Source organism: Bradyrhizobium oropedii (assembly GCF_020889685.1).
Classification (GTDB): Bacteria; Pseudomonadota; Alphaproteobacteria; order Rhizobiales; family Xanthobacteraceae; genus Bradyrhizobium; species Bradyrhizobium oropedii.
In genome coordinates, this window is record NZ_JACMYO010000034.1 from 1 (window position 1) to 54,667 (window position 54,667).

General features: G+C 63.8%; 49 protein-coding genes. 22 read left to right on the plus strand and 27 right to left on the minus strand.

Going from position 1 to position 54,667, the window contains the following annotated elements; translation table 11 throughout:
* Window positions 1-120 precede the first annotated feature (120 nt).
* On the minus strand, window positions 121-1,464 hold the full coding sequence (locus tag H8A95_RS12160) for an oxygenase MpaB family protein (RefSeq protein ID WP_229183327.1): 1,344 nt from the start codon (window positions 1,462-1,464) through the stop codon (window positions 121-123).
* Between the two features lie 85 nt (window positions 1,465-1,549).
* Here H8A95_RS12160 and H8A95_RS12165 point away from each other — a divergent pair, with 85 nt between their 5' ends.
* Window positions 1,550-2,224: a CerR family C-terminal domain-containing protein gene (locus H8A95_RS12165; RefSeq protein ID WP_229183328.1), complete on the plus strand. Its 675-nt coding sequence runs from the start codon at window positions 1,550-1,552 to the stop codon at window positions 2,222-2,224.
* Between the two features lie 78 nt (window positions 2,225-2,302).
* Here H8A95_RS12165 and H8A95_RS12170 read toward each other — a convergent pair whose 3' ends face one another.
* Window positions 2,303-3,496, minus strand: coding sequence for a hypothetical protein (locus H8A95_RS12170; protein WP_229183330.1), 1,194 nt, complete (start codon window positions 3,494-3,496; stop codon window positions 2,303-2,305).
* A gap of 162 nt (window positions 3,497-3,658) precedes the next feature.
* On the minus strand, window positions 3,659-4,063 hold the full coding sequence (locus tag H8A95_RS12175) for a YccF domain-containing protein (RefSeq protein WP_163160147.1): 405 nt from the start codon (window positions 4,061-4,063) through the stop codon (window positions 3,659-3,661).
* Window positions 4,064-4,167: 104 nt separating this feature from the next.
* Between H8A95_RS12175 and H8A95_RS12180 the strand changes: the two genes are divergently transcribed.
* The gene (locus H8A95_RS12180) at window positions 4,168-4,821 is read left to right on the plus strand and encodes a carboxymuconolactone decarboxylase family protein (RefSeq protein WP_229183331.1); all 654 of its coding nucleotides are present in this window, start codon (window positions 4,168-4,170) and stop codon (window positions 4,819-4,821) included.
* Between the two features lie 182 nt (window positions 4,822-5,003).
* Here H8A95_RS12180 and H8A95_RS12185 read toward each other — a convergent pair whose 3' ends face one another.
* On the minus strand, window positions 5,004-6,776 hold the full coding sequence (locus tag H8A95_RS12185) for a putative bifunctional diguanylate cyclase/phosphodiesterase (RefSeq protein WP_229183333.1): 1,773 nt from the start codon (window positions 6,774-6,776) through the stop codon (window positions 5,004-5,006).
* Between the two features lie 204 nt (window positions 6,777-6,980).
* Window positions 6,981-7,943 (minus strand): sensor histidine kinase, encoded by a 963-nt coding sequence (locus H8A95_RS12190; protein WP_229183334.1) that lies wholly within the window; start codon window positions 7,941-7,943, stop codon window positions 6,981-6,983.
* A 179-nt stretch (window positions 7,944-8,122) separates the two neighbouring features.
* Between H8A95_RS12190 and H8A95_RS12195 the strand changes: the two genes are divergently transcribed.
* Together H8A95_RS12195 and H8A95_RS12200 are read left to right on the plus strand one after the other, a co-directional pair.
* On the plus strand, window positions 8,123-8,962 hold the full coding sequence (locus tag H8A95_RS12195) for an SDR family NAD(P)-dependent oxidoreductase (protein WP_229183335.1): 840 nt from the start codon (window positions 8,123-8,125) through the stop codon (window positions 8,960-8,962).
* A 38-nt stretch (window positions 8,963-9,000) separates the two neighbouring features.
* Complete coding sequence (locus H8A95_RS12200; protein WP_229183336.1) at window positions 9,001-10,062, plus strand: adenylate/guanylate cyclase domain-containing protein; 1,062 nt, start codon at window positions 9,001-9,003, stop codon at window positions 10,060-10,062.
* Between the two features lie 51 nt (window positions 10,063-10,113).
* Here H8A95_RS12200 and H8A95_RS12205 read toward each other — a convergent pair whose 3' ends face one another.
* The 3 genes from H8A95_RS12205 to H8A95_RS12215 are packed head-to-tail and all read right to left on the minus strand — an operon-like array spanning window position 10,114 to window position 12,292.
* Entirely contained in the window at window positions 10,114-10,746 is a 633-nt protein-coding gene (locus H8A95_RS12205; RefSeq protein ID WP_229183337.1) for a glutathione S-transferase family protein, read from the minus strand.
* A gap of 16 nt (window positions 10,747-10,762) precedes the next feature.
* Complete coding sequence (locus tag H8A95_RS12210) at window positions 10,763-11,509, minus strand: SDR family NAD(P)-dependent oxidoreductase (RefSeq protein ID WP_229183339.1); 747 nt, start codon at window positions 11,507-11,509, stop codon at window positions 10,763-10,765.
* Between the two features lie 36 nt (window positions 11,510-11,545).
* Window positions 11,546-12,292, minus strand: a complete 747-nt coding sequence (locus tag H8A95_RS12215) for an SDR family NAD(P)-dependent oxidoreductase (RefSeq protein ID WP_274617402.1) — start codon at window positions 12,290-12,292, stop codon at window positions 11,546-11,548.
* Window positions 12,293-12,469: 177 nt separating this feature from the next.
* Between H8A95_RS12215 and H8A95_RS43610 the strand changes: the two genes are divergently transcribed.
* Window positions 12,470-13,378: a LysR family transcriptional regulator gene (locus H8A95_RS43610; RefSeq protein ID WP_229183343.1), complete on the plus strand. Its 909-nt coding sequence runs from the start codon at window positions 12,470-12,472 to the stop codon at window positions 13,376-13,378.
* 998 nt (window positions 13,379-14,376) lie between these two features.
* On the opposite strand, the gene H8A95_RS12225 is transcribed toward H8A95_RS43610, so the two are convergent.
* The gene (locus H8A95_RS12225; protein WP_229183344.1) at window positions 14,377-15,618 is read right to left on the minus strand and encodes an LLM class flavin-dependent oxidoreductase; all 1,242 of its coding nucleotides are present in this window, start codon (window positions 15,616-15,618) and stop codon (window positions 14,377-14,379) included.
* 269 nt (window positions 15,619-15,887) lie between these two features.
* On the opposite strand from H8A95_RS12225, the gene H8A95_RS12230 reads away from it, so the two are divergent.
* Both H8A95_RS12230 and H8A95_RS12235 read left to right on the plus strand, forming a co-directional pair.
* Window positions 15,888-17,294 (plus strand): MFS transporter, encoded by a 1,407-nt coding sequence (locus H8A95_RS12230; protein WP_229183345.1) that lies wholly within the window; start codon window positions 15,888-15,890, stop codon window positions 17,292-17,294.
* A gap of 210 nt (window positions 17,295-17,504) precedes the next feature.
* A complete protein-coding gene (locus H8A95_RS12235) occupies window positions 17,505-18,692 on the plus strand; it encodes an extracellular catalytic domain type 1 short-chain-length polyhydroxyalkanoate depolymerase (RefSeq protein ID WP_229183346.1) in 1,188 nt (395 codons plus the stop codon).
* A 19-nt stretch (window positions 18,693-18,711) separates the two neighbouring features.
* Here the strand turns inward: H8A95_RS12235 and H8A95_RS12240 are convergent, their stop codons facing one another.
* Window positions 18,712-19,380 (minus strand): MBL fold metallo-hydrolase, encoded by a 669-nt coding sequence (locus H8A95_RS12240; protein WP_229183347.1) that lies wholly within the window; start codon window positions 19,378-19,380, stop codon window positions 18,712-18,714.
* Window positions 19,381-19,549: 169 nt separating this feature from the next.
* On the opposite strand from H8A95_RS12240, the gene H8A95_RS12245 reads away from it, so the two are divergent.
* Entirely contained in the window at window positions 19,550-20,362 is an 813-nt protein-coding gene (locus H8A95_RS12245) for an RMD1 family protein (RefSeq protein WP_229183348.1), read from the plus strand.
* A 191-nt stretch (window positions 20,363-20,553) separates the two neighbouring features.
* The gene (locus H8A95_RS12250; protein ID WP_229183350.1) at window positions 20,554-22,161 is read left to right on the plus strand and encodes an alpha-amylase family glycosyl hydrolase; all 1,608 of its coding nucleotides are present in this window, start codon (window positions 20,554-20,556) and stop codon (window positions 22,159-22,161) included.
* Here the strand turns inward: H8A95_RS12250 and H8A95_RS12255 are convergent.
* Both H8A95_RS12255 and H8A95_RS12260 read right to left on the minus strand, forming a co-directional pair.
* Entirely contained in the window at window positions 22,158-23,849 is a 1,692-nt protein-coding gene (locus H8A95_RS12255) for an alpha-amylase family protein (protein ID WP_229183352.1), read from the minus strand. The two genes, H8A95_RS12250 and H8A95_RS12255, sit on opposite strands and share 4 nt — an antisense overlap.
* A gap of 119 nt (window positions 23,850-23,968) precedes the next feature.
* Entirely contained in the window at window positions 23,969-25,087 is a 1,119-nt protein-coding gene (locus H8A95_RS12260) for a vWA domain-containing protein (protein ID WP_229183354.1), read from the minus strand.
* Between the two features lie 149 nt (window positions 25,088-25,236).
* Here H8A95_RS12260 and H8A95_RS12265 point away from each other — a divergent pair, with 149 nt between their 5' ends.
* On the plus strand, window positions 25,237-25,719 hold the full coding sequence (locus H8A95_RS12265; RefSeq protein ID WP_229183355.1) for an MmcB family DNA repair protein: 483 nt from the start codon (window positions 25,237-25,239) through the stop codon (window positions 25,717-25,719).
* A gap of 355 nt (window positions 25,720-26,074) precedes the next feature.
* Here the strand turns inward: H8A95_RS12265 and H8A95_RS12270 are convergent, their stop codons facing one another.
* From H8A95_RS12270 to H8A95_RS12280, 3 genes are all read right to left on the minus strand, one after another.
* On the minus strand, window positions 26,075-27,040 hold the full coding sequence (locus H8A95_RS12270) for an IS110 family RNA-guided transposase (RefSeq protein ID WP_229183358.1): 966 nt from the start codon (window positions 27,038-27,040) through the stop codon (window positions 26,075-26,077).
* 311 nt (window positions 27,041-27,351) lie between these two features.
* Complete coding sequence (locus H8A95_RS12275; RefSeq protein WP_016845514.1) at window positions 27,352-27,906, minus strand: ActR/PrrA/RegA family redox response regulator transcription factor; 555 nt, start codon at window positions 27,904-27,906, stop codon at window positions 27,352-27,354.
* A gap of 120 nt (window positions 27,907-28,026) precedes the next feature.
* Window positions 28,027-29,346, minus strand: coding sequence for an ActS/PrrB/RegB family redox-sensitive histidine kinase (locus H8A95_RS12280; protein WP_229183359.1), 1,320 nt, complete (start codon window positions 29,344-29,346; stop codon window positions 28,027-28,029).
* Between the two features lie 124 nt (window positions 29,347-29,470).
* On the opposite strand from H8A95_RS12280, the gene H8A95_RS12285 reads away from it, so the two are divergent.
* The 4 genes from H8A95_RS12285 (at window position 29,471) to H8A95_RS12300 (ending at window position 33,594) form a co-directional block, all read left to right on the plus strand.
* Window positions 29,471-30,283, plus strand: a complete 813-nt coding sequence (locus tag H8A95_RS12285) for an ABC transporter ATP-binding protein (RefSeq protein ID WP_229183361.1) — start codon at window positions 29,471-29,473, stop codon at window positions 30,281-30,283.
* The gene (locus H8A95_RS12290) at window positions 30,280-31,104 is read left to right on the plus strand and encodes an ABC transporter permease (protein ID WP_229183363.1); all 825 of its coding nucleotides are present in this window, start codon (window positions 30,280-30,282) and stop codon (window positions 31,102-31,104) included. Before H8A95_RS12285 ends, H8A95_RS12290 begins: the two co-directional genes overlap by 4 nt.
* A 126-nt stretch (window positions 31,105-31,230) precedes the next feature.
* On the plus strand, window positions 31,231-32,556 hold the full coding sequence (locus H8A95_RS12295) for a polyhydroxyalkanoate depolymerase (RefSeq protein WP_229183365.1): 1,326 nt from the start codon (window positions 31,231-31,233) through the stop codon (window positions 32,554-32,556).
* 198 nt (window positions 32,557-32,754) lie between these two features.
* Window positions 32,755-33,594, plus strand: a complete 840-nt coding sequence (locus H8A95_RS12300; protein WP_163156748.1) for a M48 family metallopeptidase — start codon at window positions 32,755-32,757, stop codon at window positions 33,592-33,594.
* Between the two features lie 184 nt (window positions 33,595-33,778).
* On the opposite strand, the gene H8A95_RS12305 is transcribed toward H8A95_RS12300, so the two are convergent.
* On the minus strand, window positions 33,779-36,043 hold the full coding sequence (locus tag H8A95_RS12305) for a transglycosylase domain-containing protein (protein ID WP_229183367.1): 2,265 nt from the start codon (window positions 36,041-36,043) through the stop codon (window positions 33,779-33,781).
* 137 nt (window positions 36,044-36,180) lie between these two features.
* Between H8A95_RS12305 and H8A95_RS12310 the strand changes: the two genes are divergently transcribed.
* Window positions 36,181-36,606 (plus strand): DUF1330 domain-containing protein, encoded by a 426-nt coding sequence (locus tag H8A95_RS12310; RefSeq protein WP_229183368.1) that lies wholly within the window; start codon window positions 36,181-36,183, stop codon window positions 36,604-36,606.
* A gap of 338 nt (window positions 36,607-36,944) precedes the next feature.
* On the opposite strand, the gene H8A95_RS12315 is transcribed toward H8A95_RS12310, so the two are convergent.
* The 3 genes from H8A95_RS12315 to H8A95_RS12325 all read right to left on the minus strand — a co-directional run bounded on the left by H8A95_RS12315 (window position 36,945) and on the right by H8A95_RS12325 (window position 40,290).
* Window positions 36,945-38,171 (minus strand): ABC transporter substrate-binding protein, encoded by a 1,227-nt coding sequence (locus H8A95_RS12315; protein WP_229183369.1) that lies wholly within the window; start codon window positions 38,169-38,171, stop codon window positions 36,945-36,947.
* A 409-nt stretch (window positions 38,172-38,580) separates the two neighbouring features.
* Complete coding sequence (locus tag H8A95_RS12320) at window positions 38,581-39,801, minus strand: ABC transporter substrate-binding protein (protein ID WP_229183370.1); 1,221 nt, start codon at window positions 39,799-39,801, stop codon at window positions 38,581-38,583.
* A 126-nt stretch (window positions 39,802-39,927) separates the two neighbouring features.
* Window positions 39,928-40,290 carry a DUF1304 domain-containing protein gene (locus H8A95_RS12325; protein ID WP_229183371.1) on the minus strand — a complete coding sequence of 121 codons (363 nt, stop codon included), beginning with the start codon at window positions 40,288-40,290 and terminating at the stop codon, window positions 39,928-39,930.
* Window positions 40,291-40,472: 182 nt separating this feature from the next.
* Between H8A95_RS12325 and H8A95_RS12330 the strand changes: the two genes are divergently transcribed.
* Window positions 40,473-40,997: a methylated-DNA--[protein]-cysteine S-methyltransferase gene (locus tag H8A95_RS12330; RefSeq protein ID WP_229183373.1), complete on the plus strand. Its 525-nt coding sequence runs from the start codon at window positions 40,473-40,475 to the stop codon at window positions 40,995-40,997.
* Window positions 40,998-41,024: 27 nt separating this feature from the next.
* Here H8A95_RS12330 and H8A95_RS43775 read toward each other — a convergent pair whose 3' ends face one another.
* From H8A95_RS43775 to H8A95_RS12355, 6 genes are all read right to left on the minus strand, one after another.
* Complete coding sequence (locus H8A95_RS43775) at window positions 41,025-41,159, minus strand: hypothetical protein (protein WP_274617403.1); 135 nt, start codon at window positions 41,157-41,159, stop codon at window positions 41,025-41,027.
* A 15-nt stretch (window positions 41,160-41,174) separates the two neighbouring features.
* Entirely contained in the window at window positions 41,175-41,366 is a 192-nt protein-coding gene (locus tag H8A95_RS12335; RefSeq protein WP_229183375.1) for a hypothetical protein, read from the minus strand.
* Complete coding sequence (locus H8A95_RS12340) at window positions 41,363-41,533, minus strand: hypothetical protein (protein ID WP_229183377.1); 171 nt, start codon at window positions 41,531-41,533, stop codon at window positions 41,363-41,365. Before H8A95_RS12340 ends, H8A95_RS12335 begins: the two co-directional genes overlap by 4 nt.
* A gap of 164 nt (window positions 41,534-41,697) precedes the next feature.
* Entirely contained in the window at window positions 41,698-42,072 is a 375-nt protein-coding gene (locus H8A95_RS12345; RefSeq protein ID WP_229183393.1) for a response regulator transcription factor, read from the minus strand.
* A 101-nt stretch (window positions 42,073-42,173) separates the two neighbouring features.
* Window positions 42,174-42,845: a response regulator transcription factor gene (locus H8A95_RS12350; protein WP_229183378.1), complete on the minus strand. Its 672-nt coding sequence runs from the start codon at window positions 42,843-42,845 to the stop codon at window positions 42,174-42,176.
* On the minus strand, window positions 42,839-44,590 hold the full coding sequence (locus tag H8A95_RS12355) for a PAS domain-containing sensor histidine kinase (RefSeq protein WP_229183379.1): 1,752 nt from the start codon (window positions 44,588-44,590) through the stop codon (window positions 42,839-42,841). The genes H8A95_RS12350 and H8A95_RS12355 overlap by 7 nt, the downstream gene beginning before the upstream one ends.
* Before the next feature lie 322 nt (window positions 44,591-44,912).
* Here H8A95_RS12355 and H8A95_RS12360 point away from each other — a divergent pair, with 322 nt between their 5' ends.
* On the plus strand, window positions 44,913-45,227 hold the full coding sequence (locus tag H8A95_RS12360; RefSeq protein ID WP_229183380.1) for a hypothetical protein: 315 nt from the start codon (window positions 44,913-44,915) through the stop codon (window positions 45,225-45,227).
* A 286-nt stretch (window positions 45,228-45,513) separates the two neighbouring features.
* Here the strand turns inward: H8A95_RS12360 and H8A95_RS12365 are convergent, their stop codons facing one another.
* The gene (locus H8A95_RS12365; RefSeq protein WP_229183382.1) at window positions 45,514-48,306 is read right to left on the minus strand and encodes a [protein-PII] uridylyltransferase; all 2,793 of its coding nucleotides are present in this window, start codon (window positions 48,304-48,306) and stop codon (window positions 45,514-45,516) included.
* Window positions 48,307-48,504: 198 nt separating this feature from the next.
* On the opposite strand from H8A95_RS12365, the gene H8A95_RS12370 reads away from it, so the two are divergent.
* From H8A95_RS12370 to H8A95_RS12390, 5 genes are all read left to right on the plus strand, one after another.
* Entirely contained in the window at window positions 48,505-49,479 is a 975-nt protein-coding gene (locus H8A95_RS12370) for an aliphatic sulfonate ABC transporter substrate-binding protein (protein ID WP_229183384.1), read from the plus strand.
* 216 nt (window positions 49,480-49,695) lie between these two features.
* Window positions 49,696-50,532, plus strand: coding sequence for an ABC transporter permease (locus H8A95_RS12375; RefSeq protein ID WP_229183385.1), 837 nt, complete (start codon window positions 49,696-49,698; stop codon window positions 50,530-50,532).
* Complete coding sequence (locus H8A95_RS12380; protein WP_229183387.1) at window positions 50,532-51,317, plus strand: ABC transporter ATP-binding protein; 786 nt, start codon at window positions 50,532-50,534, stop codon at window positions 51,315-51,317. Before H8A95_RS12375 ends, H8A95_RS12380 begins: the two co-directional genes overlap by 1 nt.
* A 55-nt stretch (window positions 51,318-51,372) precedes the next feature.
* Entirely contained in the window at window positions 51,373-51,882 is a 510-nt protein-coding gene (locus H8A95_RS12385; RefSeq protein ID WP_229183389.1) for an OsmC family protein, read from the plus strand.
* A gap of 168 nt (window positions 51,883-52,050) precedes the next feature.
* Window positions 52,051-52,851, plus strand: coding sequence for a hypothetical protein (locus tag H8A95_RS12390; protein WP_229183390.1), 801 nt, complete (start codon window positions 52,051-52,053; stop codon window positions 52,849-52,851).
* Window positions 52,852-52,944: 93 nt separating this feature from the next.
* On the opposite strand, the gene mutS is transcribed toward H8A95_RS12390, so the two are convergent.
* The coding region (mutS, locus tag H8A95_RS12395; RefSeq protein ID WP_229183392.1) for a DNA mismatch repair protein MutS at window positions 52,945-54,667 on the minus strand (1,723 nt) is incomplete at its 5' end.

The window sequence follows — 54,667 nt, forward strand, 5'->3', positions numbered from 1 at the left end:
TCTCCGCAAACGCAGTGATCATCGCATACGCGGCGATGGCCCCTCACCCCAACCCTCTCCCCGTAAGAACGGGGAGAGGGGGCGCAGTGGCGTCGCTCTTCGACTCAATCTCATCGCGCTTTAGGATTTCGCCGCTGACGGGTGCGCCGGCCGATAGGCCGAGGCATCGGTCGTGAACTCGGCGTGGCCATAGTCCTTCAACAGGTTCTCAATTCGCCTGACCAGGCGCCGGTCCGCGACCTCGCGCAAACCGGGAATGCGGGATGCCAGCCGGTAGAATGCAAGCCGGGTGAACAGGAAGATTCCGACCAATGCCGTGAGGGCGCGATCCCTCGCCGTGATCGGCACGCCGATCGATGCGGCCCTGGCCTTGTCGCCATTCAGGAAGGCGTTCAGGAAGAACGACTTCGCGAAGCTGCGTTCGAAGGCTTCGAACAGGCGGCTGCCGAAGGACTCATCCGATCGCAAGGTCGCCGTCATCGTGGCCCGGACCAGTTCGCCGCAGGTCTTGTCGTCGTAGCCCGCCCGCAGCGTCGCGGACCGCAACAGCATGAGATCGACAATTCCTTGCGGCGTATCGGCGAGCAGCTCCTCCGGCAGGCCGAGCAGGAAGCAGCGGTAGCGTGCCAGCTCGACACGGGCCCGCTCCTCCGCCGTGAACGCCGTGCGGCCTTCGGCCAGCACCTTCTGCGCCAGCAGGAAAATCGGGATCAGCCCGGCGGGCATCTGGTCGACCTGCGGAATCGGGATGCCGTAGACCGAAATGTCCCAATTGTCGGCGCGGCGCATCACGTTGGCGCGCACCATCGAATGCATCAGCCGCACCATCGCGGCCGCCTTGAAGCCCGGCCCGAAACGCCCGAGCGCACCTGGCAGCACTGACGTTGCGAAGAACGTCGCGGTTTCCTTGACGCGCCGCGCCGACGTGCCGCTCGACAAGGCGTGGGTGATCGCCATCGGCAGCGCCGCGTATTTGTTCATGAAGGTCGCGAGAAACGCACCGCGGATGATGAAGGGGCTCAGATTGGCGGCGCCGTTGCGATCGATCCGGGCGCCTTCCTCGACCAGCTTCATGTCGAGCCAGGCGGGCGTGCGCTCCATGTCGCGGATCAGCGCGATCAGTTCGGCCGGCGCATCGGCGACCGTCTCAACGCCCGCGTCGCTCGCCTGAACCAGCATGGTGACCAGCCGGCGGAAGCCGTATTCGCGCATCAGTGCCGCATAAGCATCGGCGGGCGGATCGCCCATCATGGTGTAGCTGCGGATGAACGCGATGCGGTCGGGATCGGCGAGCAGCGCCGCGCGGGCGGCGGCGAACTTGCCGGGGAGGACGCTCGGCGTGCCGGCATCGGCGGCAAATCGCTCCGGGACGATGGCGAAATCGACCTTGCCGTAAATCCCGGGGGTTCTCTCTCTTTGCGCGGCCACGTTGCTGCGCAGCTTTTCCAGCGTTCCGGCCTGCATAAGCGGCTCTCCCTGATTGTTGGCCGCAAATTTATATCAAACGATAGAAAATGCAATAATTAATATCGTGTGATATGATTTTTCGATGAGCGCCCGAAACAGCCCCCTGCCGCCGCCGACGCGATCGGCCACGACCCCTTACAAGAAGGGTGACGAGACGCGCGTCCGCATCCTCAACGCCGCCCTCGCAGCGTTCGGCAACAGCGGCTTCGCAGGGGTGACGACCCGCCAGATCGCCGAGGACGCCGGTATCAACCTGCCCGCGCTCAACTATTATTTCGGCAACAAGGAAGGCCTGTATCTCGCCTGCGCGCATGAAATCCTGGCGCGCTACCGCGAGAGCATGGCAGCCGTCGGCGAGACCGCGTTGGCGGCGCTGGAGGGGCCGCCCGATCCGGGCGGCGCCCGGGAGCAGTTGAAGCTACTGCTGACGGCGCTGGCGCGATTCTTGCTCACATCCGCGAGCGATCAGAACCGTCTCTTCGTTCAACGCGAGCTGGCGGATCCCGGGCGGGCGTTCGAGGTTCTCTATGCCGGACTGTGGCGGCCGGGCATCGAGCTCGTGGCCAAGCTGATCATCGCAGCTTCCAAAGAGCAATTGACGACGGCGCAGGCGCGGGTCCGCGCCGTGATGATGATTGCGGGCCTGACCGGCTTCCAGTCCGGCGCGCCGATCATCTCGCGGACGATGGGCAAAACGGCCTCGCTGACGATGGTGATCGAAGCGCTCGAAGCGCAGGTCGACGCGCTCGCGCGCTGATTTGCGTTTCGGAGCCGCTTACCCCGGCAACAAATGCTGACGATCGTGGCCGCCGGTCGTTGCCTTGAGGGGTATCTGCTACGCGATGTCCTTCACGAAATCGGCGATCGCGTCCCTCCACTCGGCAGCATGTTCAGTGAGGGCGGATATCCGCAATGAACGCCCGTCGGCTCCGCGAGCGTCGACAGATCCGGTGTCGTATCGCTTCACCGAACCTCCGGCGAGCCGCGCGACAGCCGCAAGATATTTCTGAGCGGCGGGTTCACTTCCAGCGAGGCGAGCATCTGTCACGGCCTTAAGCAGCCAGATACTGCCCGTAGGTTCGATTGTCCCGGCGGAGAGCGTAGCGCCCTTGCCGCTTTGCCAGCGCAGAGACAGGGATCTGGCAAACTCGGGCTCGATCCCCAACGGTTTGAGCGAGGTCAGAAAAGCACGAAGCCCCTCGGCTTGCCCCGGCTGGTGTTGATCGAGCTGAGCATAGAATTCAGGCTCCGAGGCAGTCACTCGTCTTGGGGAATCGAAACCCGCGTTTCCAGCCGTGGACGGTGGATCGATCCGGGTGCCCGTTCCGTCCGTCACCACGATGCCCCGTTCAATCAACACCGTTCTAAGTGGAATGCGTGGGACAACCAAAATGCCCCCGTCAATACCTTCCCAGAGCGAAAGGTCTAGTAAGGCCAATCCGGCGTGAACGCCGGCGTGCAATTGAAGATAGCCAGCGAGGGCTTCAACTCCCTCATGGATGCCATCGCTAATGACCAGAAGCATAAAGCGGCCGGACCGAAGACGCCGTGTGACCGCATCAACAAACAGCTCCTCGTCGAGGTCCGTCTGATCTTTGACCAATGCCCAAAGTGAGAAGGACGGCTCCTTTCGGGCATTTCGGACCGCTGCTTCCAGGTCCTCAAAATGCCAGCCCTTTACCGCGCGCGCATAGTCAAGAACCTGAGCGACGACTTCTCTGCGCGACTGTGGATTTCTAATAAGCTTGCATTCGCCGAGTATCAGGCCGCCGTGTGGTGTCACCCACACATTGTCGATTGAACCTGCTTGTGTGACAAGTTCCGTGCAAACCGAAATCAATGGTCTGAAGGCAGGCTCGATTTCCTCCATCGGAATGACATCGGGGCGCTCGTGTACAAGTCGTTGAAGGAATTCCTCACGATGGCCGTCGTCGCGGCCGGGTTCGCCAAGCTTGAAATTTCTGAGCGCAATGATCGGCTGGCCAGCCTTATAGAGGATGGGGCTTCCGTGCTTTGATGATGGAGGCATAGGTAACCTTGGTGAAGGTCGCGCCCTGGAAGCGCGGCGGGAACGCACAACTGGATGAAGTCAATGTTCAGGAAACTGGTCCGCCAGCCGGCGAGCCCGCAAGCTAACCTTTAGTTGAAAATACGAGTCCCCTGAAAAATCCAAGGGACAAATGCGTCCGCCTTACGCCGGTACGATCACCTTGCCGATCGGCCACAGCGCGATGCCGGCAAGCTTGAGATGCGCCCAGGCAAAGGGAATGCCGATGATGGTCACGGCAAGCAGGATCGCGGTGATCAGATGGCCGATCGCGAGCCACCAGCCGGCCAGAATGAACCAGATCAGATTGCCGATCACCCCGAGCGGTCCGGTGCCGATATCGGACATCCCGGTGACTTCATCGCGGCGCACCGCGCGCGACCCGAACGGCAGCAGCGTGTAGACCGCGATGTTGAAGGCGGCGCGCGCCCACGGCAGTCCGATGATGGTGATCGCCATGATCACGGCGGCGATCAGCCAGCCGAACGCCATCCACGCCCCGCCGATCAGGATCCAGAGAATGTTCAGGAGGATAGATACAGGCTGCATGGCTGACACCTTCGCTCGGCGATCGATCGGCCTCAATATAGGCCGGCGGCCGGCGTCGCGGTAGGGTGCGGCCCGGCGCAAGGCGCCCTTGAGGGAGGACGACAATGAGAAAAAGACGTGAGGTGAGGGTTCTTGCGGTTGGGATCGTGGCGGCGTTGGCATTTTCAGTGCAGGCCGCGCACAGCGAGGACGCCGTGCGCTTTGCGCCGCTCAAGGCCGAGGAGCTGTCGTCGGCGCAAAAGGCCTGGGCCGACATGATCAGCGCGCCGCCGCGCAATGCCAAATTCACCGCGCCGCCCTACCGCGCCTATATCCGCAACCCCGATCTGGCGCCAAAGCTGTCGAACCTGTCGGAATATCTGCGCTGGAATACCTCGCTGCCGGCAAGGCTCAGCGAAATGGCGATCCTGATCACCGCACGGCACTGGACCGCGCAGTACGAATGGTCCGCGCATTATCCGCTGGCGATGAAGGGCGGCCTCGATCCGAAGATCGCAGACGCCATCGCCAAGGGCACGCGGCCCGACGGCATGAAGGATGACGAGACCGCGCTGTACGATCTCGGCATCGCGCTCTATCGCGACAAGAAGGTCAGCGACGCCGTCTACAAGGCCGCGCGGGAGAAATTCGGCGAACGCGGCATCACCGATATCATCGGCATCATGGGCTATTACGACATGGTCTCGATGATGCTGATCACGATGCAGGCAGCTCCCGCGAATAACGGCGTGCCGCCGTTGCCGGTGCTGGAGAAGTAGGCGGACTTCTCCCTCTCCCCATTCTTACGGGGAGAGGGGCTATCTCCCGAGATTCGGTGACAGTTGGATTCGCGGAGGCTCCCCCTCACCCGGAACGCGTTCCGCTGCGCTGCATGCGTTCCGACCTCTCCCCGCAAGCGGGGCGAGGTGACAGAGACCGCCTGTTTGAAGCGAACAGGTCTCTACCGCCGAAAACCGCTGGCGCGCGAATAGCCCTGGCGGCCGTCCTGGGCCGGGCGCGCCGCCAAGCTGGCGCGCGACTCGCTGGCGACCGGCGTCGCGGGCTTCAGGTCTTCGAGGAAGATCGGCTTGGCGAAGTAATAGCCCTGGGCATAGCGGATCTTGGTCGCCGCCTGCAGATAGGTGAGCTCCTCGTAGGACTCGATGCCCTCGGCGATCACGGTCATGCCGAGCGCCTCGCTCAGCGACTCGATCGCGCGCAGGATACCCTGGCTGCGCGGCCGCTGATGGATGTCGGTGATGAACGAGCGGTCGATCTTGATCTCGTCGGCGGTGATGTCGGCGAGCGCAGACAGCGACGAATAGCCGATGCCGAAATCGTCGATCGAGATGCCGACGCCGATGCCGCGCAGGATCGGCACGATCTGGTCCTGGAAATGCGACCGGGTCACGAACGCGTCCTCGGTCACCTCGATCATGAATCGCTTCGGGAAGCCGGTCTCCTCGATCGCGCGGGCGAAGCGGCGCATGAATTCGACATTGCCGGCCTGCTTGGCCGCAACATTGATGCTGATCGTTGCGGTCGGGCCGAACGTGTCGTTGATCAGGTCGATCGACTTGACGATTTCCGCGAGCACCAGGAACGTCAGTTCGTCGATCAGGCCGAGCTCCACGGCGAGGTTGATGAAGGTGCCCGGCGCCTGGATCACGCCCTCGTCGTCGCGCAGCCGCACCAGCGCCTCGATGCCCTGGACCTCGTGGGTGCGGATATCGACCTTGGCCTGGAATGCGCAGCAGAAGCGCTTTTCCAGGATCGCCAGCCGCAACGACTGCTCGATCTTCATCCGCGCCAGCGCCTCGCGCTCCATGCTGTTGTCGAAGAACGCGGTCGAGCCCTTGCCGTTGTTCTTGACGCGGTACATCGCGATGTCGGCATTCTGGCGCAGCGCCTCGTAGCTCCTGCCGTGCATGGGGTAGAGGCTGACGCCGATCGAGGTCGAGGCGAAGATCTCGGATTCTTCGATGAAGAACGGCGCCTTCAGCCGCTCCTGCATGACATGGATGAATTCGGCAACCTCGTCATTGCCGCTGATCGGGTTCAGCAGCAGCAGGAATTCGTCGCCGGAGATCCGTGACAGGATATCGGTCTCGCGCAGCGCGTGGCCGAGCCGCTTGGACAGTTCGATCAGCAGCGCATCGCCGATCGCGTGGCCGTAATAGTCGTTGATGTGCTTGAAATTGTCGACGTCGAGGAAGGCGAGCGCAAAATGGCTTTGTGAATCGTCGCGGATCAGGCCGTTGACGCGATGCTCGATCACCCGGCGGGTCGGCAGGCCGGTCAGCTCGTCATAGTAGGCCGAACGGAACAGTTGGTCCTCGAATGCCTTCTGCTCGCTGATATCGGTCGATGTCGAGATCAGGAGATTGCGGCCGGCGATCTGAACGGGCCGGTGCGAGGTGAGGAACACGTATTTGGATGCGCCGCAGGAGAGCACTTCCTCGAGCACCACCGGACGGCCGCTGCGCAGCAGGTCCAGATTGGCGGCATGGCGTTCGTCGACCGGCGACGGCTGGCTCGCGCTGGCGGCCAGCTGCAACTGGCTGGCTGCCGCTTCGTTCACCAGGATGAACTGACCCTGCTCGTCCTGGACGGTCACGCCCGCCGGCAGCAGTTGGAGAAGATCGCGCAAGATGCGCAGTTCATTGCTGGAAATGTCGTCCTGGCTGGTCGCTGCCGCGCCCGCCTGAAAATCGTGTTTGGTGAAACTATGCATGTGCCGACCTTGGCAAAGTCCGTTGTAGTTTTGGTTAAGCGGACTTGCGAAATGCCGTGACAGAATGAGACCCGGGCTGCTTTCGCAAGCCGTCGCGGCAATCGTCATTAACAGAGTATCAATGGTGGCTCCGGCCGCTGGTGAAAGCGATTGCAGAGCGCGCGGTTGCATCAACAAGTGCGGCTGTGCCGGAAAGTCGACTTATCAACAGTTGGGAAGCTTGCACTGCATGGTGCAGTGAACACCGGTCTTCAGGTAACTGATCTCGGTCTTGCCGTCGAACGGCCGCAGCGCCGACTTCAACAGCTTGGTGCCGAAGCCGGCTTCGCCGATGATCCCGACCACCGGTCCCTCGGTTTCGTCCCAGATCACGTTGAGACGTCCATCGTCCACCGTCCAGGACACTTGCAGGAGCCCGCGCGGCGAGGAGAAGGCGCCGTATTTTCCTGCGTTGGTTGCGAGCTCATGGAAGATCAGCGCGAGCGAGACGGCAAGCTTGGCGGGCAGGAACAGCTGCTCGCCGTTGAGGTTGAACCGCACATGGCCGTAAGGCCCGAGCTCCGAGCGCAGCAAATCCTTGATATCGCAGCCATAGCCATCGACCCGCGCGATCAGATCGTCGGTCGCCGAGAGCGCGCGGATGCGATGGTCGATGCGCTGCCAGACATCGGGCCGGTCCTGCAACGCCTGATGCAGCACGGCATGAATGGTCGAGGACTTGTTCTTCAGCCGGTGCTGCAACTCGTCGACCACGATCTTGCGGTACTGCTCCTCCTCGATCAGCCGTTTGGAGACTTCGCGCTGCTGCGCGACCAGGGAACGGTAGTGCTCGACGCCCCAGATCGCGATACCGCATACCACCCAGAAGATCATCAGGAGCGCAAAGCGCGCCGGATCGACGTGCGAACTGCTGAAGTTGAGGAGGACGCCGAGCAGGCCGCTTGCCAGCGCGGTTGCGATCCCGATCCGGAAGCCGCCAAGGGCGGTCGCGAAGAACACCGCCGGGAAATAGGGCGTGAAGAACACGTCCGGCCTGATCTGGGCGAGCCCGAAGCGCGCGACCGTGGCCAAAACGAGACAGAGCACGGCGAAGGCGACCGCAAGCAGCATCGATGGCTGGGAATCACCCCGCCAACTCGCCCTGAAATCGTCGATCCATTTCGCCATCAGTCGTTCCAGTTCACGTGAACAGGCGCCCCAAAATAAGGCCGCTGCGACCGAAAAACCGCAGTTGTGGCCTTCTGGCCACAGGCGGACCTCGCTGGCCGTTAACCGTGCCCATGCTTGCGTTGTCAGGAGTGGCTGGGGAATATCCGCAACATCAAAGGCTAAGTTGGGAGACCGGCATGGGACGGCTGGACGGCAAGGTCGCGGTGATAACCGGGGCGACCAGCGGCATCGGGTTGCGCACGGCGGAGGTCTTTGTCGCCGAAGGCGCAAGGGTCGTGATCGCCGGGCGCCGCGCGCCGGAGGGCGAGGCACTTGCGCAACAGCTCGGCGGCAATTGCGTGTTTCGGCAGACCGACGTCACGGTCGAGGAGCAGATGCAGGCGCTGATCGCGCTGGCGGTGGAGAGGTTCGGCCGGATCGATTGCCTGTTCAACAATGCCGGCGGCCCGGCGCAGACCGGCGGCATCGAGGGCCTCGACGTCGAGCGGTTCGACGCCGCGATGGCAACCCTGGTGCGCAGCGTCATGCTCGGCATGAAGCACGCCGCGCCATATATGCGTAAACAGGGCTCAGGCAGCATCATCAACAATGGCAGCATCGCCGGACGGCTCGCCGGCTTCTCCTCGTCGATGGTCTATGGCGCCGCGAAGGCCGCCGTCATTCATTTCACCAAATGCGTGGCGATGGAGCTCGGCGAGTCCGGCATTCGCGTCAACTCGATCTCGCCCGGCGCGATCGCCACCGGCATTTTCGGCAAAGCGCTCGGGCTGTCGACCGAAGCGGCCGAGAAGACCTCGGACGTGATGCGCGAGGTCTACAAGGCGGCGCAGCCGATCCCGCGTGCGGGCCTGCCCGACGACATCGCGCATGCCGCGGTGTTTCTGGCGAGCGACGAATCGAGCTTCATCAACGGCCATGACCTCGTCGTCGACGGCGCCATCACCGGCGGCCGCAACTGGAGCCAGCAGCAGGCCGGCTATGTCGCGTTGCGCAAGGCGTTCGATCAGGGGACCTAGCTCGCAACCTCCTCGCTGCCGCGGAAAGGTAACATCCCATGTCCGCATCGACCGGATCGGCAGATGCCTCGCCTCGGCCGCAGCGCATGAGCGCGAGGCTGGAGCGGAAGCTGCAGCGCCTTGCCGCCGTCATCGTTGCCGGAATTCTCTCCGGTGTCACGATCACGCTGACCAGCTACGGCGCAGGCTCTGCCCAGATGATTGTCGGCATCACCTACGGCTTCTTGCTTGCCGCAGTGATCGGCTCGATCGAGCTGTTCGTCCTCGAGGATTGGGACTGGCTCAATCGCCTGTCCTTCCTCACCAACCTGGCCGTGCGCAGCGCCATTTACGCAGCCATCATCATCGGCATCCAGCTGCTGCAGCCCGGCGAGCGCATCGCGGGGGTGGCGCCGCAGGATTCGCTACCGGATTTCTGGTCGAGCTTCGCCCGTTCCGCGATCGTCTCGGTGCTGGTGAATCTCGGATTCAGCATCGCCAATCTGATCGGCTCGCGCGCGCTCTTGAACTTCGTCACCGGGCGTTATCACGCACCGGTCGAGGAAGACCGTTTCGTGCTGTTCGTCGACATCGCGGGATCGACCGGGCTCGCCGAGCGGCTTGGCGGCATCGGCATCCATCGCTTTCTCGACCGCACCTTCCGCCTGTTGACGCAATCGGTGGTCGATTATCGCGGCGAAGTGCTCAACTATGTCGGCGACGAGATCATCGTGACCTGGCCGGAACAGAGCGGCGCGGTCGATTGCCGGCCGTTGCGCTGCTTCGTGGCGATGCGCCGCGCGCTTGAGAAGGCGGCCCCGCAGTTCGAGCGCGAATTCGGTGCGGTGCCGCAGATTCGCGGCAGCCTGCATTTCGGTCCCGTGATCGTCGGCGAGATCGGCGACGTCAAGCGCGCGATCGTGTTCAACGGCGATGTCATGAACACCGCCGCGCGGCTGGAAGAGCTGAGCCGCAAGGTCGATGGCGGCTTTCTCGCCTCACGCGCGGCCACGGTGCGCTTCGCCGCGCCGCCGCCATTTCCGTTGAGCGATCTCGGCACGCTCCCGATCCGCGGCCGCGTCGACGGCATCGACGTCGTCGGTATCGGAGCGGTGGCGTAGTCTCTCAGCGGAAGGGCGACGCGGCCTCGATGCCATTGTGACGGGGCGCACCTAAGCTGTCATGCTGGGACGCGTAGCCACGGAACTGTACCATCGGCGCGACGCCCCGTTCTCTCCCGGCATGGATAATTCCAGAGCCTTGCTCGCGAAGTCGATTGCGACGATCGCAGTGATGTCGGCAATACTGAATTCGTCACCCGCAACGAATGGCATTTCGGACAAGCGTGCCTCGAGATCGCCGTAGAAGTCGGCGATCCGGCTCCGACCACGGACGATCAGCTCGGGGATCTGATTGTAGCCGTGGGGACCTGCGATCGCGCGCCCTTTGAGGCCGGCGGCCCCGTTGCGCACGGTCTCCATGACCGCTGCGAACCCCTCCAATTCCATCCGGCGCTCCCACATGGCGACGATTGCCTTTTCCTTCGGCGAACTTCCGAGCAACGGCGGGTTCGGATGCGTTTCTTCAAGATAGCGAATGATCGCCGGTACTTCTGCTATGGCCGTCCCGTCGTCAAGAACGAGGGCGGGCACGACGCGTCGTGGGTTGATGGCCGCGTAGGCGTCCGAGAACTGCTCGCGCGCACCGAGATCGACCGGTACGAAGGGCATCGTGATGCCCTTCTCCGCCAGATAGATTCTCACGCGTCGCGAGTTGGGCGAGCCGGAGGATTGGTAGAGTTTCATGACGGATCTCCCAAAGTCAGAGCTTTGATCCACCACCGACCTGGATGGTGTCGCCGGTCACCCAGCGTGCCGAATATGAAGCGAGAAAGGTCACGACGTCGGCGACATCGTCGGCATGACCGATCCGTTGCAGGGCTTGCATCTTGAGTGCGTAATCGCGGCCCTCATCCGTCTTGGCGAATTCCGACATGTCGGTGTCGATGATGCCCGGCGCCACGGCATTGACGCGGATGCCGCGCGGCCCAAGCAGCGAGGCGAAGTGCTTCACCATCGTGTCGATCGCGCCTTTGGTGGCGGAATATGCCGGTAACTGCCCGACAGCGGCTCGCGCCGCCAATGACGATGTCATCACGATGCTGGAACCGTCGCCCATGAGGGGAAGCAACTGCTGCACCAGAAAGAACGGCGCACGGACGTTGACCGCGAACATGCGATCGAAGTCCTCGACGGTCTGGGCTTCGATGGTCGCGGGCACCGCAATTCCCGCGTTGGCGACGAGAATGTCGAGCTGGCCCACGACGAGCTTGCGCACCTCGGCGGCGAGCCTCTGCGCGCCATCGGATGCCGACAGATCGGCGCCGACGGCGTCGGCCTGCCCTCCGGCTTCGCGGATTTCCGCGACCAGGGAATGTGCGTCCTTGGCGGAATTCCCGTAGTGGACAATAACGCGGGCGCCGGCGAGAGCGAGCGCGCGGGCGGTGGCGCGGCCGATGCCCCGCGAGGCACCGGTGACGAGGGCGGTTCGGCTGATGAGGTCGGTCATGGTTGTTCTCCTGTTTGAGACATTATCGGGAAGTCTTCACGCGGCAGTCTTGCCGCCGTTGACGCTGATGATCTGACCGGTGATGAACGACGCCTTGCCCGAAGCCGCGAACAGGATGGCGTCTGCGAGCTCGTCGGGGCGTCCCGCACGCTTCAGCGGGATTCCTGTGATCAATCCGGCCTTGCGATCGGCCGAGCCCGTGAACCGGTCGAGCATTGCGGTCTCTATCGGGCCAGGCGCAATCGCGTTGACGCGAACGCCGAAGGCAGCCGCTTCCAGGGCGGCGGATTTGGTCAAGCCCTCGACGGCATGTTTGCTGGCGACGTAGAGGGACGCATTCGCCGCTCCGCGGCTGCCCATGGTCGACGAGATGTTCACGATGCTGCCGAAACCTTGTGGCTGCATGACCCGGAGCTCGTGCTTCATCGACAGGAGAACACCGAGGACGTTCGTGTCGAACGTTGCCGCGTAGCTCTCTGCGGTTTGCTCGGTGACCGGGCCGGACACGCCTTCTGTGCCGGCGTTGTTGACCGCCACGTCGAGCCGGTCGAACCGCTTCATCGTTTGCTCGACCAGTGCCGAAACGTCGCTCTCGTGCCGGACGTCGGCGCGGACAAATTCCGCTTCGACGCCAAGCAACCGGAGTTCGTTCGCCAGTGATCGACCGGCATCGTCGCGGCGACCGGAAATAACCACGCTCGCGCCTCCGCGGGCGAAGGCGAGCGCCGCGGCGCGGCCGATGCCGGTAAGGGCGCCTGTGATCAAGACAACGGAATTGGTCATATCTCTCTCCAGTCGATGGGACCGATATGCTTGATCGGCCTGGTTCGCTTAGACCGTTCGCAGCGGAGCCTCGGGAGCTGTTGCGCTGTTGAGGCTTCAATGACCGGAGATTTAGGAGGGGCTGGCCTTTTTGAGAAAGACTTCGTAGGGTTTGAGGTATACTTTTGAGGAATAGCTGTGGAGCTCAGGCATCTCCGTTATTTCGTCGCCGTGGCCGAGGAAGGCAGTCTTTCGGTCGCGGCCCAAACGCGCCTGCATACCGCGCAACCGTCACTGAGCCGTCAGATCCACGATCTCGAGATGGAGCTCGGTGTGCAGTTATTCGTGCGCGGACCGCGCGGCGTCGAGCTGACGCCGTCGGGGCGTGTGTTTCTTGACCATGCGCGGGTGGCTCTGTTGCAGGTCGAGGCCGCCGCCGAAGCCGCCCGGCGCGCCGCGCAGCCGGCGAAATCGGCCTTCTCGATAGGATTTCTTACCGGGTACGAGATGGACTGGCTTCCGGCAGTCATGGATATTCTGCGTGGCAAGCTGCCGAGCACGGAAATCACGATCCATAGCGGGGACTCTCCCGACCTCGCTGCGGGACTTACGCGGGGCAAGATTGACCTCGCATTCATGCGCCCGGAGAGGAGCGCGGCGGGCCTTCAGTTCAAGTTGCTTCGCCATGACCCGATCCTGGTTGTGATGCCACGAGACCATCCGCTTGCGGCGCGCTCCTCGGTCCGTCCGAAGGATCTGGCGGGGCAGAGCTACATCGGCGTTTCCGCGATGAGGGCGCCAACGCTGCGCAAGGCGATCGAAGACTTCTTCATGCGACACGGGTTGTCGATCGAAGCCGCGCACCAGGCAGAAAATCTGGCGATGGCCATTTCGCTGATCGCCTCTACCGGCGGCATCAGCCTTCTTCCGCTCTACGCGCGGAACTTGCTGCCGAAAACCATCGTCTGCCGGCCGATTCAGGGCGCGCCGCCCATGGTCGATCTGGTGGTCGGCTATAATGAGGGTAACCGCTCTCCATTGCTGGAGTTTGTTCTCTCGAGAGCAGACGAGATCAAGTTTCAGGCGTTGAGGCACGAGGGAGGATAACGCTCAAGGAAAGAGCAGCTTCGCATGAAAAGGCGTCAAAGCAGGAAGCGTGAGCGCCGGCTTGACTCTGGAGTTGGAAAATCAGGCTGCGACAAATTAACCCGACGGGCAAATTTGCGCTTCCGTCGTCGGGCAAATCAGATGTTCAATTCCGCCCGTCTCACCCGATGGAGGGGCGCTTCGCGGTCGTCACGAACGTGGGTCGAGATGCGGTGGACGCTGATGTCGCGACCGACGAGTGTGACTGATGCGGACGGTGAAGTCGTGTGGTCCTGACGCCCTAGTGGTAGGTGTCTTTTCGCATTGCGCGGTGCGCGTTGTGAAGGCGGTGACAACAAAGCCCAGTCTCGCCGGGGAGAGCACGAAGTAAGCCGTAGCCCATCGCGCAGGGAAAGCCGGATTGCTCCGGTTACACCTGTGGTCCTACCCCCGAGCTTTCTACCTATTGCTCGGGGCCCATGGGTGCGATCGGCACCCGGCTTTCCCTGCGCCCTCTGCAAGAGAGGGCGGAACGAAATCCAAAAGCTCGGACGAAACATGTCGCGAGAACGCGAAGCTATGTCCCATCCTCAACTGTCATCGCCCGGCTCGTCGCCTCCGCTATAGCTTCGGCGCGCCGGGGAGTCATGGCCTCGTCGAAGCCTTGGCGAAGACGGGACCGGGCGATCCAGTACGCCGCGGCCTTTCGGTTCAAGCATAGCTGCCTCTGGAATATTGGATCACCCGCTGGAGCCTGTCATCGGGCTCGCCGAAGGCGAGACCCGGTGGCGGGTGATGACAGCACGCAATTGACGTCTTGAATTGCGAACCTTCCCCACCGTCGTCCCGGCGAAGGCCGGAACCCATAACCACAAATGGTCATTGTTGAACCACGCCGAAACGACGAGTCCCTCTCGCAACACCCGCTGCGGCGTATTGGTCCCGGCCTTCGCCGGCACGACAGCCGTGGATGCGGCGCGACGTGCGTTCCCTCCGCCCTGCGGCGCGTGGGCCGCAAATCACGCCTTCTGCTTTGCCGCTTCCTTGGCGAGATCTGGCGCGTTCACGGCCGGAATCGCGACGCGGCCGACGCCGGTTTGCTGGAGTGCGGCGGCGGCCTTGTCGTTCTGCATGATCTTGGCCATCACGGCCTGGCCGGCGCGCTCGAACACGGCGCGGTTGTCGATCACGAACTGGCGCGATTTGCGCAGGCCGTCGATATAGCCGTTGATCTCGGGCACGACATAGCGCGCAACCATGTCCCAGCTGCGGCGGGTGTTTTCGGGATTGGCCCAGTCGTGGGCGAAGCCGATGATCGAACCGACACCGCCGGAAACATCGACCAGGTTCTTGATCATCTTGATCAGATCGTCCGGCGTGCCGATGGTCGACGCGGCGCCTTCGACGAACGCGGTCTTGTCGACGGCTTCATCCGCGGAGCCGAACGCGGTCAGGCCCGGCCGCATCAAGGTGCCGACGTTATATTCATTGTGCCAGCGCATCAGTCCGGCGCCGGCCTCGCGCCGTGCCTGCTCACGGGTCTCGGCGATGTGCCAGGACAGCAGCACGCGCCAGTTGGCGCGGCTCACCGTGGTGCCGGCCTTCTTGGCGGCGTCCTCGGCGAACTGCCATTGCTGCGGCAGCGCCATCAGGCCCTGGGTCGACATCGAGCCCAGCGAGATGATGCCGATGCCGTATTTGCCGGCCAGCGTCATGCCGGACGGCGAGATCTGCGAGGCCACCACGAACGGCATGTCCTCCTGCAGCGGCAGGATCTGCAGCGCGGCGTCGTGCATCTCGAACCAGTCGGTCTTGGCCGTGACGCGCTCGCCGTTGAACAGGCGGCGGATCACCGCGATGGCCTCGTCCTGGCGGTCGCGCTGGGTCATCGGGTCGATGCCGAGCGTGTGGGCGTCGGAGGCGAGCGCGCCGGGGCCGGAGCCGAAGATGGCACGGCCGCCGGTCATGTGGTCGAGCTGCACCATGCGCTGCGCGACGTTGAAGGGGTGGTGATAGGGCAGCGAGATCACGCCGGTGCCGAGCTTGATGCGCTTGGTGCGCTCGCCGGCGGCGGCCAGGAACATCTCCGGCGAGGCGATGGTCTCCCAGCCCGACGAATGGTGCTCGCCGCACCAGAATTCGTCGTAACCGAGCGCGTCGAGCTGTTCGACGAAATCGAGGTCGCGACGGAATTGCAGCATCGGATGCTCGCCGATCGGATGATGCGGGGCGAGGAAGGCTCCGAACTTGAGGCGCGCCATAGGTCGTTCTCTCCGGATTATTGTTATCGGGGGCTTTCCGCCAACCTACGGGGTGCCCCGGGGCAAGGCAATGCTCCGAGGCTGCGGCGCCCGCATGGTTGTTGCGCAATTCGGCGGCGATTGCCGCCTTCCGGAATGTTCCCCAGCGCATCAACGCAAATTGGAGCCAGGTCGAGCGTCTGTGATCCCGGGCTTACCTCGCAGGTAATCGAAGCGATGACTGGAATCTGCTGATGTCGGCCGTGACGTCATTTCGGGCAGGACCGTGCATGCACCAGATCGTTTCGACGCGCGCGGAGACATCCCGCCGCTGGTGGGTGCTGGCGATCGTGGTGTCGGCGCAGTTCATGTTCGGCATCGATGCCTTCATCGTCAACGTCGCGATCCCGACGATTGCGGCGGAGCTGCACGCCACGCCGGCGCAAATCGAGGCCGTGATCGCGATCTATCTGATCGCCTATGCCACGCTGGTGGTGACCGGCGGCAGGCTCGGCGACATCTACGGCACTCGGAACGTGTTCATCGCCGGCGTCGCGGGCTTCTCGGTGACGTCGCTGTGGTGCGGCCTCGCGCGGTCCGGACCCGAGCTGATCATCGCACGGCTGGCGCAGGGCGCGACCGCGGCGCTGATGGTGCCGCAGGTGCTGGCGACGCTGCATCTCTTGTTCTCCGACGCCGCGCGCGCGCGGGCGTTCGGCATCTACGGCATCGTGCTGGGGCTCGCGGGTGCGGCCGGCTTCATGCTCGGCGGCGTGCTGGTGACGCTCGATCTCGCGGGCCTCGGCTGGCGCGCGGTGTTCTTCGTCAACGTGCCGCTCGGCGTCGTCATCATCGCAGCCGCGCTGAAGCTCATGCCGACGGTGCCGCGCCGCGCCGGCACGCGGCTCGATATCCCGGGCGCGATCGTGCTGTTTGTGGGCCTGCTGTGCCTGATCGGCCCGCTGCTGTTCGGTCACGATCTCGACTGGACGGCGTGGGTCTGGCTGGTGATGGCCGCGGGCGTCGCCGTCATTGCGGGCTTCGTGCGGCTCGAGCGCAGCGTCGCGCGCCGTGGCGGCATGCCGCTGATCGATCTGTCGCTGCTGTCGGATATTGCCTTCATGCGCGGGCTTGCCGCGGTGTTTTTCTTCTTCTTTGCCAACCTGTCGTTCTATCTGGTCATGACGATGTTCATGCAGAAGGGCTTGCAAATCCCGCCGCTGGAGGCCGGGCTGGTGTTCGTGCCGCTGGCGCTGACCTTCGTGATTGCCTCGCGTCACAGCGCTGTGCGCGCCAGGCATCGCGGCACGCTGGTGCTGATCGAGGGCTGCGCCGTTCAGATCGTCGGATTGGTCGTGCTGATTGCGGCGATTCAGCTGATCGCAGCGCCGTCGGCGATGCTGCTCGCGCTGGTGCTTGTCATCTTCGGCTACGGGCAGGGCCTGGTGATGGCGCCGCTGTCGAGCGCGGTGCTCTCGAGTGTGAAGCCTGCGAGTGCTGGAGCCGGCTCCGGTATGTATGGCACGACGACGCAGATCGGCAACGCGGCCGGCGTTGCCGCGATCGGTGCGGTCTTCTTCGCCGTGGAGACTGCGACATCAGCGCATTTGGCGTTGTTTGCGGCATGCGCATTGTTTGTGCTGTCGATATCAATTTCAGCCGCATTTCTGTCATGGATGCGCCGCGCCGGCGCATGAATCCGCCGCCGCGTGGCGGTTTCTTTCGAAAAGTTCATGCTCAAACAAGGTGCTAAGGCAACTATTTCGACAAATCCTCGTCGCGATCACGCGTTAACGCCGATTCTCACAATTCCTCAGGGAAAGACAGCACACGGCCTTTTCATTTTGCAGTGCAGCAATTATCTGATCGGGTGACACAGAAAGAATAAATCACCTCAGGAGTTGCTGTTGTCCCTGGTCAACAACGTCGAATTCTTGCGTCATCTGCCCAAGATGAACGCGTTCAGCGGTCTTGGCGCGCTCGCGCCGGCCGTGCCGACGCCGCTCGTCGAGACGACCGAATTCGGCGTCAACCCCGGCGATCTGAAGATGTTCTCGTTCGTGCCCGCGCAGCTCGCGCGGTCGCCCGCGCTCGTCGTCGTGCTGCATGGCTGCGGCCAGACCGCCGCGTCCTACGATCTCGGCGCCGGCTGGTCGGCGCTTGCGGCGCATTACGGCTTTGCGCTGCTGATGCCCGAGCAGCAGGCGATCAACAACGGCAACACCTGCTTCAACTGGTTCAATCCGCAAGACATCGCGCGCGGGCAGGGCGAGGCCGCTTCGATCAGGCAGATGATCGCGCAGATGGTCGGCGCGCATGAGATCGATCCGAAGCGTGTCTATGTGACGGGACTGTCGGCCGGCGGCGCGATGGCGTCCGTCATGCTCGCGACCTATCCGGATGTATTTGCGGGCGGTGCCATCATCGCCGGCCTGCCGTTCGGCGTCGCCACCGATCTGCGCGAGGCGCTGCATGCGATGATGCATGCGAGCGCGCTGTCCGCGCCCGAGCTCGGCGGTTTCGTCCGCAACGCGTCCGCGCATCACGGCGCGTGGCCGAAGATTTCGGTGTGGCACGGCAGCGCCGATCGCACCGTGCATCCCGGCAATGCCGACGCGATCGTCCGGCAGTGGCTCGACGTTCACGGCCTGCCGCCTGCCGCGATGTCGAAGTCGGATGTCGACGGCCATCCGCGCGAGGTCTGGTGGAACGCCGATGGCGAGACGCTGGTGGAGTCCTTCTCCATCACCGACATGGCGCATGGTACGCCGCTCGGGCTCGCCGACAATGACGAGCGCTATGGCGTCGAGGGCGCGTTCCTGATCGAGGCGGGAATCTCCTCGTCCTATCATATCGCGAGCTTCTTCGGCTTGACCGATCAGGTGCGTCAGCCGCACATCGCGCCGACCGGAATTCCGCGCGAGCGCGCGGACACGATCTCGATGACGATAGCGGTGCCTGCCGAAGAGCCCGCGCCCGAACCCGCATCCGGCCGCAAGAGCGGCCGGCCGCGTAAGCGGAGCGGCAAGAGTGTCGACGTTGGCGGCGTCATCACGCGGGCGCTGACCGCGGCGGGGTTGCTGAAGCAGCCCTAGGGATCGGCGCGTGACGCGCTTACATCTCGCCGGTCAGGAACGGATTCGTCATCCGCTCCTGGCCGATGCTCGATCCCGCGCCGTGGCCGCAGATGAAGCCGACATCGTCGCCGAGCGGCAGCAGCTTCTCCTTGATCGACTGGATCAGCGTCGGATGGCTGCCGCCGGGCAGGTCGGTGCGCCCGACCGAACCGGCGAACAACACGTCGCCGACATGGGCGAAGCGCAGCTCCTTGTTGAAGAACACCACGCTGCCCGGCGAGTGGCCGGGGCAGTGCAGGATGTCGAAGGTGAGATCGCCGATCGAGACCTGATCGCCCTCGTCGAGCCAGCGGTCGGGGCCGAAATTGCGCACCCCGGTCATGCCGAAGCGTTCGCCGCTCGCGACCACGTTGTCGAGCAGATATTTGTCGGCGATATGCGGGCCCTCGATCTTGACCTGCAGCGCGTCGCGCAAATCGGCGGCGCCGCCGACATGGTCGATATGGCCGTGGGTCAGCCAGATCTTCTCGACCGTGACGCCGGTCTGCTTGATCGCGGCCTGAATCTTCGCCACGTCGCCGCCGGGGTCGATCACCACGGCCTTCTTGGTCGGCTCGTGCCAGATGATGGTGCAGTTCTGCTCGAACAGCGTCACCGGCACGATGATCGCGCCGGCCTTCGGTTTGGTGTCGGTTGTCTCGTTCATGGGGGCACCATAGGCTACCGGTCAAAGCCGTCAACACGCACGGGAAATGCGTCTGCCCCGGCGTGTGATCCCAAAACGGGCCGTGATAAGGTCAAGCAGAACAATTCGTGAGCTGGCCGGTCAATGGCTGCTCTCGATCATGCGCTAAATCCTCGCAGTCCGGAACTTCATGACCCAGGCTCCCAACTCACCGCTCGGCGGACCCCGGACCACCGCCCGCGCCTTCTTCGTCGCGGACCGCATCAACACGTCCGGCCTCGAACGCGGCGACGTGCTGGCGACTACGCCACTGGCGTTTCGCGTCAACGACAATGGCGTGGCGATCCTGTTTCGCTACGGCGTCGTCGTCCTGATCGGCCTCAACGCGCTGGAGGAGGATGAATTCCTGCGCAGCCTGCAGTCGCGCATGACCGGCCTGTTCGCGCGGCGCGAGGAGGAGATCGCGATCATCGAGGTTGCCGCGGAGAAGGAGGATCAGATTCCGCCTGGCGGCCCGATCTATCTGCAAAGCCTGTCGCCGGAGCGGCTGATCCTGGTTGGTGAGGCGCTGGCCAAGAGTGTGGTGCTGGCGCGGCATGAGCGCGAGGTCCGGGCCGTGTTCGACACGACCGAGCCGCTTGCACGTGAGCTCGCCAAGGGCGGCCGGGTCCATCGCGGGCGCGTCGCGATCCTCAAGCACATCGGCAATGCATTGTTGGTGCGGCATCGCGTGGCCGGACCGGTCGAGGTGTCGGAGAAGCCCGACACCCTCTGGGACAAGCCGCAGCTCGAGCGGCTCTACGCACGGCTCGAGGACGAGTATGAATTGAAGGAGCGTGCGGAGTCGCTGAACCGCAAGCTCGCGGTCGTTGCCGAGACCGCGCAGGTGCTGACCGACATCATCGACACCAGCCGCTCGTTGCGGCTGGAGCTGATCATCGTCTTCCTGATCCTGTTCGAGGTGCTGATTACGATCTATCAGCTGGCGATAGCCCGCCACTAAATTACCCTTGCGAACAGCGTAGCCCGGATGCAGCGCAGCGAAATCCGGGAGCTTCGTCAGCAGGTCCAGCGGCCCCGGATTGCGCTTCGCTTCATCCGGGCTACGGCGCCATCTTTCCGTCCCGAATTGTGCGTCATCCCTGAACCTGCGGACAACCCCGGGGACACGGGGCGACAGCGAGGGGGAATGGGATGGATCAGGACAACAGGGACTGGTGGCGGCGCGGCATTTTCTATCAGGTCTATCCGCGCTCGTTCGGGGATAGCGACGGCGATGGCGTCGGTGATCTCAGGGGGATCATCACGCGGCTGCCTTATCTGACGCGCCTTGGCGTCGACGCAGTCTGGCTGTCGCCGATCTTCCCGTCGCCGATGGCCGATTTCGGTTACGACATTTCCGATTACACCGGCATCGATCCGCTGTTCGGGACCATGGAGGATTTCGACGAGCTGGTCGCGGCCGCGCACGATTCCGGCCTCAAGCTGATCCTCGATCTGGTGCCGAACCACACCTCCGACCAGCATCCCTGGTTCATCGAGGCGAAGAGCTCGCGCGATAACCCCAAGCGCGACTGGTACATCTGGCGCGATCCGGCGCCGGATGGCGGTCCCCCGAACAATTGGTTGTCGGAGTTCGGCGGCAGCGCCTGGGCGTATGACGAGGCTTCCGGCCAGTATTACTATCACGCCTTCCTGGCGCAGCAGCCCGATCTCAACTGGCGCAACCGCGAGGTCCGAGACGCGATTTACGAGGTGATGCGCTTCTGGCTACGCAAGGGCATCGACGGGTTTCGTGTCGACGTGATCTGGCACCTGATCAAGGACGCCGAATTCCGCGACAATCCGCCGAACCCGCATTATCGCGCGGATCGGCCACCGCACGAGAAGGTGCTGACGCAATATTCGACCGATCAACTCGAAGTGCATGCCGTCATCACCGAGATGCGCCGCATTACCGAGGAGTTCGACAATCGCGTGCTGATCGGCGAGATCTACCTGCCGCTGCACCGGCTGGTCGCCTATTACGGCAACGATCTGCGCGGCGCGCAGATGCCGTTCAATTTCGCGCTGCTGTCGACCCTGTGGAGCGCCCGCGCGATCGAGATGATCATCGCCGATTATGAAAAGGCACTGCCGCCGGGGGCATGGCCGAACTGGGTGCTCGGCAATCACGACCGGCCGCGGGTGGCAAGCCGGGTGGGGCCTGCGCAGGCGCCGATTGCCGCGATGTTGCTGCTGACGCTGCGTGGCACGCCGACGCTCTATTACGGCGACGAGACCGGCATGCGCCAGGTCGCGATCGCCCCTGGCGAGGTGCGCGATCCCTTCGAGAAAAATGTGCCTGACATCGGCGTCGGCCGCGACGGCTGCCGCACCCCGATGCAATGGAGTGCCGAGCGCAATGCCGGCTTCTCGACCGCAAGGCCGTGGCTGCCGCTGGCGCCGGACTTTGCGAGCGACAATGTTGCAAGCCTCGAGGCGGAGAGGACGTCAATCCTCAACCTCTACAAGGCGCTGATCGCGCTGCGGCGAAAGCTGCCGCAGCTCGTCCATGGCAGCTATGAGCCGGTGACGGCGCACGGCGATGTCCTGCTCTACCGGCGGCGCAGCGCCGAAGGCGTGGCCGTGATCGCGCTGAATTTCGGCGCGGCGCCCGCCTCGGTCTCCTCCAGCGCGATCGGTTTCAGCAACGAGGTCCTGCTGTCGACCTTCATGGACCGTCACGGCGAGAAGGTCGAAGGCGTGCTCGACCTGCGCGGCAATGAAGGTGTGATCCTCGGGCCGCATCAGGACGACTAACGCGACGTGCGGGGCTCCTTGGTGTCGATATCGCTGCGCTTGAGCAGGTAATCGAGCCCACCGACCCTGTACCAGCGATAGCCGTAGGCTTCGATCAGAAGCTTGTGACGGCCGCTATCGTCGGCGCGGCTGTGATCCTCGGTCAGAAGGTTGACGAGGTGATCGCCGGCGTCGTCGGGCAGCCCAACGTCGAACGATATCTCGAGCGGCTTTTCCGCGAAATTGTGTACGAACAGCACCGAGTTGTTGCGCCAGTCGTAACGAATGATCAGGACGGCAGGATTTCGGGTCGCGATAATCTTGAAGTCTCCCCAGCCGACCTCGGGGACTTCCTTGCGCATGCGGATGATGCGCTCGGTCCAGTTCAACATCGAATTGGGGTCGCGTCGCTGCTTGGCGGCGTTGATGTGTTCATAGCCGTAGGGTCCCTTGTCGATCACGGGCACGCATGGCCGATCGCTTTCGGTAAAGCCGCCGTGCGGCTCGGTCGACCATTGCATCGGCGTGCGCGCGCAAGTGCGCTCGGGCAGCTCGAGATTATCGCCCATGCCGAGCTCATCGCCGTAGCGGATCACGGGCGTGCCGGGAAGTGTGCACATCAGACTGTAGGCGAGCTCCAGACGTCGGCGATCGCCGCCCAGCATGGGCGCAAGGCGCCGACGGATGCCGCGGTCGTAAAGCTGCATGCTCTTGTCGGGACCGAATGCCCTGAACACCGTCTCGCGCTGCGCCTTGGTAAGGCGGCCGAGGTCGAGCTCATCGTGATTGCGCAGGAACAGGCCCCATTGTGCGGTCGCGGGCCGTGGCCTGGTCGCCGTCAATGCTTTCGCCAATGGCTTCGAATCGGCTGACGCCAGCGCGTAGAATAGATGCTGATTGACGTGGAAGTTGAACATCATCTGCATGCGGTCGCCATCGCGTCCGAAATACTCCATGTCTGTCTCCGGCAGGACATTGGCTTCGGCGAGGATGATGGCGTTGCCCTGGCGCCATTGCAGGAATTCGCGGAACGAGCGCAGCATGTCGTATTGCTCGACCGGCTTGCCCACGGAAGCGCCCTTGGTTGCGATCACGAAAGGTACGGCGTCCATGCGGAATCCGGAGACGCCGAGCTGGATCCAGAACCCCATGATCTTGAGGATCTCGGCCTGTACGTGCGGGTTCGACGTGTTGAGGTCCGGCTGGAAATCGTAGAAGCGATGGAAGTACCAGGCACCTGCCTGCTTATCGCGCGTCCAGGTCGATTTCTGGACCCCGGGAAACACCATGCCCGTGTTTGCGTTGGCGGGCTTCTTGTCCGACCAGACATACCAGTCGCGAAAGGGCGAGTCCCTCGAACTGCGCGCTGATCGAAACCAAGTGTGCTGGTCCGACGTGTGATTCACGACGAGATCGATGATCACGCGGATGCCGCGTTGCTGGCAGCCATGGGTAAACTCGACAAAATCGCCCAGTGTGCCGTAGCGCGGATCGACGCCGTAGTAGTCCGCAATGTCGTAGCCATCGTCCTTGCAGGGAGAAGGCTGAAAGGGCATCAGCCAGATCGCAGTGATGCCGAGCCCATGCAGATAATCCAGACGCCGCAGCAGGCCTCTGAAATCGCCGGTTCCGTCGCCATTGGCATCCATGTAGGTGCCGACGGACAGGCAGTAGATCACGCCATTCTTGTACCAGAGGTCGTCGATCACCAGGCAGCCCTCATCGGTCCGCTCATGGTGGCGGCCGTGGGATAAGCGGCGACGCGGCGGCGGGTTCCTGCCCGGAGCACCGTCCTGCAAGGTGCGGGACGATGCCCCGAGCCGTGTCGCTACCGCTTGATCTGCGCTTTCAGCGTGTCCTCGACCACCCGATCGAACGATGACGCCTTCGGCGCGCTCTTGCGGTGCTCGGCGACGTATTTGTCGCGCTTGGCGACCAGCGTTGCGAGCTTCTCGTTCAGCGCCTTGCGCTGGGCGATCTGCTTGTCGATCTCGGCGCCGCGCGCATCCGGCTTCATGGCGCGGAGGCTGTCGGGCAGATCCTCGTCCTTGACCCTGGCAATCTCGTTACGGCCGGCCGCGACGTCGGCGACCAGGTCGCCCTCGCCGGTCACCGCCTCCGACGTCACCTTTGCGCGCTTGTTGATGAAGCTTGCCATCTCCGAGGCGCGCGCCGGCGAAGCTGCGGCGACGCTTGCGAGCTGCTGGGTCTTGGATTCCGTGCGCTTCTGGAGCGCGCGCGGGCCGTAGGGGATCACGGTGCCGTTGATCTCACGCTGCAGGATGATGATGTCCTCATCGAACGGCGTCTCGATGGTGACGATCTGGCCGCCATCCTGCGGGATCGGGATGAACTCGCCATTGCCGTTCTGCGCGATATCGCGCCACACCCGTTCGGTATCCTGCGCGTTGCCGGCGAGCACGGCGTTGACGATGATGTCGCGTTGCTTGGCGACCGCCAGCGTGACCGGGTATTTGGTGTCCTGCGCATAATCCATATGCGGCGGTGCGTCGCCGACCAGAAACACGATGCGCGTGCTGTCGCGGCCTTGCGTCCACTGTATCTTGTTGACGGCAACATCGAGCGCCTCGTTGACGCTCTCCGGCCAGTCGCCGCCGCCGCGCGCCTTCAATTCCAGCAGATTGGCGTATAGATCCTGAATGTCGCGCGTCAGCTCGACCTTCTTCGTCACATACTCGTCGCCGATGTCGCGATAGGCGATCAGGCCCATCCTTATGTCGGCATCGGGATTGGAATCGACGATCGCGGTCGCGATCGACCAGATCTTGCGCTTGGCGCCCTCGATCAATCCGCCCATCGAGCCCGTGGTGTCGAGCACGAAGGCGACCTCGACCACGGGCTTGGCGATGGCCGAGGACAGCCCGGCTGACAGCGGAAGGGTTGCGAGAGCGAAGACGAACGAGCGAAGCGTGATGCGTGACCGCATGGGTCTCTCCTGCAGTGGTTTCGTCCCTCGGAACCGAGGTTCCACCGGCTTCGCGGTGGCTTGAGGCCGAAACCAAAGCGGCTTCCTCGCGAATTTGCGGCCGATTCCGGCGCTGCCGTTGGGATGCGGAATCGGCTAGTCTTCGCTCGATGGAATCGCCCGCCCGCCAGATCGCGCTTGTGCCCGCGCCTGACCGACGCCAGTCGGAGACCGCGCTTGCGATCGCGCGCGGCACGGCGCGGCTTCTGAGATCGCTGGGATTTTCCTGCATCAGCGAATTGCCGCTGCCGTCCGGCCGAAGGGCCGATCTGGTGGCGCTGAACGAGCGCGGAGAGATATGGATCGTCGAGATCAAGTCGTCGGTCGAGGATCTGCGCGCCGATCAGAAATGGCAGGATTACCGGCTGCATTGCGATCGGCTGTTCTTCGCCTTCACGCAGGATCTGCCGTGCGAGATCTTTCCGGTCGACACCGGCCTGATCATCGCCGACGCCTACGGCGCGCATCTGCACTGCGAGGCGCCGGAGCATCGCCTGCCGGCGGCGACGCGCAAGGCGATGACGGTGCGGTTTGCGATGGCGGCGGCGCAGCGGATCAACCGGCTGGTCGATCCGCAGGGGCATGAGTTCTAGGGAAGAGCGCTCGATCTTAATCCGTCATCCTGAGGTGCGAGCGGAGCGAGCCTCGAAGGATGAATCGGCCCGGCTGGTGGCCGTCGACCCTTCGAGACGCGCGCAAGGGCGCGCTCCTCAGGGTGACGGTGCTAGAGCCGTAGCAACCATTAGCTCATCCGATTTTGTGCGAATGGATTGTCCGATCGCCGTTGAGACTGACGGCGTGCTCACGGCCGTCAAGGCCTGGCCTGTCGAGTGCGAGCATGTGGTGGCATTTGAGCGACGGCCATCCTTGACGGCCGCTGTGCGCGCCGTCCTTGTGGCTGGCAGGTCGGGACGAAGAAACGGTGCCCCGATCGAACAAAGAAACGCTTCAAGCCACCGAAGCGGCGGCTGACACGTCAGCTTGCCAAGGGGTGCCTCGGGCCACCACGGTGTTGATGAAGATGAGCAGCTTCCTGGCGCAGGCGACCAGCGCGCGCTTGTGCCCCTTACCGGCGGCGATCAGCCTTTTGTAAAGGGCGATGAGCTGCGGATTCCAGCGAAAGGACGCCGCCAGCGCGGCCGCATAAAGCGCCTGGCGCAGGCGTTTGCGTCCACCGTTGATGCGACGAGCACCGATTTGTTCGCCGCTGTCGTCGTCATAAGGCGCAAGGCCCGCAAGGGCTGCGGCCTGCTCGCGGTTGATCTGACCGATCTCCGGCATGCGTACCAGGACGGCGACCGCAGTCGGTAGCCCAGCCCCGCCAACGCTGTAGATCAGATCGAGCCGGACGGCGAGATCGCGATGCTCGCGGATCGCGGCCACCAAAGCCTTGAACTCGAGCCGTTCGCGCTTGGCCAGGCGGGCAATGTCCTCCTTCCAGAGCCTCTGGATACGCGCATCGCGGCAGCTCTCGAGCCGGTTCTTGAACCGCGCGATATCCTCTCCGATCTGATCGATCAGGGTCAGTTGCCCGGCAAGGGGCAATAATCTTGCGTCGGGTGCGGGGTGGATCTTGCTGACCGCGGTGGTGCAGGCAGCGATCAGCGCGGCATCGATCCGGTCGTTCTTGGCACGCTGTCCGCGGTATTTAGCATAGGCACGTACCTGTGCCGGCTGGAACACCACGACGACAAACCGCTTGTGCCGCAGTTCGGCGACGATCGCTTGCTCATAGCCACCGCTCGCCTCGATCCCAACCCGCTTCACCTTGTGGCGCCTCAGCCACTCCAACAGTGTCGTGTAACCTTCCGCGGTGTTCTCCACCTGCAGCTGTTCCGAGCTGAAGTCGAGCGCCACGTCGAGCTTACGCTTGCCGGTATCGATCCCAGCACAGATTGTGGTACGCTTGGCCATCTTCCTCGACCCTCCCTTGTGATGCGAACCTGAAGTTCGTTCAACCATACGGGTCCCGATGAAGCGCCGATCGCGATCTTGCTACGCAGGACAGCCCTCAAGGCTTCGATGGGTATCGATCCGATCGATCGGCGGCCCAGCCCGGGCGGCCACCCGAGCTGGGCCATTCCTCTCGGAACGAGGCCAATCTACCCCAGCGCGCTATTACAAGGATGGGTAGAGCGAAGCGAAACCCATCTTACGCAGCACCCCACAAAAGCAAATGGCCGGGACTGAGCCCGGCCATCGTGAAAAGCAGATGAAGCGGTCGTTTAGCGCGGCGCGCGCTTGGCGAGGATACGCTGCAGGGTCCGGCGGTGCATGTTGAGGCGGCGCGCGGTCTCCGAGACGTTGCGGTTGCACATCTCGTAGATGCGCTGGATGTGTTCCCAGCGCACGCGGTCTGCCGACATCGGATTGGCCGGCAGCTCGGACTTCTCGGTGCCGGTCGCGAGCAGCGCAGCGACGACGTCATCGGCGTCGGCGGGCTTCGACAGATAATCGACAGCGCCCATCTTCACCGCGGTGACGGCGGTGGCGATGTTGCCGTAGCCGGTCAGCACGATCGCGCGTGCCTCGGGGCGCTTGCGCTTCAACGCCGAGACGACGTCGAGGCCATTGCCGTCGCCGAGGCGGAGGTCGACGACCGCGAAAGCGGGCGCGGCGCGGCCGATCTCGGCGAGACCATCAGACACCGTGTCGCATGACTTCACTGCGAAGCCGCGCGTCTCCATCGCGCGCGACAGGCGTTCCAGGAACGGCTTGTCGTCCTCAACGATGAGGAGCGAGCGGTCAGCATGGTCATTCAATTCAGTGATGGCGTTCACGGTCCATTTTTCCCTGTGGCAGACACCTATTATATGGGGACCTACTGCGGCGCTGCCAAGGCAGCCGAAAGTCGTGTGGGCTGCATCCGGTATGCCAGGAATTGCGATTAAGAACCGTCCTTAGGATTCGGTTTCTTCGCCCGGTGCGGATTCCTCGAAGCGCTCGCGCGGCCAGACGATCTGCACCACGGCGCCGTGATCGGGGAAGGTGCGATTGGTAAACGACACCTTGGCCCCGGTGCGTTCCAGCAGCGTCCGTGCGATGAAAACGCCCAAGCCCAAGCCGCCACGCGCGTTTTGGGCCTCATCCGCGCCCCGGCGGCGCGACAAATAGGGCTCGCCGATCCGCTTCAGCATGTCAGGTGCGATGCCCGGGCCGTCGTCGGAGACGACGATCTCGATGGTTTCGGCGTTCCACCACGCGTTCACCTCGACGGTCTGGTGCGCGAAATCGACCGCATTTTCCAAAATGTTTCCGACGCCATAAAGGATCGCGGGATTGCGTGCGGCGACCGGTTCACGCGTTGCTGCGACAGCAAGCCGCACCTTGATGTTGATGCCGAAATCGCGATGCGGCGCCACCGCCTCCTCGATCAGGGTCGACAGTTTCATGGTGTCGAACGGCGCCCCGCTCGATGACAATTGCGCGATCTTGCTCAGGATGTCGCGGCAGCGCTGTGCCTGTTCGCGCACGGTCTTGAGGTCACCGGTGATGGCTGGGTCATGCACCGTCTTCTCGAGCTCGCGCGAGATCAGGAAGATCGTCGACAGCGGCGTGCCGAGTTCGTGCGCGGCGGCGGCAGCGAGGCCGTCGAGCTGGGTCAGATGCTGCTCGCGCGTCAGCACCAGCTCGGTTGCGGCGAGCGCATCCGAGAGCTGGCGCGCTTCCTCCGTCACCTGGAACGCGTAAAGGCTGGTGACCCCGATCGCGAGCAGGATCGAGAGCCAGACGCCGATCAGGTAGATCGGCGGCAGCACCAGTGGATCGTCGCCGTCCCAAGGCAGCGGCAGATGATAGAAGAACAGCGCCGAGGCGCAGGCGACCGCAAGGCAGCCCAGCGCGATCGTCAGTCGGATCGGCAGCACCGTCGCCGAGATCAGCACCGGCGCAAGGAACAGGAATGAGAACGGGTTCTGCAAGCCCCCGGTGAAGTACAGGAGGCCGCCGAGCTCGACGATGTTGATCGCGAGCAGGGCGGCGGCATAGGCCGGCTCCAGCCGCTGCATCGGGTTGAACGCGATCTGCAGCGCCAGATTGAGCAGCGCCGAGAAGGTCACGATGGTGACGCAGGGGACGATCGGAACGTCGAATTCAAGCCCTTGTGCAACGATGAAGATTGCAACGAGCTGACCGAGCGCGGCGAGCCAGCGCAGCCGCAGGATCGTATCCAGGCGGACATAGCGGCGGGGTTGGCGGAAATCGGAAGCGATGTCGGTCATGTCAGGGACTTTAGCTGTGCCGTGGGCGGCGCACAAATTCGCGACTTAGCGCAAGGACGCGGGGCAAGCCTTTAGTTACCGCTAAGCCTTGCGCTTATTGTCGCAATGGCTCAATGACGGCCATATGCAACAGCGCGAGACAGGTCAGGGGCAAGCGCCTGCGGCCAACCAAGCGCCCGCGGTCGATCAGGGCGGATCGGCCGCGATCGAGGTCGCGCATCTGGTCAAGGTCTACAAGACCACCCGCGCGGTCGACGATATCTCCTTCCGCATTGCGCGCGGCAGCATCACCGGCCTGCTCGGCGGCAACGGCGCCGGCAAGACCACGACGATCGCGATGATCATGGGGCTGGTGCTGCCGACCTCGGGCAGCGTCAGCGTGCTGGGCGCAAAAATCCCCGAGCAGCGCTATGACGTGCTCGGGCGGATGAATTTCGAGAGCCCCTATGTCGACATGCCGATGCGACTCACCGTGCGGCAGAACCTGACCATTTTCGGACGCCTCTATGCCGTGAAGCATCTGCGCGAGCGGATCGACCAGCTCGCCGCCGATCTCGATCTCACCGAATTCCTCGATCGCTCCAACGGCAAGCTCTCCGCCGGGCAGAAGACCCGTGTCGCGCTGGCGAAGGCGCTGATCAACGAGCCGGACCTGCTGCTGCTCGACGAGCCGACCGCATCGCTCGACCCGGACACCGCGGACTGGGTCCGGCAGCATCTCGAAACCTACCGCAAGACCCATAACGCGACCATCCTGCTGGCGTCGCACAACATGCTGGAGGTCGAGCGGCTCTGCGACCGGGTCATCATCATGAAGCGCGGCAAGATCGAGGACGACGACAGCCCCGAGGGGATCATGGCGCGCTACAACCGCGACACGCTGGAAGAGGTGTTTCTCGACGTGGCGCGCGGCCGGGTGCGGGAGGACACACCATGAGCGAGATCGTCAGCCATCCGCCGCGCGCCGTTTCACTGCAACGCATCAATGCGATGGTGCTGCGCTATTGGTATCTCCTGATATCGTCGTGGCCGCGGCTGCTGGAGCTGATCTACTGGCCGGCATTGCAGATCGTCACCTGGGGCTTCCTGCAGAATTACATCTCGCAGGCATCCGGTTTCTTCGCCAAGGCCGGCGGCACGCTGATCGGAGCGGTGATCCTGTGGGACATCCTGTTCCGCGGCCAGCTCGGTTTCTCGATCTCGTTCCTCGAAGAGATGTGGGCGCGCAATCTCGGCAACCTGATGATGAGCCCGCTGAAGCCGATCGAATTCCTGCTCTCGCTGATGATCATGAGCCTGATCCGGCTCGCCATCGGCGTGATCCCGATGACACTGCTGGCGTTGTTCTTCTTCGGCTTCAACTTCTACGCCATCGGATTGCCGCTGATCGCGTTCTTCTGCAATCTGATCTTCACGAGCTGGTCGGTCGGCGTGTTCGCCTCGGGCCTTGTGCTGCGAAACGGGCTCGGCGCGGAGAGCATCGTCTGGACGCTGATGTTCGCGGTGATGCCGCTCGCTTGCATCTACTATCCAGTCGAGGTGCTGCCGGCCTGGCTGCAATATGTCGCCTGGACGCTGCCGCCGACCTATGTGTTCGAAGGCATGCGCTCGCTGCTGATCGATCAGGTCTTCCGCGCCGACCTGATGGTGTGGGCACTGGTCATCAACGCGATCCTGTTCGCTGCCTCTTTTGCGGTCTTCCTTGCCCTTTTGCAGAGCGCCAAGCGCAACGGTTCGCTGCTCGGGGGTGGTGAATAAATGTCACTTTCACGTGGATTCTCTGGGTTTTAGCCCGTTATCGGCCCCATATTAGGCTCGCGGCACATTGACGCAATGTTACGCATTGGTCAGTATGCTGCGGCGCAAACAGGGGTCTGAGATACTATGCCTATCGGTGAATTTGGTGCACCGCCACTAGCGGCAGAAGGCAGTCCGGCACTCACGACGCCGCTGTACTGGATGTACGAGATGGCGCATGCGTCGCTCAATCCGGTGCGCGCGGTAACCGACGCCACCAAGATCCTGTTTCAGAACCCGCTCAATCCCTGGACGCACACCGAGTTCGGCAAGTCGATCGCCGCCGGCTGCGAGCTGTTCGAGCGCACCACGCGCCGTTACGGCAAGCCGGAATGGAACCTGCCGACCACCGAGGTCAACGGCATCCGCACGGCGGTCGAGGTTCGCACGGTCTGGGAAAAGCCGTTCTGCCGCCTGCTGCATTTCGATCGCAAGCTGACGCGCCCGTTGCGCGCGCCGCAGCCGCGGGTGCTGATCGTGGCGCCGATGTCCGGCCACTATGCGACGCTGCTGCGCGGCACCGTCGAGGCGTTCCTGCCGACGCATGAAGTTTACATCACCGACTGGGCCGATGCGCGCATGGTGCCGCTTGCTGAGGGCCGCTTCGATCTCGACGACTATGTCGACTACGTCATCGAGATGCTGCATGCGCTCGGCGGCAACATGCACATCATCGCGGTGTGCCAGCCCTCGGTGCCGGTGCTTGCGGCGGTCTCCGTGATGGAAGCGAACAACGATCCGTTTGTACCGCTGTCGATGACGCTGATGGGTGGCCCGATCGACACGCGGCGCAATCCGACTGCGGTCAACAACCTTGCGGAAGAGCGCGGCATCGAATGGTTCCGCAGCCATGTCATCACCAAGGTGCCGTTCCCGCATCCGGGCGTGATGCGCGACGTCTATCCGGGCTTCCTGCAGCTCAACGGCTTCATCAGCATGAACCTGGATCGGCACATGGACGCGCACAAGGCGCTGTTCGCCCATCTGGTGAAGGGCGACGGCGACCTCGCCGACAAGCACCGTGAGTTCTATGACGAATATCTCGCGGTGATGGACCTCACCGCCGAGTATTACCTGCAGACCGTCGACCTCGTCTTCGTCAAGCACGCGCTGCCGAAGGGCGAGATGACCCATCGCGGCAAGCCGGTCGACCCGTCGAAGATCCGCCGCGTCGCGCTGATGACGGTGGAAGGCGAGAAGGACGATATCTCCGGTCTCGGCCAGACCGAGGCAACGCACGCGCTCTGCACCGCGATCCCGAACCATCGTCGCGTGCACTACGTGCAGAAGGGCGTCGGCCATTACGGCGTGTTCAACGGCTCGCGGTTCCGCTCCGAAATCGTGCCGCGGATCTCCGATTTCATGGTTTCGGCGGCCAGTACGCGGCTTTCCCTGGTCGCGGCGGCCGAATAGGTGTCGCCCCGGCCGCGATTTTCGCGTTCGCACAAGCCACTGATTTAGCTAAAAGAATCTCAAATCAACCAAGGCCCAAGTGATGAATTTTATTTCATCTCTTGGGCCTTTTTCGCGACTCTGATTCATCAGAAAAATTCCGGTTCCGCCCCCTGCCGGTAGAGGTCAATTAACGGCCAGCCCCTGTATATTGGGCAAATGATTTGTTTTTGCGCCGAGCGCTTTCCCTGGCGGCGGATATGGCAGAGTTCGGGCGAACTCCTGCTCCCCGGACTCTCAGAAATGGCTACTCGCGCGCTCCTCTATCGGCGGCCTGCCGAACCCGCGACCGTATTGGTCAGACACGGCTCCCAGTTTTTCACCGTCAGATTGCGCCGGCATAGGCGCGCGCGCCGCTACACGCTCAGGATTCATCCGACCGACCGTGAAGCGATCCTGACGATGCCGCCGCGCGGTACGATTATCGAAGCCAAGGAGTTCGCCAACATCCACGGCGGCTGGATCGCCGCTCGTCTTGGCCGTTTGCCGAAGGCCGCGCCGTTCCAGCCCGGCACCGTGGTGCCGTTGCGCGGCGTACCGCATCGGCTGGTGCATCGCTCGGGCGAGCGCGGCACGGTGTGGACCGAGACGCGCGACAGCGGCGAAAAGATCCTCTGCGTCGCCGGCGGCGTCGAGCATATGGACCGCCGGGTCCATGACTTCCTCAAGCGTGAGGCGCGCAAGGATTTGCAGAAGTCGGCGCAGCTTCATGCCGCGGAACTCGGCGTGAAGGTCCGGCGGATCTCGATCCGCGATCAGTCCAGCCGTTGGGGCTCGTGCACCTCGGCAGGTTCGCTGTCATTCTCATGGCGGCTGATCCTGGCGCCGCCCTTCGTGCTCGATTACCTCGCCGCGCACGAGGTCGCGCATCTGGTCGAGATGAACCACTCGGCGCGGTTCTGGCGGGTGGTCGACAAGGTCTGCGCCTCGGTCACACGCGCCAAGAACTGGCTCGACACCCACGGCAACGACCTGCACCGCTACGGGATCCAGGAGTAGGCGGCGCTCTCGCGCCTACCATCCTGCGCAGTGCCTCCGTCACCTCAGCTGTCATCGCCCGCGAAAGCGGGCGATCCAGTATTCCAGAGGCATTTGTGTTCAGCCGATAAGCCGCGGCGTACTGGATCCCCCGCATGCGCGGGGGATGACGGTTGGCGTTACGGTGCGACCTTTGGTCTAACGCCTACCGAAACAACCGATCCGCGAGCCACCCATCCAATCCCGCTGCCGCTTCCGGTCGCGCGTTCGGATTGGGCGGCGGCGCTGACGCGCGTGCCGGCGTCGGCGGTGGCTGGCGATAATAGCCGGGTGGGACCTGCGCCGGCGGCGGCGCCTGCATCGGCGGTTGAATCTGCATCGGGCCCGCCGGCGCTGAAGGCGCTGATATCTGCGACGAGATCTGCATCAGGTTCGCCGGTCCCCAACTGCCCTGCGAGTTCGGGATCGCCGCGACCGGCACGCCCTGATGCGCGGATTTCATGAAGCGGCTCCACACTTCCACGGGCAGCCCGCCGCCGGTCGCCTTCTTGGTCGGCGAATTGTCGTCATTGCCGAGCCACACGCCGGTGACGAGCTTGGCGGTGTAGCCGATGAACCAGGCGTCGCGATAATCCTGGCTGGTGCCGGTCTTGCCGGCAGCGGTCCAGCCCGGGATCTCCGCCTTGCGCGCGGTGCCCGAGATCAGCGTCTCGCGCATCATGGTGTTCATCATCGCGTCATAGCGCGGCTCGATCACCTGGTTGGGCGGATCGACCGGGCGGTCATACAGCAGCTTGCCTGAACTGGTCTTGATCCTGGTCACCACATGCGGCGACACGGCGTAGCCGCCATTGGCGAACGGTGCATAGGCGCCGACCAGCTCGAGCACGGACACTTCCGAGGTGCCGAGCGCGATCGAGACGTTGGGCTCTAGCTTGGAGGAAATGCCGAGCCGGTGCGCGGTGCGCACCACGTTTTTGGCACCGACCTCGACGCCGAGCCGCACCGCGACCGTGTTCAGTGACATTGCCAGCGCCTGGGTCAGCGTAACCGAGCCGAAATATTCGTGGGTGTAGTTCTCCGGCTTCCAGCCCTTGATATCGAGCGGCGCGTCGGTGCGGATCGTGTCCGGCGTCAATCCGGACTCGACCGCGGTCAAATAGACGAACGGCTTGAACGACGAGCCCGGCTGCCGCTTCGCGGTCACCGCGCGATTGTACTGGCTCTCGGAATAGTTCCGGCCGCCGACCATGGCGCGCACCGCGCCGTCGGGTGTCATCGCCACCAGCGCGCCCTGGCTGACATTGAACTTCACGCTCTTGGCGGCGAGCTCGTCGATCACGGCGGCTTCGGCGACGTTCTGCAGCTTCGGGTCGATCGTGGTCTGCACGACGATGTCCTGGTCGATCTGGCCGACCAGATCGTCGAGCACTTCGCCGATCCAGTCGGCTACATAGTTCACGGTGCCGGCGCCGGCCGGCTTCACCGCGATCGAGGGTTGGCCGATCGAGGCCTTGGCTTGGGCATCGGTGATGAACTTGGCGTCGGCCATCGCCGCGAGCACGACCTGGGCGCGCTGTTCCGCGCCTTCAGGGTTGCGGTTCGGCGCCAGCCGCGACGGCGACTTGACGAGGCCCGCGAGCATCGCGGCTTCCGGCAGCGTCACGTTCTTCGCCGACTTGCCGAAATAGCGCTGCGCCGCAGCCTCGACGCCATAGGCACCGGAACCGAAATAGACCCGGTTGAGGTAGAGCTCGAGAATCTCGTCCTTGGAATGCTTGCGTTCCAGCCACAGCGCGAGCTCGGCCTCCTGCAGCTTGCGCTGCATGGTGCGTTCCTGGGTCAGGAACAGGTTCTTGGCGAGCTGCTGCGTCAAGGTCGAGCCGCCCTGCGACACACCTCGATGCAGCACGTTGGTAACGGCTGCGCGTAAAATGCCGACCGGATCGACGCCGAAATGCGAATAGAAGCGCCGGTCCTCGATCGCGATGAAGGCCTTCGGCAGATAGGGCGGCAGATCCTTCAACGCGATGTTGGCGCCGGCCATTTCGCCGCGCTGCGCCAGCACGCTGCCGTCGATGCCGACGATCTGGATCGTCGGCGGGCGCTTGGGAATTTCCAGCGACTGGATCGGCGGCAGATGCGCGCCGACCCACGCCACGACACCAATCACGGCAATGCCGGCCCAGAGTCCGAGCACCGCGGTCCAATAGAACAGCCGGCCGATGCCGAGGCCGCGCGACTTGCTGCGCCGCTTGCTGCCGCTGCGCGACGGGCGCGGTCTCTCGCTGCCGGAATCGTTGCTCTTGTCGGCGCTCTTTTCGCTGTTCTTGGGTTTCGACTTGGCGGGCTTGTCGTCGCCGCCGCCGGGAATGCGATCGGAGGGCGACAGTCTGAGGTCGGCAAGCGCGGCCGGAAGCCCGAACAGCGGCTCCTTGCGTCCACCGCCTTTTTTACGTCCCCACGCCATCCGCAACGCTCACACCCTGTACGCGCGAACGCTAGCGTTCCCGGTTTAAGGGGCGGTTACGCAAAGCTTAACGGGGCATTAGGAGGTGGGGCGGCGCGTTGCTATATGACGCTGGAACAAGAAGCAGGGAGCACCGCATGGGCCATATTGATCCGACCAAGGATGTGTTTGCGCAATTCCGGGACAACAACCGGCCGGGCCCGGTCCACATGCTCAACCTGGTGCGCTTGCGCGAATCGGCCGCCTATCCCGACGGCCGCAAGGCAACCGGCGCGGAAGCTTACGCCGCTTATGGCCGCGAGAGCGGGCCGGTGTTCGAGCGGCTCGGCGGCCGCATCGTCTGGCAGGGCCGTTTCGAGCTGATGCTGATCGGTCCGCAGGAGGAGCGCTGGGATCACTGCTTCATCGCGGAGTATCCAAGCGTTGTCGCCTTCGTCGAAATGATCCGCGATCCCGTCTATCGCGAAGCGGTGAAGCACCGTCAGGCCGCGGTGGAGGATTCGCGGCTGATCCGGCATTCGGTGTTGCCGGTCGGCAAGAATTTTGGCGAGATTCCGAAGTAGGCGCGCGAACCGATATGCTTATCCCGTCATCCTGAGCGCGTAGCGCGTCTCGAAGGATGCACGGCCACCGGCCAGGCCGTCGACCCTTCGAGACGCGCTACGCGGCCTCCTCAGGGTGACGGTAAGGGAACACAATGCCCTATCCGCGTCATTGCGAGGAGCATAGCGACGAAGCAATCCATCGCTCCGCAGGCAGGGAAGTGGATTGCTTCGCTTCGCTCGCAATGACGACGATGCGAAGTGTCGCAACTCTCTCAGAGTGATGGTGACAGGCGGTAGCCCAAAAACAAATCGGCGGCCCGGAGGCCGCCGATTGCATTTCAAACCTGCGCGAACCACTAGCCCGCCGGGCCGGCATCCTCGAGGATCGGGCCGAACAGCTCCCAGCGCTCGCCGTTGAAGCGCATCATCTGCAGTTGCTTGTTGACGCGATAGTCGTTCGGCGTGGTGTTGCCCTTGATGCCGGGCAGCGCCATGTCGAGGTCGACGTTCTTCAGGTTGGTGGCCTGCTTCAGCACGTTCTCGCGCGTCAGGTCGTCGCCGCACTGCTTCAGCACATGCACCATCAGCTGCGCGGTCGAGTAGCCATAGGTGTTGAAGTTCGAGTTCTTGTCGCCGTCGGGATAATACTTGGCCATGAAGTCGAAATAGCGCTTCATGCCCGGATCGTCCTTCCACTGCGGATCGGCCGGATCCTTGCCGTAGTTGGTCGAGATCAGGCCCTTGGAGGCCTCGAGGCCCGCCGGCTGCAACACCGCGCCGACCGAGGTCGCGTTGATGTCGACGATGTGGACCGGATGCCAGCCGAGCTCGGCGATCTTCTTGATCGCCTGCGCGGCCTGCTTCGGCGTCGAGGCCGAGAAGAACAGGTCGGCGCCGGCATCCTTGATCTTGAGCACCTGGGAATCGATGGTCGGGTCGGACACCTCGTAGGAGGCTTCGGCCACGACCATCTTGGCGGCCTTATCGCCGAGGCCGGCCTTGATGCCGTTCAGGTAGTCTTTGCCGAGGTCGTCGTTCTGATAGAGGATGCCGATCTTGGCGTTCGGATGCTCCTTCAGGATGTACTGCCCGTAGATGCGGCCCTCGACGAAGTAGTTCGGGTTGAAGCCGAGCGTCCAGGGAAAGTTCTTCGGGTCGGTGAACTTCGAGGCGCCGGTGGCGGCGAACATCTGCGGCACCTTCTTGGCGTTCAGATACTTCTGCACCGCGGCGTTCGACGGCGTGCCGACGATCTGGAACGTCAGCAACACTTCGTCACTCTCGACGAGCTTGCGCACCTGCTCGACCGCTTTCGGCGGCGAATAGGCGTCGTCATACTGGATCAGGTTGATCTTGCGGCCGTTGATGCCGCCCTGATCGTTGATCATCTTGAAATAGGCGGCCTGGGTCTTGCCGATCGAGGCATAGGCAGAGGCCGGTCCGGAGAAGGGGACGGTCTGGCCGATCTTGATCTCGGTGTCGCTCGCGCCGGGATCGTATTTCTTCTGCGCGGAGGCCGACGTTGCAGACAGCGCGATCGCGAGCGCCGTTCCCGTGACCAGGTGGAAAATCCCATTCCTCATAATGCTGTTTTCCTCACGTGACTGATGGTTGGCCGATGATCTTGTCCGCGGGTTCAAGGTCCCGCGGTCGCCATCGCTGGGCCGGGATACTGGAGGAACCGTTGCTGCGACGCAAGGCGACGGGTGCCGAAAAGGCGAGCAATTTCAGTCAACCAAAGTAGGGGGCGCCGCAAAATGAGGGGCGCAGCGGAAGCCCTTGGCGCGTCACACAAGGTGGCTGAGTTCGTCGAACCTACCGCTGTAACCGCATGATCCCCGTCATCCTGAGCGCCACCGGGTCCGCGCAAAGCGCGGCCCGATGACAGGCTCCGCGCGTCTCGAAGGATGAACGGCCCCAGCTGGGCCGTCGTGCTTCGAGACGGCCGCTGCGCGGCCTCCTCAGCATGAGGGGGCTCAAATGGCGAACTGCCTAGCCCGCCGGGCCGGTGTCCTCGATGATCGGGCCGAACAGCTCCCAGCGCTCGCCGTTGAACTTCATCATCTGCATCTGCTTGTTGATGCGATAGTCGTTCGGCCCCGTCGTGATCGACATGCCGGGCAGCGCGAGCGACGGCACGAACTTCTTGAGGCTGGTCACCTGCTTCATCAGGTTCTCGCGGGTGAGATCGTCGCCGCACTGCTTGAGCACCTGGATCAACAGCTCGGCCGTCGAGTAGCCGTAGGTGTTGACGGTGTTGAGCTTGTCGCCCTCCGGATAATATTTGTCCATGAAGGCGAAATAGGCCTTCACGCCGGGATCGTCCTTCCACTGCGGATCGGCCGGGTCCTTGCCGTAGTTGGTCGAGATGATGCCCTTGGAGATGTCGAGGCCGGCGGGCTTCAGTGTCGCCGACACCGGGCTCGCATTGATGTCGAGGATATGGACCGGGTGCCAGTCAAGGTCCGCGACCTTGCGGATCGCCTGCGCAGCGAATTTCGGCGTCGATGCGTTATAGAGCAGGTCGACACCGGCGGCCTTCAGCTTGACGATCTGGGAATCGACGGTCGGATCGGTCAGCTCATAGGAGACCTCGGCGACGATCATGCTGGCCGCCTTGTCGCCAAGCCCGCTCTTCAGGCCGGTGATGTAATCGCGGCCGAGATCGTCGTTCTGGTAGAAGATGCCGATCTTGGCATTGGGGTGATTGGCCAGGATGTATTTGGCGTAGATGCGCCCTTCGGACTGGTAGTTCGGGTTGAACGCGATCGTCCACGGCGCATTCTGCGGATCGGAGAAGCGCGAGGCACCGGTGGAGGCGAGCAGCTGCGGCACCTTCTTGGCATTCAGATATTTCTGCACGGCGGCATTTGACGGCGTGCCGATGATCTGGAACGTGAACAGCACCTCGTCTCCCTCGACGAGCTTACGCACCTGCTCGACCGCCTTCGGCGGCGAATAGGCGTCGTCATACTGGATCAGGTTCAGCTTGCGGCCATTGATGCCGCCCTGATCGTTGATCATCTTGAGATAGGCCGCCTGGGTCTTGCCGATGCCGGCATAGGCGGATGCGGGGCCCGAGAACGGCACGGTCTGGCCGATCTTGATCTCGGTGTCGGTGGCGCCGGTGTCGTATTTCTTCTGCGCGGTGGCCGATGTAACCGACAACGCGATGGCAAGCGCTGTCGCAGCGAGCAATTGCACGCTCCTCATGTCCGTGACCTCCCTGTTGCCGGTGATCTTGTCCGCAAGCTCAGGCCGGCGGATGTCACCGTTGTCAGGGATGATGGAGGAAGGGCAGGGGCATTGCAAGACAATGCCCTTGCGCGCGATGTCGCGTTAGGCCAGCCAAAGCAGGATCAACGCCAGCGCAGCGGGTGCCGCCTGCACATAAAGGATGCGGCGGCTGACCGTGGCAGCGCCATAGGCGCCGGCGACGATCACACATAGCAGGAAGAATGCCTTGATCTGGAACGCGAAGGCTGGATTTCCGTGCACGAGGCCCCAGATCAGTCCGGCGGCGAGGAAGCCGTTGTAGAGCCCCTGATTGGCGGCGAGCGCTGCCGAGTCGGTCGCCTTCTCGATCGAGTTGCGAAAGGTCTTCAGCCCGAGCGGCTTGGTCCAGAGGAACATCTCGAGCACGAGGAAATAGATGTGCAGCGCGGCCACCACCGCGACCAGAAAATTGGCTAGCCAAAGCATGTTCGGTCCCCCCAGAGCTTCGGTTCTGATTGAATCAGAACCGAAGCTCAAGATTCTTGTTTTGACGCGTTTTCTTCACGCGGACCGGTGTCCCCTTCGCTCGGAAACGCTCTACCCGGAATTCGGGTGGACGCTAGCATGCGGGCGGTGAATTGTATGCCGAGCGATTCAGAGCGACGACAATGGCCGACCGCAAGACCGCACAGACCTTCAATCTCGACCGCCTCACAACGCCGATCGGCACGGCGCTATTGGTGACCGATGATGACGGCGTGCTGCGCGCGCTCGACTGGGACGACTATGAAGGGCGCATGCTCGACCTGCTCCGGCTGCACTACGGTGCCGTGACGCTGCAGGACGGAAGCGCGCCGGCTGCGATGCGCAAGGCGCTTGCCGATTATTTCAAGGGCGATCTCGCGCGGCTGACCGACGTCGAATGGCGCGTTGCCGGCACGCCGTTCCAGCAGAAGGTCTGGCATGCGCTGCCGAAAATTCCGCACGGCACCACCATGAGCTACGGCGCGTTGGCGGCGAAGCTGAAGGTCCCGAAGGCGATGCGTGCGGTCGGTCATGCCAACGGATCCAACCCGATCAGCGTCGTCGTGCCCTGTCACCGCCTGATCGGTGCCAACGGCTCGCTGGTCAAATATGGCGGCGGACTGGAACGCAAGCGCTGGCTGCTGCGCCACGAAGGCGTGGAGATCTAGCGGCCGAACTCAGCCGCAGTGAGACGATCAATCGAGATCCTCGCGCGGCATGTTGCGCAGATCGCGCACGATGTAGAGGAATACAATGAGCGAAGGCACCCACGCGAGTATCGCTCCTACCAGCATCGCATCGACCGTCGTCATCGGATTTCCTTCGAGCATTGTGGGCTCTCGTCGTCAGATCAGTTTTCTCGATGGGGCGCCGGTTCTGGCGAAGGGATAGAGCCACTTCCAATGGGCCTTGTTGCGTTCCAATTGCCGCTTGTAGATTTCGCGACACTTGGTCGAGCAAAACTGCTCGAAGTGCCAGCTATGGCGGATCAGTCCGAAGGGCCGCCTGCATTCCGGGTTCCCGCAGCGGCCGCTCATGATGCGGCCTCCGCCTCCGCATTCGCCCGCCAAAGCCAGCGAATGAAGTTCTCCTGACCCTTGTAGAGGCAGAGCTGTCCGCAGTAACGTTCGCCCGCCGGATTGCGCAGGCAGATGATCTTGGGCTCTTCACTGTCACATTGGGCGCAGCGCGGTTCTGCACGCATGGCGACCTCCCTCCGAGGAATTGCCATTTGCCAATCAGATTGTCTGATGCTGTCCATGCCGTCGATCGTCTCGACGGACGATGCGAAATCTCGCGCCACCGCCATCCCTGCACAATCTGTCCAGATGTTTCACGGCATTATCCTTGCGTATAGCCGATGTGAACTCATTCGCTCGTCGCGGTGCCGTGCTGCGCGAGAGCGGCATCGAGGCATCTGATCAGCGCGTCTCCGTCAAAGGGCTTGATCAGAAAGCAGATCGCTCCCGCCTCCATGGCGCGGGCTCGATCGGCTTCGACGGAAAATGCCGTGATGAAAATGAACGGAAAGCGCCGTCCATCGGCAATCAGATGGGCCTGCAGGTCGAGCCCGCTCATCGCCGGCATCCTGACATCCGCGATCACGCAGGATGTGTCATTCAGTTGCGGCGAATGCAGGAATTCTTCGGCGGACGCGTAGGTCTGGACCGCGTAGCCAAGCGACCTGACGAGATTGTGGGTCGCGGCGCGGACCGATGCGTCATCGTCGACGATTGATATCACTGGGTTGGACAAGAAAGGTTCTTCCTGGAGCGGCCAGGGCCCCCTGGGGTGCGCGTTCATGGGGCCACAGTGCGTCGCCGGCCGGGGCCGGAGAATCATACTTAGGTTTGTGCGCCGCCGCCGGATGCCGGCCCGATCCCGAGGGTCTGTGCCATCCTGACCAGATCAGGCAAGGACTTCGCCGCCATTTTCCGCATGATGTGCCCGCGGTGGATCTTGACCGTGATCTCGGCCACGCCGATTTCGGCGGCGACCTGCTTGTTCATCAGCCCCGTGGTGACGAGGCTCATGATCTGACGCTCACGAGGGGTCAGGGTCGCGAAGGCCGTGCGCAGGTCTGCGAGCGCCCTGGCATCATCGCGGCGATTTCTGTCGCGTTCGATCGCCGTCGTGACGGCATCCAGCATGTCCTGGTCGCGGAACGGCTTGGTCAGGAAGTCGACAGCACCGGCCTTCATGGCCCTCACCGTCATCGGGATATCGCCATGGCCGGTCATGAAGATGATCGGAATATGAATGGCGGCCTTGGCCAACTCCGCCTGAAAGTCGAGGCCGCTCAGCCGGGGCAGCCTGATGTCCAGGATCAGGCAGCTCGGGACATCCGGAAGCTTGTGCTGGAGAAATTCATGCGCCGACCCGAACGCCGCGGTTCGCAGGCCGACGGACCGGAAGAGATTGCTCAGCGCGTCCCGCATCGACGCGTCGTCATCGACGACGAACACGATCGGATCCTCCGCGTTTGCATGAGGCGCTGCCGCGCGTCGGATCACCATGCATGATCCTCCTGACGCAGCGGCAGCGTGAACTGGAATGTCGCGCCGGGGCCGACATTTCCGGTCACGGACAACCGGCCTCGGTGGGCCTCGACGATCGAGCGACAGATCGACAACCCCATTCCCATGCCGCTGGCTTTGGTGGTGTAGAAGGCGTCGAACAGCCGCTCGGCATTCTCGGTCGCGATGCCGATACCACAATCGCTGACGGTGACCACGATCTGCCCGGCATCGTCATGGCGCGTCCGGATCACGAGTTGGCGCGGCCTGTCCGTGACCGGCTGCATCGCCTCGATGCCGTTGATGACCAGGTTGAGGATGACTTGCTGCAGCTGAATGCGGTCGGCGACGACGGGCGGCAGCGCGGGAGCGAGGTCCAGCTGCAAGGATACGTGGTCGCTCTGCAGCTGATGCTGCACCAGGCTTATCACCTCGTTGATCGCCTCATTGATGGTGAGCGGCGCCTTCTGATCGGTCGTCTTGTTCACCAATGCGCGGACGCGCTGGATGATCTCGCCCGCCCGGTTGCCATCGCTGATGATCGACCTGACGGCTCCGCGCGCTTCGTTCAGATCGGGCGCCGCCCGGTTGAGCCATCGCAGGCATGCGGCTGCGTTGGCGACCACGGCGGCAAGCGGCTGGTTCACTTCATGGGCGATCGATGCCGCGAGTTCGCCGAGTGCCGTCACGCGCGTGACATGCGCGAGGTTGGTCTGCGCTTCGTGCAATTCGGCTTCGGCTCGCTTGCGGGCGGTCACGTCTGTGACCGCGCCGATAAACTCGGTGTCGCCCGAGAGGTTGGTCACCGCGTGCGCCCTGGCGTGGACATATTTGATCGCCCCATTGGGCATCAGCAAACGGTAGCCGTGCTCGAAGTCCTTGCCGTCGAGCGAGGCGCGGTCGATGGTCCGTTGCACGCGGGCGCGATCATCCGGATGGACACGTTGCAGGACCGTGGCATGCTTGATGGAGGGAACCCGGTCGAATTCGAAGATCCTGAACGTCTCTTCCGACCAGATGATCTCGCCGCTGGCGACATGCCAGCCGAAGCTGCCGGTGTGGCTCAGTCGCTGGGCTTCGGTCAGGTACATCTCACTCTGCTGCAGCGCGCTTTCGGCGTGTTTGCGCTCGGTAATGTCCTCGCATGCGATCAGGACGATCACCTGACCGTCGAGCCGCCGCACGGCCTTGGCATTCTCACGAACCCAAAGCCTTGAGCCGTCCTTGCGAACCTTGCGGATTTCCCAATTGTGGGTCCGGCCGATATTGTCGAGGCACGCCGCGACGTTGCGCAGGACCATATCGCGGTCTTCGGCGGCAAAAACCCGCAGCACGGATTGTCCGAGCAATTCATCGACGGTATAGCCGAGTTGTGCCGCGCCGAACGTGTTGACCGACAGCACGAGGCCCGGTGCGTCGACCATGAAGTACATGACCGGGTTGTGCTCGAACACCTCCTTCCACTGCGCTTCGCTGTTCCGCAATGCCTCGATCGCGCGCTCTTCGCCGCCGGCTTGGCCGCGCGATATCGCTTCCATCTGCCGGTTGGCGCGGCCCGCCACACGCATCACCAGCAATGCAGCGGCAAGCGAGGCGACGAGCAGCGCCAGGGCGATCAAATGGGCGGAAGTTGGAGGCTGCGGACCAAGCAGCAGGCCAATGCAGGTTGCCGCCAAGGCCAGCACCATGCCACCGAGCAGCCATTGCTCGGCCGACCAGGGCCTTGTGGTCGGGATGCGCATCATCGGACCAGCACTTGGCTGTAGCACTTGGCCATCACGGGCCGCGCTGCGTCGCTAGGTGACCGCTACCATCAGCGGCGACAACGTCGCCCTCCTAACAGACTGCACATTAGCAGCTTTCTCGACGTCCGGACGGCGTCGCGCGGGCCTTTTGGCAATCCACCCGCGTGGCATGAGGTCGCGCGGAAAGCGCAATCGGCAGACCTGATCAGGTTCAGGTTGCGGTTAAACCTAAGTATGTCGTCCCCATCCGAATGTAACGGCCGGATCAACCTCCGTTCAATGGCCAGTTTCCGTCCCGTGACTACGCTTATTGGGTAACTCGATGACGGTAGAGGTCTCCGGGCTTCGGCAATCGCCAATCAGAGAACGGGAGATTGAAACGCCCGATCGGCGCCTGCATTTGATCCTGTGCTCCGATGACGCCGGGCACGAGGCCATGCGTCAGAGACGCAACCGCGGCTTCCAGCCGTCCGTTATCGATGGTGGCAAGCAAGTCGCGAGCGTGCCGGCCGACAATTCCCGGATCGATATGCTCGACGTCTTCGATTTGGGCGTTGTGGTCTGTCAGGCGAGCTACCTGGCCTGGTTGGGGGCGAGCCTGGCGGTGCAGCATGCGCAAGCAGGTCCAGGATCGTAGGCACACAGGAGTTAGCCCCGGCAGGCTGCCGGACCGGAGCGATGGCTGCTCACGCCAGGGTCGCGCAAGACGGGTCCGAAAACAGCCTTCCGAGAGAGCCCGGAATCCAGTCCCCTCTAGCCCTGATAGATTCCGGGCTCAGTTTTTCTCCGATGCTGTCCAACCGCGTCATTCCGGGGCTCGCGAAGCGAGAGCCCGGAATCCATCGGGTCGCATATTTTGTGGTGAAATGGATTCCGGGCTCGCGCTTGCGCGCGCCCCGGAATGACGTGGAAAGAGCACGGCCTTACGCCGCCGGCTTCGCCACCTGGTCTTCGCTCGACAGCAGATGCAGCAGTGCGCTCTTGATCGCGGCCTGCCGGGTCGGGGCGGTGATCTGGGCGCCGAGCAGGTCGGTGACATAGAACACGTCGCGGGCGCGTTCGCCGAAGGTCGCGACATGCGCGGAGGCGATGTTGAGGTTGAGCTTCGAGATCGCGGTGGTGAGCTGATAGAGCAGGCCGGGCCGGTCGAGGCCGGAGACCTCGATCACGGTGTAGCGGTCGGACCACTGGTTGTTGATGGTCACTTCGGGCTCGACGATGAACGGCCGCGCCTTGCTGCGCACCGCGCGCTTGGCCACCGCCTCGGGCAGCCTGAGCTTGCCTTCCAGCACGTGCTCGATCATCTCGCCAATTCTGGTGGCGCGGCGGCCTTCATCCTCATCGCGGTCGTATTCGCGCGAGATCGAGATGGTGTCGAGCGCGCGGCCGTCGGTCGTGGTGTAGATCTGCGCGTCGACGATGTTGGCGCCGGCAGACGCACAGGCGCCCGCGATGATCGACAGCAGCCAGGGATGGTCGGTCGCGAGGATCGTGAGCTCGGTGACGGCGCGGATCTCGTCGAAGCCGACGTTGATCGCCAGCTTGTGGTCGGCCTGCTCGCTGGCGCGGATGAAGCGCGCCTGGCGGATCTTGCGTTGCAGTTCGACCTTGAGCCAGTAGGCCGGATAGTGCCGGCCGATATAGGCGTTGAGCTCCGCCTCCGGCCATTCGGTGAAGGCGCGGCGGAATTCGGCCTGCGCCACCGCAATGCGCTGGGCGCGGTTCACTTCCGAGAAGCCGCCGGTCAGCACCGGTTCGGTCTCGTAATACAGCGTGCGCAACAGCTGCGCCTTCCAGCCGTTCCACACGCCGGGGCCGACGCCGCGGATATCGGCGGTGGTCAGGATCGTCAGCAGCTTCATCTGCTCGACCGATTGCACCACGGCGGCGAAATTCTCGATGGTCTTGCGGTCCGACAAGTCGCGCGATTGCGCCACCGTCGACATCGTCAGGTGCTCCTCGATCAGCCAGGCCACCAGTTCAGTGTCAGCCGCGGAGAAGCCGAGCCGCGGGCACAGCCGCCGCGCCACCTTGGCGCCGGCGATCGAGTGATCCTCCGGCCGGCCCTTCGCGATGTCGTGCAGCAGCGTCGCGATATAGATCACCGGGCGGTGCTCGGGCCGGATCTTGCGGAACAGGTCGCTGGCGACCGTGAACTCGTCGTTGCCGCCGCGCTCGATGTCCTGCAGGTAGCCGATGCAGCGGAGCAGATGCTCGTCCACCGTATAATGGTGGTACATGTTGAACTGCATCATCGAGACGATCTTGCCGAAGGCGCGGATGAAGTGGCCGAGCACGCCGGTCTCGTTCATCCGCCGCAGCACGATCTCCGCGTTGTCGGAGGTCAGGATCTCCATGAACAGGCGGTTGGCTTCCTCGCTGTCACGAAGCTGGGTGTTGATCAGCTTCAGCGAGCGCGTCACCGTACGCATCGCGTCGGGATGGAAGGCGAGGTTGTTCTGCTGCGCGAGGCGGAAGATCCGGATCAGGTTGACCGGATCGTGCTTGAAGACGTCGGGTGCGGCGAGATTGATGCGGTTGTTGTCGACGATGAAGTCGTCGCTGCCGGCCACCCGCCGCCGCTTGGTGCCGGGCCGTAGCCGCGCCACCATCCGGCTCAGCACCGGCGCGGGCTTGTTGTGTTCTTCCTCGAGCTTGGCGCACAGGATCGCGGTGAGGTCGCCGACGTCCTTGGCGATCAGGAAGTAGTGCTTCATGAAGCGCTCGACGTCCTGCATGCCGGGATGCGAGGTGTAGCCGAGGCGGACCGCGATCTCGCGCTGCATGTCGAACGACAGCCGCTCCTCGGCGCGCCCGGCGAAGAAGTGCAGATTGCAGCGCACCGACCACAGGAAGTCGGCGCAACGGCGGAACGTGCGGTACTCCTGCGCGTCGAACACGCCGCGTTCGAGCAGTTCGTCGGTCTCGCGCACGCGGTAGACGTATTTCGCGATCCAGAACAGCGTGTGCAGGTCGCGCAGGCCGCCCTTGCCGTCCTTGACGTTGGGCTCGACCAGATAGCGCGACTGGCCGGCGCGGCGATGCCGCTCCTCGCGCTCGGCGAGCTTTGCGGTGACGAATTCCGCCGCGGTGCCCTGCACCACTTCCTTGTCGAAGCGCTCGACCAGCTCGTCATAGAGCGGCTGGTCGCCGGTCAGGAACCGGGTTTCCAGGATCGCGGTGCGGATCGTCATGTCGCCGCGCGCCTGGCGGATCGATTCATCGACCGAGCGCGTGGCGTGGCCGACCTTCAGCCCCATGTCCCACAGGCAATAGAGAATGGCTTCGGCGACCTGCTCGCCCCAGGCGGTCTGCTTGTAGGGCAGGATGAACAACAGATCGATGTCGGATTCCGGCGCCATCAACCCACGGCCATAGCCGCCGGTCGCGACCACGGCCATGCGTTCGGCGCCGGAGGGGATCGGCGAGTGATAGAGATGCCGGGTCGCCGCCGCATAGAGGATGCGGATGATCTCGTCCTGCACAAAGCAGAGCCGTTCGGCGCAGCGCCTTCCGTGGCGGTCCTTCAGCAGCAGCGCCTGCGCCGTGGTGCGCGCCGCGATCAGCTCGGCCTTGAGCAGCTGCGCCATCGCGGCGCGGAACTGGTCCTCGCGGCCGGCATGCTGTTCGGCGAGTGCATTGACCGCCGCGGTGATCCGCTCGGTCTCGAAACGATCGTCCGCTTCAGGGCGGGCCTCGGCTACGACGCTATCCATACATTCATCCGATATCGGACGGAGCTGTTGCTGTCACGGACCAAAGTATAATGACAGCAGCTCCATGCTCTCCTGGCGGCGCTTCGAGCAAGATCGTTCTCGCGCCATCTCGTAAAGGGTAGAGATTTTCTCGTTGACCGCAAGGATAACTCATTGAAATAAAAGATTGTTTCTTAATCTGATCGAGGAGATCGACGAATGCAGAAATTTTCCCGGCGCGCCTTCGCTGCGCTGCTCGCGGTCTCGACATTCCTGCCCGGTGCGGCGCTCGCCGCCGACGCGCTGAAGGAGATTCGGATCGACTGGGCGACCTACAATCCGGTGTCGATGGTCCTGAAGCAGAAGGGCCTGCTGGAGAAGGAATTCGCCAAGGACGGCATCAGCATCGTCTGGGTGCAATCGGCCGGCTCCAACAAGGCGCTCGAGTTCCTCAATGCCGGTTCGATCGATCTCGGCTCGACCGCGGGCTCGGCCGCGTTGGTCGCCCGGATCAACGGCAATCCGATCAAGTCGATCTATGTCTATTCGCGCCCCGAATGGACCGCGCTGGTCACATCAAAGGATTCCAAGATCGCGTCGGTTGCCGATCTCAAGGGCAAGCGCGTCGCGGTGACGCGCGGCACCGACCCGCACATCTTCCTGGTCCGCGCGCTGCTCGGCGCTGGTCTGACCGAGAAGGACATCACGCCGGTGCTGTTGCAGCATGCCGACGGCAAGACCGCGCTGATCCGCGGCGACGTCGATGCCTGGGCCGGCCTCGACCCGATGATGGCGCAGGCGGAAGTCGAGGACGGCGCAAAACTGTTCTACCGCAAGGCCGATGCCAACACCTGGGGCATCCTCAATGTCCGCGAGGAGTTCCTGAAGGCGCATCCGGATATCGTCCGCCGCGTGCTTGCGACTTATGAAGAAGCGCGGGAATATTCGCTGGCGAACTATGACGAGCTGAAGAAGACCTTCATCGCGGTGACCAAGCTGCCGGACGCCGTGGTCGACAAGCAGCTCAAGGAGCGCACCGAGCTGACCCACAGCCGGATCGGTAGCCCCCAGCGGGAATCGATCCTCGCCGCCGGGCTCGCGTTGCAGCAGGCGGGCGTGATCGACGCCAAGACCGACGTGAAGGCCGCGCTGGATTCGCTGATCGACGACCAGATCCCGCTGCCGACGAATTAGCTCCGTCGCCAAATTACTCTCCGTCGTCCCGGCGAAAGCCGGGACCCATAACCACAGGGCTTTGTTGTTAGACGACGCTGTGGCTCCAGCCTGCTCCATCATCACGCCCTGTGGTTGGGTCCCGGGTCGCGCTTCGCTTGCCCGGGACGACGTGGGGAGAGAGCGGGGGCACCCCCACCTTGCAATCCGCCTCGAAGAATAGTTCTTGCTATGGCCATGACCGTTGACTTGCCCGCGCTGGAACAGACGGCCGCGCCGCGTGCGGCGCCGGCGCGGTGGTCGCGTGTTGTGCGGCCGGCGCTCGGGCTCGTGGTGCCGGTCGTGCTGGCGCTCGGCTGGGAGCTCGTCGTCTATCTCGGCTATTCCAATGGTCGCCTGGTGCCGCCGCCGTCAAAGGTGTTCGAGACCATCGTGGCGCTCGCCAAAAGCGGCGAGCTGTCGCGCCATATCCTGGCGACGCTGTGGCGCGTCGGTGCCGGCTTTGCGCTCGGCGTCATCGCCGGCACCGTCATGGGCGCGATCTCCGGCTATTGGGATTTCGCCAAGCGCCTTCTTGATCCGACGGTGCAGGCGCTGCGCGCGATTCCCTCGCTCGCCTGGGTGCCGCTGTTCGTGCTCTGGCTCGGCATCTTCGAGACCTCGAAGGTCGCGCTGATCGCGGTCGGCGTGTTCTTTCCGATTTATCTCGGCGTGATGGGCGCGATCCTGTCGGTCGACCGCAAGATCGTCGAGGTCGGCCGGGTGTTCCGCCTCTCCGGACCGGCCATGATCCGCCGCATCCTGTTGCCGGCGGTGCTGCCGGCCTATGTGGTGGCGCTGCGGGTCGGGCTTGGTTTGGGGTGGATGTTCGTGGTCGCGGCCGAGCTGATCGGCGCATCCGAAGGCCTCGGCTATCTCCTGCTCGATGGCCAGCAACTCGGCAAGCCGGCGCAGATCCTCGCCGCAATCGTGATCTTCGCGATCCTCGGCAAGCTGACCGACTGGCTGATCGAGGTCGCGGCCGCGCCGCTGTTGCGGTGGCAGGATGCGTTCGGCGCGCGGGGAGGGGCCTGATGCTCGCGCTGAAAGACGTCGGCAAGACCTATCCGAACGGCGTCCACGCGCTGGAGCGTTTCTCGGCGGAGATCCAGCCCGGCGAGATCATCGCCATCATCGGCGGTTCCGGTTGCGGCAAGTCCACGCTGTTGCGCGCCATCGCCGGGCTCGATCGCGCGAGCACAGGCAGTGTGACGCTCGACAATGCGGTGATTACGTCGCCGCACGCCGAGATCGGCATCATCTTCCAGGAACCGCGGCTGCTGCCCTGGCTCAGCGTCGCCGACAATATCGGCTTCGGTCTCGCCGATCTCCCGGCCGATGCGAGGCGTGAACGCATCGCCGCGGCGCTGGCCCGCGTCGGCCTCGCCGACAAGGCCGCGGCCTGGCCGCGTGAGCTTTCCGGCGGACAGGCGCAGCGGGTCGCGATCGCCCGCGCGCTGGTGCCGCAGCCCGAAGTGCTGCTGCTCGACGAGCCGTTCTCGGCGCTCGATGCCTTCACGCGGCGCGATTTGCAGGACCATCTGCTCGACCTCTGGGCCGATACGCGGCCGACCCTGATCCTGGTCACCCATGATGTCGACGAGGCCGTGGTGCTGGCCGACCGCGTGCTGGTGATGCGGCCGCGGCCGGGCCGGCTGTTCGAAGAGATCACCATCAATCTGGCACGGCCGCGCGACCGCAAGTCGGAGCTGTTCGACACCTTCAAGCGCCGCGTGCTGACCGCGCTCGACCGGTCGCTGGACCGTTCGGTGCGTGACGTCACGGACAAATCCAGCGCCGGCGAGGCGATGTGGTGGTGACATCGGCGCCATAAGGCCTTACATCGGCATAAAGAAGAATAGCCGGGAGCAGACCATGGACTCCGCCGAACTCCGCGTAATGCAGGCTCCGATCAAGGAGCGCTACAAGACCGACCCCCAGGCCGCTGTAATCACGCTGAAGGCCAAGGGCACGATCGACAACGAAAGTCTGTCCTGCAAGGTCGAAACCGGCCGCGCGCTCGCGGTCGCCGGCCTTCACCCTGCCACCGGCGGCTCCGGGCTCGAGCTCTGCTCCGGCGACATGCTGCTGGAAGCGCTGGTCGCCTGTGCCGGCGTCACGCTGAAATCGGTCGCGACTGCGGTCGAGGTGCCGCTGAAGGTCGGCAACGTGTTCGCCGAGGGCGATCTCGATTTCCGCGGGACGCTCGGCGTCGACAAGGAGGCGCCGGTCGGCTTCCGCGAGATCCGTCTCCGCTTCGACGTCGGCACCGACGCGCCGCAGGACAAGCTCGATCTGTTGCTGAAGCTCACCGAGCGTTATTGCGTGGTCTATCAGACCATCAAGAACGGCCCGAAGGTGTCGGTGTCGATGCAGCGGGTGTAGCGGCTTTCACCGATGTCGTCCCGGCCTAGTGCGCGGTTGCGCACGGAGCCGGGACCCATACGCCGTGTCCCATCGTTGAAATTCTGCTGTTCGACGGCTGTCGTTCCCCACTAGCAGTCGTGGTTATGGGTCCCGGGTCGCGCTCCGCTTGCCCGGGACGACGGAAAAATGTCCCCTGAACTCCACTTCATCCTGCTCCTCGTGCTGCGCATGGCGGTTGCGGCCGCATTCGTGGTCAGCGCGTCCATCATCACGGAGCGGTCGGGGCCGGTGATCGGCGCGCTGATCGCAACCCTGCCGATCTCGGCCGGGCCGTCCTACACCTTCCTCGCGCTCGACCATGACGCTGCCTTCATCGCCGAGGGCGCGCTGTCGAGCCTGCCGGTCAATGCGGCGACGATCTTCATGGGCCTCACCTACGCGGTGCTGGCGCAGCGCTTCAGCATGTGGATCAGCGCGGGAAGCGCGATCGCGTTGTGGCTCGTGCTCGGCACGATCATCCGTCAGTTCGCGTGGACGCTGGCCGGCGGGCTGATCCTCAATGCCATTGCGTTTGCGATCTGCATTCCGCTGCTGAAGCCGTATCGGCACGTCGCCAAGATGCCGCTGATCGCGCGGCGCTGGTACGACATTCCGCTGCGCGCGGCCTTGGTCGCAAGCCTGGTCGGCACGGTCGTCACAGCCTCGACCTGGGTCGGCCCGCGCGTCACCGGCGTGATCGCGCTGTTTCCGATCGTGTTCTCCTCGATGATGCTGATCCTGCATCCGCGGATCGGCGGCCCCGCCACCGCCGCCGTGCTCGCCAACAGCGCCTGGGGCCTGCTCGGCTTCGGCCTTGGGATTGCCGTGCTGCATGTCGCGGTCGCGCAATTTGGCTCAGCCGTAGGCCTGAGCTGCGCACTCGCCACCTGCATCCTCTGGAATCTGGCGCTGTGGCAGATCGGGCGGAGGAAAGCCGTGAAAACGTAGGGTGGGTTAGCCGAAGGCGTAACCCGCCATCTTCTGTTGCCGCGGTGAGAAAAGCGGTGGGTTACGCTTCGCTAACCCACTCTACGGCACCTGCTACCCCTTCGGCAGCTTCGCCCGCAGCGCATAGAGCGCATCCAGCGCCTCGCGCGGCGACATTTCGTCGGGATGCAGCGCCTTCAGTGCCTCGACCAGCAGATCTGCTTCGCTCGGCGGATTGTCCTCAGCGGCGGCGCGGGAGGGGACGGCGAACAGCGGCAGGTCATCGGCGAGCGCGCGCGCAGTCTGGCCGCGGTCCTGGGCTTCGAGTTTCGCCAGCACCGATTTGGCGCGCGTGATCACGGCGGGCGGCAGGCCGGCGAGCTTTGCGACCTGGATGCCGTAGGAGCGGTCGGCGGAGCCCGGCAGCACCTCGTGCAGGAACACGACGTCGCCCTGCCACTCCTTGACCCGCACCGTGGCGTTGAACATCCGCGGCAGCTTGGCCGAGAGCGCCGTCAGTTCATGATAGTGGGTGGCAAACAGCGTGCGGCAGCGGTTGCTCTCGTGCAGATGCTCGATCGCGGCCCAGGCGATCGAAAGGCCGTCGAAGGTCGCAGTGCCGCGGCCGATCTCGTCGAGGATGACCAGCGACCGTTCGCTGGCCTGATTGAGGATCACGGCGGTCTCGACCATCTCGACCATGAAGGTCGAGCGGCCGCGCGCCAGATCGTCGGCGGCGCCGACGCGCGAGAACAGCCGGTCGACGATGCCGAGCCGCGCCCGCGACGCCGGCACATAGCTGCCAATTTGAGCAAGGAGTGCGATCAGCGCGTTCTGGCGCAGGAAGGTCGACTTACCGGCCATGTTCGGGCCGGTGATCAGCCAGAGCTGGCCGGATTTCTGTGCAGGCGCCGGCGACAAATCGCAGGCATTGGCGATGAACGGCTGGCCGTCGCGCTTCAGCGCCTGCTCGACGACTGGATGCCGTCCGCCCTCGATTGCAAAGCCGAGCGAGCCGTCGACATCGGGCCGCACGTAATTGTCGTCGATCGCGAGCTTGGCCAATGAGGTCGCGACGTCGAGCATCGCAAAGGCATGCGCGGCGTTGCGCAGATCGTCGCTGGCCGCGAGCGCCATCGCGCTCAAGCGCTCGAAGATCTCGAGCTCGAGATTGAGCGCGCGCTCGCCGGCATTGGCGATCTTGGCCTCGATCTCGCCGAGCTCCGCAGTCGTGAAGCGGACCTGCCCGGCCAGCGTCTGGCGGTGGATGAAGGTCGCATTCAACGGCGGCGCGAACAGCTTGTCGCCGTGCTGCGCGGTGACCTCGACGAAATAGCCGAGCACGTTGTTATGCCGGATCTTCAGCGTCTTGATGCCGGTGTCCTCGGCATAGCGCGCCTGCATCGCGGCGACGACGAGACGCGATGCATCGCGAAGATTGCGGCTTTCGTCGAGCGCGGCCTCATAGCCTTCGCGGACGAAGCCGCCGTCGCGCTTGATCAGTGGCAGTTGCTCGGAGAGTGCGCGGGAGAATTCTCGCGCCAGGTCGCGCGAGGGGCGCTGGAGCGCCGCCATCACCGTCGAAACCTCGGCCGGCGGATCGGCAAGCTGCGCCAGCAGCTCCAGCGCCTGGTCGGCGGCAAGGATGCCGTCGCGCAGGCTGGCGAGATCGCGCGGACCGCCGCGGCCGACCGAGAGCCGCGCCAGCGCGCGCGACATGTCGGGCGCCGCGCGCAGCACGGTGCGGATGTCCTCGCGCGCGGCTGAGTCTGCAACGAAGGCGGTGACTGCGTCGAGCCGCCGCGCGATGACGGCGACATCGGTCAGCGGTGCGGCG

Bases quoted from the DNA above. Each gene is read 5' to 3' on its own strand.
- H8A95_RS12160 (WP_229183327.1), bottom strand. From the start codon at position 1,464: ATGCAGGCCGGAACGCTGGAAAAGCTGCGCAGCAACGTGGCCGCGCAA.
- H8A95_RS12165 (WP_229183328.1), top strand. From the start codon at position 1,550: ATGAGCGCCCGAAACAGCCCCCTGCCGCCGCCGACGCGATCGGCCACG.
- H8A95_RS12170 (WP_229183330.1), bottom strand. From the start codon at position 3,496: ATGCCTCCATCATCAAAGCACGGAAGCCCCATCCTCTATAAGGCTGGC.
- H8A95_RS12175 (WP_163160147.1), bottom strand. From the start codon at position 4,063: ATGCAGCCTGTATCTATCCTCCTGAACATTCTCTGGATCCTGATCGGC.
- H8A95_RS12180 (WP_229183331.1), top strand. From the start codon at position 4,168: ATGAGAAAAAGACGTGAGGTGAGGGTTCTTGCGGTTGGGATCGTGGCG.
- H8A95_RS12185 (WP_229183333.1), bottom strand. From the start codon at position 6,776: ATGCATAGTTTCACCAAACACGATTTTCAGGCGGGCGCGGCAGCGACC.
- H8A95_RS12190 (WP_229183334.1), bottom strand. From the start codon at position 7,943: ATGGCGAAATGGATCGACGATTTCAGGGCGAGTTGGCGGGGTGATTCC.
- H8A95_RS12195 (WP_229183335.1), top strand. From the start codon at position 8,123: ATGGGACGGCTGGACGGCAAGGTCGCGGTGATAACCGGGGCGACCAGC.
- H8A95_RS12200 (WP_229183336.1), top strand. From the start codon at position 9,001: ATGTCCGCATCGACCGGATCGGCAGATGCCTCGCCTCGGCCGCAGCGC.
- H8A95_RS12205 (WP_229183337.1), bottom strand. From the start codon at position 10,746: ATGAAACTCTACCAATCCTCCGGCTCGCCCAACTCGCGACGCGTGAGA.
- H8A95_RS12210 (WP_229183339.1), bottom strand. From the start codon at position 11,509: ATGACCGACCTCATCAGCCGAACCGCCCTCGTCACCGGTGCCTCGCGG.
- H8A95_RS12215 (WP_274617402.1), bottom strand. From the start codon at position 12,292: ATGACCAATTCCGTTGTCTTGATCACAGGCGCCCTTACCGGCATCGGC.
- H8A95_RS12225 (WP_229183344.1), bottom strand. From the start codon at position 15,618: ATGGCGCGCCTCAAGTTCGGAGCCTTCCTCGCCCCGCATCATCCGATC.
- H8A95_RS12230 (WP_229183345.1), top strand. From the start codon at position 15,888: ATGCACCAGATCGTTTCGACGCGCGCGGAGACATCCCGCCGCTGGTGG.
- H8A95_RS12240 (WP_229183347.1), bottom strand. From the start codon at position 19,380: ATGAACGAGACAACCGACACCAAACCGAAGGCCGGCGCGATCATCGTG.
- H8A95_RS12245 (WP_229183348.1), top strand. From the start codon at position 19,550: ATGACCCAGGCTCCCAACTCACCGCTCGGCGGACCCCGGACCACCGCC.
- H8A95_RS12250 (WP_229183350.1), top strand. From the start codon at position 20,554: ATGGATCAGGACAACAGGGACTGGTGGCGGCGCGGCATTTTCTATCAG.
- H8A95_RS12260 (WP_229183354.1), bottom strand. From the start codon at position 25,087: ATGCGGTCACGCATCACGCTTCGCTCGTTCGTCTTCGCTCTCGCAACC.
- H8A95_RS12265 (WP_229183355.1), top strand. From the start codon at position 25,237: ATGGAATCGCCCGCCCGCCAGATCGCGCTTGTGCCCGCGCCTGACCGA.
- H8A95_RS12270 (WP_229183358.1), bottom strand. From the start codon at position 27,040: ATGGCCAAGCGTACCACAATCTGTGCTGGGATCGATACCGGCAAGCGT.
- H8A95_RS12280 (WP_229183359.1), bottom strand. From the start codon at position 29,346: ATGACCGACATCGCTTCCGATTTCCGCCAACCCCGCCGCTATGTCCGC.
- H8A95_RS12285 (WP_229183361.1), top strand. From the start codon at position 29,471: ATGCAACAGCGCGAGACAGGTCAGGGGCAAGCGCCTGCGGCCAACCAA.
- H8A95_RS12290 (WP_229183363.1), top strand. From the start codon at position 30,280: ATGAGCGAGATCGTCAGCCATCCGCCGCGCGCCGTTTCACTGCAACGC.
- H8A95_RS12295 (WP_229183365.1), top strand. From the start codon at position 31,231: ATGCCTATCGGTGAATTTGGTGCACCGCCACTAGCGGCAGAAGGCAGT.
- H8A95_RS12300 (WP_163156748.1), top strand. From the start codon at position 32,755: ATGATTTGTTTTTGCGCCGAGCGCTTTCCCTGGCGGCGGATATGGCAG.
- H8A95_RS12305 (WP_229183367.1), bottom strand. From the start codon at position 36,043: ATGGCGTGGGGACGTAAAAAAGGCGGTGGACGCAAGGAGCCGCTGTTC.
- H8A95_RS12310 (WP_229183368.1), top strand. From the start codon at position 36,181: ATGGGCCATATTGATCCGACCAAGGATGTGTTTGCGCAATTCCGGGAC.
- H8A95_RS12315 (WP_229183369.1), bottom strand. From the start codon at position 38,171: ATGAGGAATGGGATTTTCCACCTGGTCACGGGAACGGCGCTCGCGATC.
- H8A95_RS12320 (WP_229183370.1), bottom strand. From the start codon at position 39,801: ATGAGGAGCGTGCAATTGCTCGCTGCGACAGCGCTTGCCATCGCGTTG.
- H8A95_RS12325 (WP_229183371.1), bottom strand. From the start codon at position 40,290: ATGCTTTGGCTAGCCAATTTTCTGGTCGCGGTGGTGGCCGCGCTGCAC.
- H8A95_RS12330 (WP_229183373.1), top strand. From the start codon at position 40,473: ATGGCCGACCGCAAGACCGCACAGACCTTCAATCTCGACCGCCTCACA.
- H8A95_RS43775 (WP_274617403.1), bottom strand. From the start codon at position 41,159: ATGCTCGAAGGAAATCCGATGACGACGGTCGATGCGATGCTGGTAGGA.
- H8A95_RS12335 (WP_229183375.1), bottom strand. From the start codon at position 41,366: ATGAGCGGCCGCTGCGGGAACCCGGAATGCAGGCGGCCCTTCGGACTG.
- H8A95_RS12340 (WP_229183377.1), bottom strand. From the start codon at position 41,533: ATGCGTGCAGAACCGCGCTGCGCCCAATGTGACAGTGAAGAGCCCAAG.
- H8A95_RS12350 (WP_229183378.1), bottom strand. From the start codon at position 42,845: ATGGTGATCCGACGCGCGGCAGCGCCTCATGCAAACGCGGAGGATCCG.
- H8A95_RS12355 (WP_229183379.1), bottom strand. From the start codon at position 44,590: ATGATGCGCATCCCGACCACAAGGCCCTGGTCGGCCGAGCAATGGCTG.
- H8A95_RS12360 (WP_229183380.1), top strand. From the start codon at position 44,913: ATGACGGTAGAGGTCTCCGGGCTTCGGCAATCGCCAATCAGAGAACGG.
- H8A95_RS12365 (WP_229183382.1), bottom strand. From the start codon at position 48,306: ATGGATAGCGTCGTAGCCGAGGCCCGCCCTGAAGCGGACGATCGTTTC.
- H8A95_RS12370 (WP_229183384.1), top strand. From the start codon at position 48,505: ATGCAGAAATTTTCCCGGCGCGCCTTCGCTGCGCTGCTCGCGGTCTCG.
- H8A95_RS12375 (WP_229183385.1), top strand. From the start codon at position 49,696: ATGACCGTTGACTTGCCCGCGCTGGAACAGACGGCCGCGCCGCGTGCG.
- H8A95_RS12380 (WP_229183387.1), top strand. From the start codon at position 50,532: ATGCTCGCGCTGAAAGACGTCGGCAAGACCTATCCGAACGGCGTCCAC.
- H8A95_RS12385 (WP_229183389.1), top strand. From the start codon at position 51,373: ATGGACTCCGCCGAACTCCGCGTAATGCAGGCTCCGATCAAGGAGCGC.
- H8A95_RS12390 (WP_229183390.1), top strand. From the start codon at position 52,051: ATGTCCCCTGAACTCCACTTCATCCTGCTCCTCGTGCTGCGCATGGCG.